Origin of the sequence: Rhizobium sp. CF080 (genome assembly GCF_000282095.2) — a bacterium.
Taxonomy (GTDB): domain Bacteria; phylum Pseudomonadota; class Alphaproteobacteria; order Rhizobiales; family Rhizobiaceae; genus Neorhizobium.
In genome coordinates, this window is record NZ_AKKC02000004.1 from 688,378 (window position 1) to 743,503 (window position 55,126).

57 protein-coding genes and 1 pseudogene (2 of these 58 running past the window's edge) are annotated in these 55,126 nt (G+C 62.0%); 39 read left to right on the forward strand and 19 right to left on the reverse strand.

Annotated elements, in window-relative coordinates:
* The 3 genes from PMI07_RS10265 to PMI07_RS33985 form a co-directional block, all read left to right on the forward strand.
* On the forward strand, positions 1-718 hold the 3' portion of the coding sequence (locus tag PMI07_RS10265; RefSeq protein ID WP_007771442.1) for an acyl-CoA dehydrogenase. 440 nt of this gene lie to the left of the window's left edge; the window shows 718 of its 1,158 coding nt (coding positions 441-1,158); its start codon lies beyond the left edge, outside the window; it ends in the stop codon at positions 716-718.
* 11 nt (positions 719-729) lie between these two features.
* Positions 730-1,932 carry an acyl-CoA dehydrogenase family protein gene (locus PMI07_RS10270; RefSeq protein ID WP_007771445.1) on the forward strand — a complete coding sequence of 401 codons (1,203 nt, stop codon included), beginning with the start codon at positions 730-732 and terminating at the stop codon, positions 1,930-1,932.
* A 68-nt stretch (positions 1,933-2,000) separates the two neighbouring features.
* On the forward strand, positions 2,001-2,159 hold the full coding sequence (locus PMI07_RS33985; RefSeq protein WP_007771448.1) for a YqaE/Pmp3 family membrane protein: 159 nt from the start codon (positions 2,001-2,003) through the stop codon (positions 2,157-2,159).
* 42 nt (positions 2,160-2,201) lie between these two features.
* Here PMI07_RS33985 and PMI07_RS10280 read toward each other — a convergent pair whose 3' ends face one another.
* Complete coding sequence (locus PMI07_RS10280; RefSeq protein WP_007771449.1) at positions 2,202-2,438, reverse strand: hypothetical protein; 237 nt, start codon at positions 2,436-2,438, stop codon at positions 2,202-2,204.
* Positions 2,439-2,636: 198 nt separating this feature from the next.
* On the opposite strand from PMI07_RS10280, the gene PMI07_RS10285 reads away from it, so the two are divergent.
* Entirely contained in the window at positions 2,637-3,038 is a 402-nt protein-coding gene (locus PMI07_RS10285) for a GNAT family N-acetyltransferase (RefSeq protein ID WP_007771451.1), read from the forward strand.
* A 3-nt stretch (positions 3,039-3,041) separates the two neighbouring features.
* Here PMI07_RS10285 and PMI07_RS10290 read toward each other — a convergent pair whose 3' ends face one another.
* A complete protein-coding gene (locus tag PMI07_RS10290) occupies positions 3,042-3,440 on the reverse strand; it encodes a GFA family protein (protein WP_007771459.1) in 399 nt (132 codons plus the stop codon).
* Between the two features lie 191 nt (positions 3,441-3,631).
* On the opposite strand from PMI07_RS10290, the gene PMI07_RS10295 reads away from it, so the two are divergent.
* The 3 genes from PMI07_RS10295 (at position 3,632) to PMI07_RS10305 (ending at position 5,822) form a co-directional block, all read left to right on the forward strand.
* On the forward strand, positions 3,632-4,417 hold the full coding sequence (locus tag PMI07_RS10295; protein ID WP_007771461.1) for a DUF1194 domain-containing protein: 786 nt from the start codon (positions 3,632-3,634) through the stop codon (positions 4,415-4,417).
* Between the two features lie 87 nt (positions 4,418-4,504).
* Positions 4,505-5,401 carry a TIGR02587 family membrane protein gene (locus PMI07_RS10300; protein WP_007771463.1) on the forward strand — a complete coding sequence of 299 codons (897 nt, stop codon included), beginning with the start codon at positions 4,505-4,507 and terminating at the stop codon, positions 5,399-5,401.
* A 10-nt stretch (positions 5,402-5,411) separates the two neighbouring features.
* The gene (locus PMI07_RS10305) at positions 5,412-5,822 is read left to right on the forward strand and encodes a TIGR02588 family protein (protein WP_007771465.1); all 411 of its coding nucleotides are present in this window, start codon (positions 5,412-5,414) and stop codon (positions 5,820-5,822) included.
* 6 nt (positions 5,823-5,828) lie between these two features.
* Here PMI07_RS10305 and PMI07_RS10310 read toward each other — a convergent pair whose 3' ends face one another.
* The 3 genes from PMI07_RS10310 to pobA all read right to left on the reverse strand — a co-directional run bounded on the left by PMI07_RS10310 (position 5,829) and on the right by pobA (position 8,638).
* A complete protein-coding gene (locus PMI07_RS10310) occupies positions 5,829-6,536 on the reverse strand; it encodes a phosphatase PAP2 family protein (protein ID WP_007771467.1) in 708 nt (235 codons plus the stop codon).
* Between the two features lie 19 nt (positions 6,537-6,555).
* Complete coding sequence (locus tag PMI07_RS10315; protein WP_007771469.1) at positions 6,556-7,380, reverse strand: DUF1206 domain-containing protein; 825 nt, start codon at positions 7,378-7,380, stop codon at positions 6,556-6,558.
* 88 nt (positions 7,381-7,468) lie between these two features.
* Positions 7,469-8,638, reverse strand: a complete 1,170-nt coding sequence (gene pobA, locus PMI07_RS10320; protein ID WP_007771472.1) for a 4-hydroxybenzoate 3-monooxygenase — start codon at positions 8,636-8,638, stop codon at positions 7,469-7,471.
* 109 nt (positions 8,639-8,747) lie between these two features.
* On the opposite strand from pobA, the gene PMI07_RS10325 reads away from it, so the two are divergent.
* On the forward strand, positions 8,748-9,641 hold the full coding sequence (locus PMI07_RS10325; RefSeq protein ID WP_024163713.1) for a helix-turn-helix domain-containing protein: 894 nt from the start codon (positions 8,748-8,750) through the stop codon (positions 9,639-9,641).
* A gap of 146 nt (positions 9,642-9,787) precedes the next feature.
* A complete protein-coding gene (locus tag PMI07_RS10330) occupies positions 9,788-10,321 on the forward strand; it encodes a DUF992 domain-containing protein (RefSeq protein ID WP_007773652.1) in 534 nt (177 codons plus the stop codon).
* Positions 10,322-10,370: 49 nt separating this feature from the next.
* Here the strand turns inward: PMI07_RS10330 and PMI07_RS10335 are convergent, their stop codons facing one another.
* Entirely contained in the window at positions 10,371-11,306 is a 936-nt protein-coding gene (locus tag PMI07_RS10335) for a hypothetical protein (protein WP_024163714.1), read from the reverse strand.
* Between the two features lie 262 nt (positions 11,307-11,568).
* On the opposite strand from PMI07_RS10335, the gene PMI07_RS10340 reads away from it, so the two are divergent.
* Positions 11,569-12,474, forward strand: coding sequence for a S1C family serine protease (locus tag PMI07_RS10340; protein ID WP_007771576.1), 906 nt, complete (start codon positions 11,569-11,571; stop codon positions 12,472-12,474).
* 55 nt (positions 12,475-12,529) lie between these two features.
* On the opposite strand, the gene PMI07_RS10345 is transcribed toward PMI07_RS10340, so the two are convergent.
* A complete protein-coding gene (locus PMI07_RS10345) occupies positions 12,530-13,786 on the reverse strand; it encodes a glycerate kinase (protein ID WP_007771579.1) in 1,257 nt (418 codons plus the stop codon).
* Positions 13,787-13,938: 152 nt separating this feature from the next.
* Here PMI07_RS10345 and PMI07_RS33525 point away from each other — a divergent pair, with 152 nt between their 5' ends.
* Positions 13,939-14,271, forward strand: coding sequence for a hypothetical protein (locus PMI07_RS33525; RefSeq protein WP_007771580.1), 333 nt, complete (start codon positions 13,939-13,941; stop codon positions 14,269-14,271).
* Positions 14,272-14,367: 96 nt separating this feature from the next.
* On the forward strand, positions 14,368-14,781 hold the full coding sequence (locus PMI07_RS10355) for a hypothetical protein (protein WP_245277120.1): 414 nt from the start codon (positions 14,368-14,370) through the stop codon (positions 14,779-14,781).
* Positions 14,782-14,803: 22 nt separating this feature from the next.
* Here PMI07_RS10355 and pcaQ read toward each other — a convergent pair whose 3' ends face one another.
* A complete protein-coding gene (pcaQ, locus tag PMI07_RS10360; RefSeq protein WP_037086549.1) occupies positions 14,804-15,730 on the reverse strand; it encodes a pca operon transcription factor PcaQ in 927 nt (308 codons plus the stop codon).
* A gap of 94 nt (positions 15,731-15,824) precedes the next feature.
* Between pcaQ and pcaD the strand changes: the two genes are divergently transcribed.
* From pcaD to PMI07_RS10395, 7 genes are read left to right on the forward strand one after another with little or no spacing between them, the layout of a single operon-like run.
* Complete coding sequence (pcaD, locus tag PMI07_RS10365) at positions 15,825-16,619, forward strand: 3-oxoadipate enol-lactonase (RefSeq protein WP_007771584.1); 795 nt, start codon at positions 15,825-15,827, stop codon at positions 16,617-16,619.
* Positions 16,620-16,621: 2 nt separating this feature from the next.
* Positions 16,622-17,038 (forward strand): 4-carboxymuconolactone decarboxylase, encoded by a 417-nt coding sequence (gene pcaC, locus PMI07_RS10370; RefSeq protein ID WP_007771585.1) that lies wholly within the window; start codon positions 16,622-16,624, stop codon positions 17,036-17,038.
* Entirely contained in the window at positions 17,035-17,775 is a 741-nt protein-coding gene (pcaH, locus tag PMI07_RS10375) for a protocatechuate 3,4-dioxygenase subunit beta (RefSeq protein ID WP_024163715.1), read from the forward strand. The genes pcaC and pcaH overlap by 4 nt, the downstream gene beginning before the upstream one ends.
* Position 17,776: 1 nt before the next feature.
* Positions 17,777-18,394 (forward strand): protocatechuate 3,4-dioxygenase subunit alpha, encoded by a 618-nt coding sequence (gene pcaG, locus PMI07_RS10380; protein WP_007751504.1) that lies wholly within the window; start codon positions 17,777-17,779, stop codon positions 18,392-18,394.
* 34 nt (positions 18,395-18,428) lie between these two features.
* The gene (locus PMI07_RS10385; RefSeq protein WP_007751503.1) at positions 18,429-19,499 is read left to right on the forward strand and encodes a 3-carboxy-cis,cis-muconate cycloisomerase; all 1,071 of its coding nucleotides are present in this window, start codon (positions 18,429-18,431) and stop codon (positions 19,497-19,499) included.
* Positions 19,499-19,828: a type II toxin-antitoxin system Phd/YefM family antitoxin gene (locus tag PMI07_RS10390; protein WP_245277121.1), complete on the forward strand. Its 330-nt coding sequence runs from the start codon at positions 19,499-19,501 to the stop codon at positions 19,826-19,828. The genes PMI07_RS10385 and PMI07_RS10390 overlap by 1 nt, the downstream gene beginning before the upstream one ends.
* Positions 19,829-20,251 (forward strand): type II toxin-antitoxin system VapC family toxin, encoded by a 423-nt coding sequence (locus tag PMI07_RS10395; RefSeq protein WP_007751498.1) that lies wholly within the window; start codon positions 19,829-19,831, stop codon positions 20,249-20,251.
* A 21-nt stretch (positions 20,252-20,272) separates the two neighbouring features.
* On the opposite strand, the gene PMI07_RS10400 is transcribed toward PMI07_RS10395, so the two are convergent.
* Positions 20,273-20,653 (reverse strand): VOC family protein, encoded by a 381-nt coding sequence (locus PMI07_RS10400; protein WP_024163716.1) that lies wholly within the window; start codon positions 20,651-20,653, stop codon positions 20,273-20,275.
* A 200-nt stretch (positions 20,654-20,853) separates the two neighbouring features.
* Here PMI07_RS10400 and PMI07_RS10405 point away from each other — a divergent pair, with 200 nt between their 5' ends.
* A complete protein-coding gene (locus tag PMI07_RS10405; protein WP_024163717.1) occupies positions 20,854-22,665 on the forward strand; it encodes a methyl-accepting chemotaxis protein in 1,812 nt (603 codons plus the stop codon).
* A 16-nt stretch (positions 22,666-22,681) separates the two neighbouring features.
* Here the strand turns inward: PMI07_RS10405 and PMI07_RS10410 are convergent, their stop codons facing one another.
* Positions 22,682-23,497: an alpha/beta fold hydrolase gene (locus PMI07_RS10410; RefSeq protein WP_007761433.1), complete on the reverse strand. Its 816-nt coding sequence runs from the start codon at positions 23,495-23,497 to the stop codon at positions 22,682-22,684.
* A 108-nt stretch (positions 23,498-23,605) separates the two neighbouring features.
* Positions 23,606-24,556 (reverse strand): LysR family transcriptional regulator, encoded by a 951-nt coding sequence (locus tag PMI07_RS10415; protein ID WP_037086175.1) that lies wholly within the window; start codon positions 24,554-24,556, stop codon positions 23,606-23,608.
* Positions 24,557-24,811: 255 nt separating this feature from the next.
* Between PMI07_RS10415 and PMI07_RS10420 the strand changes: the two genes are divergently transcribed.
* Positions 24,812-26,884 carry a tripartite tricarboxylate transporter permease gene (locus PMI07_RS10420; protein WP_007758712.1) on the forward strand — a complete coding sequence of 691 codons (2,073 nt, stop codon included), beginning with the start codon at positions 24,812-24,814 and terminating at the stop codon, positions 26,882-26,884.
* A 115-nt stretch (positions 26,885-26,999) separates the two neighbouring features.
* Here the strand turns inward: PMI07_RS10420 and PMI07_RS10425 are convergent, their stop codons facing one another.
* From PMI07_RS10425 to PMI07_RS10435, 3 genes are all read right to left on the reverse strand, one after another.
* Positions 27,000-28,163, reverse strand: coding sequence for a M20 aminoacylase family protein (locus PMI07_RS10425; RefSeq protein ID WP_037086178.1), 1,164 nt, complete (start codon positions 28,161-28,163; stop codon positions 27,000-27,002).
* A 153-nt stretch (positions 28,164-28,316) separates the two neighbouring features.
* Positions 28,317-30,086 (reverse strand): thiamine pyrophosphate-binding protein, encoded by a 1,770-nt coding sequence (locus PMI07_RS10430; protein ID WP_007758710.1) that lies wholly within the window; start codon positions 30,084-30,086, stop codon positions 28,317-28,319.
* A gap of 89 nt (positions 30,087-30,175) precedes the next feature.
* Positions 30,176-31,219 carry a tripartite tricarboxylate transporter substrate-binding protein gene (locus PMI07_RS10435; protein ID WP_007758708.1) on the reverse strand — a complete coding sequence of 348 codons (1,044 nt, stop codon included), beginning with the start codon at positions 31,217-31,219 and terminating at the stop codon, positions 30,176-30,178.
* 238 nt (positions 31,220-31,457) lie between these two features.
* Here PMI07_RS10435 and PMI07_RS10440 point away from each other — a divergent pair, with 238 nt between their 5' ends.
* The gene (locus PMI07_RS10440; protein ID WP_007758706.1) at positions 31,458-31,964 is read left to right on the forward strand and encodes a TIGR02444 family protein; all 507 of its coding nucleotides are present in this window, start codon (positions 31,458-31,460) and stop codon (positions 31,962-31,964) included.
* A 27-nt stretch (positions 31,965-31,991) separates the two neighbouring features.
* Here the strand turns inward: PMI07_RS10440 and PMI07_RS10445 are convergent, their stop codons facing one another.
* From PMI07_RS10445 to PMI07_RS10460, 4 genes are all read right to left on the reverse strand, one after another.
* On the reverse strand, positions 31,992-32,576 hold the full coding sequence (locus PMI07_RS10445; RefSeq protein WP_007758702.1) for a UbiX family flavin prenyltransferase: 585 nt from the start codon (positions 32,574-32,576) through the stop codon (positions 31,992-31,994).
* 17 nt (positions 32,577-32,593) lie between these two features.
* On the reverse strand, positions 32,594-33,292 hold the full coding sequence (locus PMI07_RS10450; RefSeq protein WP_007758701.1) for a GntR family transcriptional regulator: 699 nt from the start codon (positions 33,290-33,292) through the stop codon (positions 32,594-32,596).
* Positions 33,293-33,419: 127 nt separating this feature from the next.
* On the reverse strand, positions 33,420-35,726 hold the full coding sequence (locus PMI07_RS10455) for a xanthine dehydrogenase family protein molybdopterin-binding subunit (protein WP_024163719.1): 2,307 nt from the start codon (positions 35,724-35,726) through the stop codon (positions 33,420-33,422).
* Positions 35,727-35,840: 114 nt separating this feature from the next.
* A complete protein-coding gene (locus PMI07_RS10460; protein WP_007752607.1) occupies positions 35,841-37,490 on the reverse strand; it encodes a UbiD family decarboxylase in 1,650 nt (549 codons plus the stop codon).
* A 256-nt stretch (positions 37,491-37,746) separates the two neighbouring features.
* Here PMI07_RS10460 and PMI07_RS10465 point away from each other — a divergent pair, with 256 nt between their 5' ends.
* The 4 genes from PMI07_RS10465 (at position 37,747) to PMI07_RS10480 (ending at position 42,577) form a co-directional block, all read left to right on the forward strand.
* Positions 37,747-40,179: a xanthine dehydrogenase family protein molybdopterin-binding subunit gene (locus tag PMI07_RS10465; RefSeq protein ID WP_007752610.1), complete on the forward strand. Its 2,433-nt coding sequence runs from the start codon at positions 37,747-37,749 to the stop codon at positions 40,177-40,179.
* Positions 40,180-40,192: 13 nt separating this feature from the next.
* A complete protein-coding gene (locus PMI07_RS10470; RefSeq protein ID WP_007752612.1) occupies positions 40,193-41,128 on the forward strand; it encodes an ABC transporter substrate-binding protein in 936 nt (311 codons plus the stop codon).
* Between the two features lie 124 nt (positions 41,129-41,252).
* On the forward strand, positions 41,253-41,744 hold the full coding sequence (locus tag PMI07_RS10475) for a (2Fe-2S)-binding protein (protein WP_024163720.1): 492 nt from the start codon (positions 41,253-41,255) through the stop codon (positions 41,742-41,744).
* A gap of 17 nt (positions 41,745-41,761) precedes the next feature.
* On the forward strand, positions 41,762-42,577 hold the full coding sequence (locus PMI07_RS10480) for a xanthine dehydrogenase family protein subunit M (RefSeq protein ID WP_024163721.1): 816 nt from the start codon (positions 41,762-41,764) through the stop codon (positions 42,575-42,577).
* Positions 42,578-42,688: 111 nt separating this feature from the next.
* Here the strand turns inward: PMI07_RS10480 and PMI07_RS10485 are convergent, their stop codons facing one another.
* A complete protein-coding gene (locus PMI07_RS10485) occupies positions 42,689-43,186 on the reverse strand; it encodes a MarR family transcriptional regulator (RefSeq protein ID WP_007754338.1) in 498 nt (165 codons plus the stop codon).
* Between the two features lie 691 nt (positions 43,187-43,877).
* On the opposite strand from PMI07_RS10485, the gene ggt reads away from it, so the two are divergent.
* The 13 genes and pseudogenes from ggt to PMI07_RS34840 form a co-directional block, all read left to right on the forward strand.
* Positions 43,878-45,470 carry a gamma-glutamyltransferase gene (gene ggt / locus PMI07_RS10490; RefSeq protein ID WP_024163722.1) on the forward strand — a complete coding sequence of 531 codons (1,593 nt, stop codon included), beginning with the start codon at positions 43,878-43,880 and terminating at the stop codon, positions 45,468-45,470.
* 110 nt (positions 45,471-45,580) lie between these two features.
* Positions 45,581-46,375 (forward strand): molybdate ABC transporter substrate-binding protein, encoded by a 795-nt coding sequence (modA, locus tag PMI07_RS10495; protein WP_007759910.1) that lies wholly within the window; start codon positions 45,581-45,583, stop codon positions 46,373-46,375.
* A 292-nt stretch (positions 46,376-46,667) separates the two neighbouring features.
* Positions 46,668-46,898, forward strand: coding sequence for a hypothetical protein (locus tag PMI07_RS10500; protein ID WP_007759911.1), 231 nt, complete (start codon positions 46,668-46,670; stop codon positions 46,896-46,898).
* A gap of 88 nt (positions 46,899-46,986) precedes the next feature.
* A complete protein-coding gene (locus tag PMI07_RS10505) occupies positions 46,987-47,214 on the forward strand; it encodes a hypothetical protein (protein ID WP_007759915.1) in 228 nt (75 codons plus the stop codon).
* A gap of 212 nt (positions 47,215-47,426) precedes the next feature.
* Positions 47,427-48,128: a molybdate ABC transporter permease subunit gene (gene modB, locus PMI07_RS10510; protein WP_007759916.1), complete on the forward strand. Its 702-nt coding sequence runs from the start codon at positions 47,427-47,429 to the stop codon at positions 48,126-48,128.
* The gene (gene modC, locus PMI07_RS10515; RefSeq protein WP_007759917.1) at positions 48,125-49,186 is read left to right on the forward strand and encodes a molybdenum ABC transporter ATP-binding protein; all 1,062 of its coding nucleotides are present in this window, start codon (positions 48,125-48,127) and stop codon (positions 49,184-49,186) included. Before modB ends, modC begins: the two co-directional genes overlap by 4 nt.
* A 72-nt stretch (positions 49,187-49,258) precedes the next feature.
* Positions 49,259-49,507: a BrnT family toxin gene (locus tag PMI07_RS10520; protein ID WP_007759918.1), complete on the forward strand. Its 249-nt coding sequence runs from the start codon at positions 49,259-49,261 to the stop codon at positions 49,505-49,507.
* Positions 49,504-49,821, forward strand: coding sequence for a BrnA antitoxin family protein (locus PMI07_RS10525; protein ID WP_007759926.1), 318 nt, complete (start codon positions 49,504-49,506; stop codon positions 49,819-49,821). The genes PMI07_RS10520 and PMI07_RS10525 overlap by 4 nt, the downstream gene beginning before the upstream one ends.
* Positions 49,822-50,077: 256 nt before the next feature.
* Entirely contained in the window at positions 50,078-51,424 is a 1,347-nt protein-coding gene (locus PMI07_RS10530; RefSeq protein WP_007759927.1) for an extracellular solute-binding protein, read from the forward strand.
* A 130-nt stretch (positions 51,425-51,554) separates the two neighbouring features.
* Positions 51,555-52,856, forward strand: coding sequence for a sugar ABC transporter permease (locus PMI07_RS10535; protein ID WP_037086181.1), 1,302 nt, complete (start codon positions 51,555-51,557; stop codon positions 52,854-52,856).
* A 2-nt stretch (positions 52,857-52,858) separates the two neighbouring features.
* Positions 52,859-53,701, forward strand: coding sequence for a carbohydrate ABC transporter permease (locus PMI07_RS10540; RefSeq protein ID WP_007759929.1), 843 nt, complete (start codon positions 52,859-52,861; stop codon positions 53,699-53,701).
* Complete coding sequence (locus PMI07_RS10545) at positions 53,701-54,756, forward strand: ABC transporter ATP-binding protein (RefSeq protein WP_007759931.1); 1,056 nt, start codon at positions 53,701-53,703, stop codon at positions 54,754-54,756. The genes PMI07_RS10540 and PMI07_RS10545 overlap by 1 nt, the downstream gene beginning before the upstream one ends.
* 11 nt (positions 54,757-54,767) lie before the next feature.
* Positions 54,768-55,126 (forward strand): annotated as a pseudogene (locus PMI07_RS34840) (glycerophosphodiester phosphodiesterase) (its annotated part continues 376 nt past the right edge of the window); the annotation flags it as partial.

Here is a 55,126-nt window from a genome sequence, read left to right on the forward strand (position 1 = left end):
CTATCTCATCTCGGCTGAGAAGCCGCTGGTGCTCGGCGGACAGTTTGCGGATGTCTTCCTCGTCTCAGCCAGGCTGGACGGCGCGGTCAAACTGTTCGCCGTGCCAGCGGATGCTTCCGGCCTCACCTCGACCGAAGTGAAACTGGTCGACGGCAGCCGCGCCAGCGATCTCGTCCTCGACAACGTCCGCGTAGCCGCTTCCGCGCTGTTCGGCGCTGGAGCCGATACGCTCGCCGAGATCGAAGCGGCCCATGACCGCGCCAACGCGGCGCTCGCCTCGGAAGCGGTCGGCATCATGGATGCGCTGATGGATGCGACGGTTGCTTATACCAAGGAGCGCGTCCAGTTCGGCAAGCCGCTCGCCGCCTTCCAGGCGCTGCAGCACCGTATGGGCGAGATGGCGGTGAAATGCCAGGAGGCCCGAGGCTCAGCGCTGCTCGCTACCCTTTCCGTCGACGCACCGCGTTCGATGCGCATTCGGGGCGTTTCCGGCGCCCGCGCCAAGATCGGCAAGGTCTCCCGCTCCGTCGCACAGGAAGCGATCCAACTCCATGGGGCCATGGGCTTTTCCGAGGAAATGCCGGTCGGCGCCTGGTTCCGCCGGCTGTATGCGATGGAAAATACTTTCGGCACCACTGCAGACCACCTGAAACGCTACGGCGAGATCATCCGCGATCCCGCCGTGCTCTCCGGCAGCCTGCTGCGCGAACCCGTCTGAGGAGCAAGATCATGGATCTGTTGATGACCAAAGATGAGGTTCTCTTTCGCGACGAAGTGCGGGCCTTTCTCGATGCCCACCTTTCCGAAGATCTGAAGCGCGCCGAACGGCTGAACCCGAGCTTTCTTGCCGACCCGAGTGTCGGCTTGAAATGGCAGGCGAAGCTCAACGACAAGGGTTGGGTGGCGCCCTCCTGGCCGAAACAATATGGCGGCACCGGCTGGACGCTTGCCGAGCGTTACATCTTCGACCAGGAATGCGAACAGGCCGGCGAGCCGCATCTCCGCGGCGCCTCGATCAAGATGATCGCCCCGGTCATCATGCGCTACGGCAACGATGCACAGAAGGGTTTTTACCTGCCGCGCATCCTCAATGGCGAAGATATCTGGGCGCAGGGCTATTCCGAGCCCGGTTCCGGCTCCGATCTCGCCTCGCTTAAGACCAGGGCTGACCTCGACGGCGACCATTACATTGTCAACGGCTCGAAGATCTGGTCGACGCTGGCGCATCACGCCACCCGCATGTTCGCGCTGGTTCGCACCGCCGATACTGGCAAGAAGCAGGAAGGCATTACCTTCATCCTGATCGACCTGAAATCGCCGGGCGTCATCATCCGGCCGATCCGTTCGATCTGCGGTACGCATGAATTCAACCAGGTCTTCTTCGACGACGTGAAAGTGCCGGTCTCCGACCGCATCGGCCAAGAGGGCGAGGGCTGGGATATCGCCAAATACCTGCTCGAATTCGAGCGGGGCGGGGCCTTTGCCGGCGGCGTGCTGCGCGCCATGCTCACGCGCATCCACCGCCTTGCCTCCGAACCGCTTCCGGATGGACGAAAAATGATCGACGATCCGCTGTTCATGGCGCGCTTCGCTGAGATCGCTACGGATGTCGACGCTAACGACATGCTGGAGCTTGCGGCCATGTCCAAGGTCCAGGCAGGCGGCAATCCGGGCGCGGTGCCGTCCTCGACGATGAAGATCGAGCGCAGCCGCATCCGCCAGTCGATCGCAGAGCTTGCAGCATCGATCCTCGGACCCGATGCGCTGCGCTGGGAAGAGCACCGGCCGCTACATGAACTGCCGGAGGAGAGTGAATTGAACGAAGAGCGTAAGGTCGCCTCCGCCGTCTATTTCAATTCCCGCTCTCAGAGCATTTTCGGCGGCAGCAACGAGATCCAGCTGGAGATCATCGCGAAGACGCTGCTGCGGTGAACGTCTTCTGAAACCATATCCCCTGCAGCGCGTTACCAGCCGGACCTTATCAGCCCGGAGAACGCCCGTTGGATATCATCCGCATTCTGCTCGCCTTCATCCTACCGCCGCTCGGCGTGTTCCTCCAGGTGGGGCTCGGCCTGCATTTCTGGCTGAACATCCTGCTCACCCTCTGCGGCTGGCTTCCGGGCATCGTGCATGCGCTCTGGGTGATCCTGCGCAAATAACCGGGATCGAGTTCGACATGGCCGGATGACGGCTGAAAGCCTTCAAGCGGCGATATCCGCGATCTCGCCCGACTGCCAGAGGATGCGTGGATCGGACATGTCGCCGCTTTCCATATCGACCTGGACCGAATAGGCCGCAACGCCGACAAAGCGGTCGGCCATGGCACGGGCGATTTTCTCGGCGGAGGCAGCATTCGAGGCCACGCGCATCTCGCCAGGCGTCACGTTGCCCCGGACCTTCTTGAACGGCAGCACGATGAATTTTTCAGACCGGGACATGGCGTTTCCTTCTTTTGTGCCACCCTGTGGATATGGACGCCACGAAGTCAACCGCGGTCGGCTGAAATAGCGCTGCCTCAAGTTGACAGGCCTTTGTGCCGCCGCAATAGTGGCCCGGTTTTCACCTGGGCTTATTTTGTGGATATCCGTTTTTTCCAACCTGCGGATGGCGAGGAACTGGCCTCACTCTTTCAGGAGATGCAGGCCTATTACGGCGTCTTCTGCCCACCGCGGGAGGCGATCCTGACCGGCCTCGCCAACCGTCCGCCGGAGACCGAAATCCTGGTCGCCGCGACCGACCGGATCATCGCCTTTGCAGCCTTCGCCGCCATCTATCCCGGACCGGGCCTGCAGCCAGGATTTTTCCTCAAGGAGCTTTATGTGGCCGGCTCCGAGCGCGGCAAGGATATCGGCACCGCACTGATGAAGCGGCTGGCGGGGCTGGCAGTCGACCGGGGTTTCGGCCGTATCGACTGGACGGCGGCGCGCGCCAACGAGCGGCTTTTGAAATTCTATGACGGGCTCGGCGGCGACCGGAAGCAAGACCGGGTCTTCTACCGGCTCGAAGGCGCGAAGCTGAAGGCGCTGGCCGGCCGGTAATAGCTACTGCTTATGGCCCCGGTATTGCGGCAGGTCGTCGGTGATCTCGTACCAGGGCGCTTTCGAACCGACGAAGATATGGTGTGTCGGCCGGATTATTGGGGCATCGACCAGCGTGCCCATCGCCACATGCACCCAGGCGGTCTCGCGCACCCGCGAATAAAGGAGCGAGCCGCAAACCTTGCAGTGGGCGTCGTGGTTCTCGGCGTCGCCGAAGATCAGCAAGTCGTCCTCGCCCTTAACCACGGCAAACTTCTGCCGCTCGATGCCCGCGAAAGGCTTGAAGGCCGAACCGGTGGTGCGGCGGCAATTCGAACAATGGCAATTGGCGGCATATACGAACGCGTCCTCCACCTCGTAAGCGACCGCGCCGCAATAACATTGGCCGTTCAACTTCGTCATGCCACCTATCTCCATGCAGATACCAGTTGACTGGCTCCGGCCATCGTTGTGTTTCCTGCAGACTATGTGGGGCGGTCCCGGAATAAAGTCCCATCACCGAAAGTTGAAGGGAGGTGCGCGGAGGGGAGTCGCCCTTGGTCCGCTCTGTGTTACAGTTTTAAGAAATCGATAACGCAGTGATTGGATTGCCAATGCTTACAACACTCGCGATGCTCATGAGCCTTTCCGTTGCCGCGACCACACCGGTTGCCGCGAAACTCTCGGGAGGTGAAGTCGATGTGGAACTGGTCCTCGCGGTCGATACGTCCCGTTCCATGGATTACGAGGAAGTCCGCGTCCAGCGCGAGGGTTATGTCGAGGCACTCAAGCACAAGGAATTCATCGACGCGGTGAAGACCGGGCTGACCGGCCGCATCGCGATCAGCTATTTCGAATGGGCCGGCGACGTGGTGCCGGATTCGATCATCGACTGGACGATCATCGAAAACGAGCAGGACGCGATCAACTTCGCCGCCAAGCTCGAAGCCCGGCCGATCAATACCCAGCGCCGCACCTCGATTTCCGCCGCGATCGCCCAAGGGGCGACGATGATCGTCGCCAATTCCTACCGCGGCATGCGCCAGGTGATCGACGTTTCCGGCGACGGACCGAACAATTCCGGCAACCCGGTCACGCCGGCCCGCGACAAGGCCATCGAAGCCGGCATCATCATCAACGGGCTAGCGCTGATGCTGAGGCCATCCGGCGCTCCCGGAGGACTAGACAAATATTACGGCGACTGCGTCATTGGCGGACCTGGCTCCTTCGTACTGCCGGTCAATAAGATCGAGGACTTCGCCGTTGCAGTGCGTCGTAAGCTGGTGATGGAAATCAGCGGCCTCACACCGGCCGCAACCGTGCGGAAGATCGCCAGCAGCCAGCCCTCCAGCGACTGCCTGGTCGGCGAAAAGCAGTGGCAGGATTTGTTCGACCGCTGACGCCTTTTTCCGAGCCCCGGCCGGGCGGAACATTTCATCCGGTTTGCGAGTTCTTTCCGCTTCATCGAAGAGGGAAGGGCAAGCGCTTTGAACGGGGCCACGGTACAACGGGATGATGACGCCGGCGAAAGCCGGGATTTCCTGATCGGCCTCGGACGTGGCGCTGCCGGTGCCATGCTGTTCGGCATACCGATGCTGATGACCATGGAGCTATGGCAGCTCGGGTTCTACATCGAACGCTGGCGCCTGTTCCTGTTGCTGATCGTCAATATCCCGCTTCTGATATTGCTCGCCCACCGGATCGGTTTCGAACGCACTTCCACCGCGGCGGAGGCCTGTCGCGACGCCACAATCGCTTATGGCCTCGGCATCCTCATAAGCGCCGCGATCCTCATCATGCTCGGGGACATCAAGCCGCATATGCCGCTCTCCGAAATGCTCGGCAAGGTCGCCATTCAGTCCGTGCCGGCCAGCATCGGCGCGCTGCTCGGCCGCTCCCAGCTTGGCGGGCAGGCCGGCAAGGATGAAGACGATGGTGACGGCGAAAAGGACCAGGGAGAAGGCGGCGACGCCGTGCCCGACGAAATTTCCACCAGCTACAGCCGCGAGCTCTTCCTGATGGCGGTCGGTGCGCTCTTCCTCAACCTCAACGTTGCGCCCACGGAGGAGATCATCCTGATCGCCTACAAGATGACACCCTGGCATGCGCTCGTCATGATCGGCGTGTCGATCGCCATCATGCACGGGTTCGTCTATGCGGTCGCCTTCAAGGGTACCCATGAAATTCCCGAGGAGACACCGTGGTGGCATGCCTTCTTCCGCTTCACCCTGCCGGGCTACCTGGTCGCGCTGCTGATCAGCTTCTATGTGCTCTGGACCTTCGGCCGGCTCGACGACACGGCGCCAACGCAGATGCTGATGTCCGCCATCGTGCTCGCCTTTCCCGGCGCAATCGGGGCGGCTGCCGCCCGCCTCATCCTGTAACGAGTGATCGATGACAACCACGGCCAACAAACGTCACAGCGAAGCCAAGGAGCCGCATTGGATCGAATGGGCGACCGGGATGGTTTCGGCGCTCGTGGTTGTCGCGATGATCGCCTGGGTCGGCTACAAGGCCTGGACGGACGAGGATATGCAGCCGGAATTCTCCATCGCCGTCACCGAGAGGCGTCCGGTGGAAGGCGGCTACCGCGTCGCCTTCGAGATCTCCAACAAGGCGACGGCGACGGCCGCTGCCGTTACCGTGCGCGGCGAGATCGTCGATGGCGACAACGTGGTCGAGGATGCCGAGGTCACCTTCGACTACGTCCCGGCGCAATCCAAATCCTCCGGCGCCATCCTGTTCTCGCAGGATCCGGGCGCACGGGAGGTGAGGGTAAGAGCGGTGGGGTATACCGATCCGTAGCGCGGGTTAATCCGGCGCCACCGGGATGTAGCGCCGCGCCACCATCCAGCAAGCCAGTGCCCAGGTTGCGCCGGCACACCAGCCGCCGAGGACGTCGGTCGGGTAGTGGACGCCGAGATAAACCCGACTGAACCCGATGATGAAGGTCAGGACGAAGGCCGCGCCGATCAGGAAGATGCGGGTCGAACGGTAGGGCTGGGCGCGCGACAGCAGCGCTCCGAGCGTCAGATAGGTGACGGCCGACAGCATCGCGTGGCCGCTCGGGAAACTGAGGTCGTTCACCTCGACCAGGTGCGGCACGATATCCGGCCGCGGACGCGCCACGCCGAGCTTCAGCAGCGAACTCAAGAGCCAGCCGCCCGCAATCGACAGGAACATGAAGAGCGCAATCGCCTTTTGTCGCGACAGGAGCAGGAAGACGGTTCCCATCACGGTCATCAGGGTGAGTACGGTGACGCCGCCAAGCGCGGTGATGTCTCCCATCGCATGGTTGAGCCAGTAGGGGCCGAGCGGCGTTGCAAGGTCGGTCGCGTCACGAAGTGCGAGAAGGATCTTTTCATCGAAGGCATGCGTCTCGCCTTCCAGCACTTCGTCGGTCAGCCTGAAGAAGACGAAAAGCCCCCCCGCCAGAAAGGCGATCATCATCAGGCCGATCGGCTCGAATGTCATGACCCTTTCGACCACTTTTCGCGTTACGCGTTGATGGAATGCCATCCGGGCTCCTCGCTCGATCTCAGTTCATCACGGACCGCATCGCACGAAGCGATTGGTCCATCGAAGGCGGCTGAACGATCCTGTACCAGGCCTCGATCAATCCGTAGAGACCGAAAGCGAAAAGTCCGATCGCCGCCAAGCCATAGAGGATCGCCCCGAAGGGAAGCTGGCGCACCCACGCGAGCGCATCCGCCATGCCGCCGGCCTGGTTCGGATCGACAGCGAAGGCGGCATAGACGAAGAAGAAGCCGACAATGAGGAATATGACGCCGCGCGCAATGAGGCCATAGGTGCATATGCCGTTGAGGACGGCCCGGTGCTCGAATCCGCTTTCGAAATAGCGCAGATACCCGCGTTTGATGCCCTTGACCGCCTGGGCGCAGCCGGCGCCGATGATCGCCAGGCCGACGCCCGCGACAAGGTAGCGTCCGAACGGCTGCTGCATCAGCCAGGACGTCCAGCCTTCGCGTCCCGCGGACGGTCCGCCCAAGCCAAGATGCAGGGCCTGTCCGACCGCATAGAAGGCAAGACCGGTATAAGTCGCGGCGCTGACGAGAAGACCTGCCCGGACCAGATATCCCTTGGCATTGCTTTCGTGCCGGTCGGTGTTGACTACCGCCTGCGCCACCCGCCAGAGGATGAAGCCGATCAGGCCTATGCCGATCAGACCGAGCCAGATCTGCCCGAAGGGCTGTTCCAGCACGATCTGCAGGGCAGATTTCGAATCCGGCTCGCCTCCGCCGAAGGTCGACAGCGACGCCATGCCCGCGATCAGGACGTATACGATCCCCCGTGCCGCGTAACCGGACCTCGCCAGCCATTCCAGTTTCCTGTTCTTGTCCATCCCGATCTCCTCGAAAGATCGACAGGAACGTGCTTGCAGGGTCGCGGTTCCGGAACCGTCATGCCACGGCGGGCTTGGGGGAGGTGCGTCAGTAGGGTAACCCCACATAATTCTCCGCGAGCGCCGTCGAGGCGGCTTTCGAGCTGACCAGGTAGTCGAGTTCGGCTTCCTGGATCTTCTGGCCGAATTCGCCGGTATCGGGGAAACGGTGCATCAGTGTCGTCATCGACCAGGAGAAGCGCACGGCCCGCCACACGCGCTTCAGCGCCCGGGACGAATAGGCATCGATGCCGGCGGCGGATTTTTCCGAATAATATTCCTGCAGACCGTCGAAGAGGTAGTGGACGTCGCTTGCGGCGAGGTTCAGCCCCTTGGCGCCGGTCGGCGGCACGATATGCGCCGCATCACCGACCAGGAAGAGCTTGCCGAAGCGCATCGGCTCGGCGACGAAGGAGCGGAGCGGCGCGATCGATTTTTCGAAGGAGGGTCCGGTTACCATACGTTCCGCATGTTCGACCGGCAGGCGGCGGCGCAATTCGTCGAAGAAGCGCTCGTCCGACCAGTCCTCGATCTTCTCGTCCAGCGCGCACTGGATGTAGTAACGGCTGCGGGTCTCGGACCGCATCGAGCAGAGCGCGAAACCGCGCGGATGGTTGGCATAGATCAGCTCGTGGCTGACCGGCGGCACGTCGGCCAGGATGCCGAGCCAGCCGAACGGATAAACCCGCTCGAACGTCTGGAGCGCGCTTTCCGGCACCGATTTGCGGCTGACGCCATGAAAGCCGTCGCAGCCGGCGATGAAATCGCAGTCGATCCGGTGGGTGACGCCGTCCTTTTCGTAGGTCACGTAGGGGCTTGCGACGTCGAACTCATGCGGGGCGACATTGCCCGCATCGTAGATTGTCACGCCCCCGGTAGCTTCGCGCTTGTCCATCAGGTCATGGGTGAGTTCGGTCTGGCCGTAGACCATGACGCGCTTGCCCGTCAGGCCAAAGAGGTCGAGACGGTGATCGCGGCCGTCGAAGGCGAGTGAGAACCCGTCATGCGGGAGGCCCTCCTTATGCATCCGGGCACCGGCGCCGGCGCGATCGAGCATGCCGACCATGCCTTCCTCCAGCACGCCGGCGCGCACGCGGCCGAGGATATAATCCTTGTTCACTCGGTCGAGAATGACATTGTCGATACCCGCGTTGGTGAGAAGTTGGCCGAGCAGCAGGCCCGAGGGGCCGGAACCGATGATGGCGACTTTTGTGCGCATGATATCCTCCCAAGATCTGCCTATGCTAAGCGCCGAACGACGTCACCAAGCAATGGACATTTCGCGCAATTCATAGGACAAATCGGACATAGCGCATTTGGAGTGTCCGATGCTTTCGCCAGTCCCCACTTACGATCTCTACGGCGAACGCCGCGCTAAACGGTCGGATTTCTGGCTCCATTGCGAAACGATCGCCTCACGCAGCAGCACGCATCACTGGGAGATCGGCGTCCATCGCCACGAGGGCTTTCAGCAATTCCTGTACATTCGGAACGGGTCTGGCGATGCCATCCTGTCGGGAACCACGGTTGCGCTGACGCCCCCTTGTGTGGTGGCAGTGCCGCCGGGCGTTAGCCACGGCTTTCGCTTCTCGCGCGATATCGACGGGCTGGTGATCACGCTCGTCGCCGAGCGGCTGCGGCTGACGGCGGGGCTTGCCAAGCGGCCGGGCGACTGGTTGTCGCGCCCTTGCATGATCCCGATCCCCCCGAGCGACGATGTCGGTTATCTCGACGAAACCTTTTCACGGCTGTTTGCGGAATTCGAGGCGCAACGGGTGGGCCGCAACGATCTCATCGAGGCCTATCTGACGGCAGCGATCCTGATCCTCGCCCGCGCGGTGCAGCCGGATGCGGCGGGCGGCGCGAAGGATCCGAAGCTCGCTCGCGTCGAGGCGCTAAAGGACCTGATCGGGCGACATTTTCGCGAGCAGCTTCCCGCAGAAGCTTATGCGAAACTGCTCAACCTTTCGCCGACACATCTGAACCGCGTGGTGCGGGAGGTTACCGGAATGAGCCTCCACGACCTGATCATGGCGCGGGTCATCGACGAGGCGCGCCGCGCACTGGTTTTCACCACGGCGAGCGTCCAGGCGGTGGCCGACGGGCTCGGTTTCGCAGATGCCGCCTACTTCTCCCGTTCCTTCCGCAAACGCACCGGCCAGACGCCACGCCAATACCGGGAGGCGGAACGGGAAAGACTGGCTCAGGTGGAGGCCGAATGAGATCGGCTCACGCTTGGAACAATTTGGTGACAATTCGTGTGCAACGGCCGTTGGATCATTCTTCCGCCACATGCGTTTCCCAACGCTGCCAAACCCGCTCGCATGAGTCTCAACAAGGGCGGCTGAAGAATTAAAGGAGTACAGGGATGAAGAAGATTGTTGCCGTGGCGCTCGCCGCTCTGCCGGTCGTAACCAGCGCCGGAGCCGCCTTTTCCGCCGATGTCATCACCCGCCGGGACCGCGTTCCGGTTTATGAAGAACAGGACCAGCGCGGCGGCGTGCGCATCGGCTACCTCGATTGCTCGATAGGTGGCGGCGTCGGTTACGTACTCGGCTCCGCCAAGGAAGCCGATTGCGTCTTCACCACCGCGATCGGCAGTGAGCCGCTCGACCGCTATACCGGCGTCGTGCGCAAGATGGGCGTCGACCTCGGCTTCACCACCCGCTCGCGGCTGATCTGGGCGGTCTTCGCCCCGACTGCCGGTTATCACCACGGCTCGCTCGGCGGCCTCTACCAGGGCGCAACAGCTGAGGCGACCGTCGGTGCCGGCATTGGCGCCAACATCCTCGTCGGCGGCACCGCCGGCTCGATCCACCTGCAGACGGTGAGCGTCACCGGCCAGCTCGGCCTCAACGTCGCCGCCACCGGCACCTCGGTCACGCTGACGCCCGCGGGCTGAGATCTCCGACGAGACTTCGCTCCTCCCGATCCAAAGGGAGGGGCGAGCACTACTCGGCGCCGCACATCCATTCGATGTCCCGCTGGGCGGCCGGGCATTCGGCGACCATCTGGTTGATCGCTTTGGCGGATCCCGTGAGCGGGAACCGCTTGGACTTGAGCTTGTCCAGTTCCCCAATATTCTTGCTGCTGAACTGAAACGTAGTGCCGTCCTGGCTGACGGTCATCACCGTTTCGCCGCTTGAATTGTCGAACCCTTCCACCCGCCCTTCCAGCACATGCAGGACAGATGCCTTCTTCAGGCTATCGAGATGGATGGTGCAGGTATCGCTCTTGTACTCGACGAAACCCTGGCTATGAGTCACCGGTACGCCGCCGCCCGAGCCGTCGTCGAACATGATGTCGAGCGTACCCTGCCTGGCAAGGTTAGGTGTGGCGCGGAACGAGAGGATGTGTGCCATCGCAGCGCTATTGCCGAAATAGGCACAGGCGAGCCCCACCGCTCCGTCGGAAGTTTCTACATAGGCCGACTTTCCGAGCTGCGGATGAACCCCATAGGTCCAGACTGGATCGTCCGCCGAACCGCTCGCGCTGTCTTTTCCGTCCGCCGATGCGCTTTTGGCGACCTTGCCGCGCGTGACTGAGCCATCGAAAGAACAACTGGCGCCATGGTAGTCCAGGCAGTCTTTTTCCGTGATGGCAAAGCCATTTCCCTTGCGACGAATTCCGATCACGCATTGCAGCGACGAATAGGACTCATCCGGCACCACGCGCCACCGGTCCTTGCCGGCCGGGCGCAGGGTACCTTCCGTATCGCCCTGGCAGCCGGGCCGCGTCACCTCGATCTTGAACTTCTGCTTCTCCACCGAAACCCCGAGCTCGCCGCCATAGGCGGCCGGACCCTGGTAGTTGCCGCTCTCCATCGCGAGCGCGGGCAAGGCCGATGCAAGCAGGACAAGTAGGGAACTTGGGCTCAGACGTCGCATTCGTTCCTCCTGGGCTCAATCAAAGGGATGGACAGGCGAGAAACCTAGCGGTTGAGCAGGACGCCGCAATTCGTGTTTTGGAGGTAGGCGGCACGCCTTCTGACGGAGGGCAGGTCGTTTCGATCGCCGATCGAGACGGTACTTTCCCCTGCAGCTCTTGCTTCATGCCGTTCACATTCATACCTTAAAGGGGCGGTATGGTCCTGTCCTGCAGACCCTTGCGGGGTTCCGGGCCGCGTATTGCCTCATCAGGATTTGCATCATGGATATCGAGAAAACTTTGCGGTCGGTCGTGGCCGTGCGTGCTTCAATTCCGGACAACGCCTTTACGGCCAATACCCTCGGCACCCGCCGGGAGGGAAGCGGCGTGGTGATCCGCGAAAACGGGCTCGTCCTGACGATTGGTTACCTGATCACCGAAGCCGAAGACGTCTGGCTGACATGCCAGGATGGCCGCGTCGTGCCGGCCCATGCGCTTGCCTACGATCAGGAAAGCGGCTTCGGTCTCGTGCAGGCCATCGCGCCCCTCGACCTGCCGGCCCTTCAGATCGGTGATTCCGCAACCGCGACGCTCGGCGATCCCATCATCTTCGCGGATGGCGAGGGCGAATATGTGCGCGGCAATATCGTGGCAAAACAGGAATTCGCCGGATATTGGGAATATCTGCTGGACGAGGCGATCTTCATTGCGCCGGCCCATCCTTCATGGGGCGGAGCGGCGCTGATCGACACGGAAGGCAAGCTGCTCGGCGTCGGGTCCCTGCGTCTTCAGATGAGCAAGGGCGGCGAGATCGCCGATATCAATATGGTCGTGCCGGTCAATCTCCTGAAGCCGATCCTCGATGATCTCCTCAATCGCGGCGAGTTCAACCGTCCCCCGCGCCCGTGGCTCGGCGCCATGTCGGCCGAAAGCAATGGCGAAGTGGTGGTCATGAGCGTCACCGAAAACGGTCCAGCTGCACAGGCGGGCCTCAAGCGCGGCGACGTCATCTCCGAGATCCGCGACGGCGAGGTCGATGGGCTTGCGGACTTCTATCGCAAGATCTGGGACAGCGGCCCTCCAGGCGCGGAAATCCCGATGCGCATCCTGCGCGACGGGCGGGAAGCCTGGCTTCGGGTGAAGTCGGCGGACCGGAACGACTTTTTGAGGAAGCCGCAGCTGCAGTAAACGGTTGAGCACGCGGCAAATGTGGCGGAAGCCAGCAACAGCCGGCTTCCGTTAACTACCGCACCAAAATGGCCCGGAAGTCATTCACGTTGGTTCCCGTCGGCCCCGTATCGAACACGTCACCAATGGCGGAAAAGCCCGAAAAGCTGTCGTTGCGGTCGAGCAGTCTGCGCCCGTCCAAACCGATGGCTCGCAGGCGCCTCGTCGTCGTGCCGTCCGCGAAAGCACCGGCATTGGTTTCGGAGCCGTCAATGCCGTCCGTATCGGCGGCAAGTGCGATGATCTCATGCCCGTCGATCGCCAGCGCCAGCGCCAGCGCAAATTCGCCGTTGCGGCCGCCCTTGCCACCCTTCGCTCGCAACGTCACGGTCGTCTCGCCGCCGGACAGCAGGACCGCCGGTTTTGCGAAGGGCCGGTCGCGGAGCGCCACTTCCCTCGCAAGCGCAGCATGCACCAGCGCCACGTCGCGGGCCTCGCCTTCGATGGAGTCGGAGAGGATATGGGGTGTCACGCCGTGGGCGCGGGCAACTTCGGCGGCTGCCTCCAGGGACACGCCGGCGGAGGCGATGACGAAATGTTCGTGGCGAGTGAAGACGGGATCGTCCGGCTTCGGCGCATCCGCGGCCGGGGAGTTCAGATGTGCGATCATCGCACTCGGCAGTTTCAGCTTGTACTGCTCGACGATGGCAAGTGCCTCCTGGCGCGTTGTGGCGTCCGGAATGGTCGGGCCTGAGGCGACGAAGGCCGGATTGTCGCCGGGAATGTCGGAAACGATCAGGCTGACGACGCGAGCTCTGGTCGACGCCGCAAGTCGGCCGCCCTTGATGGTGGACAGATGTTTGCGAACCACGTTCATGGCGGAGATCGGCGCGCCCGAGGCAAGCAGCATCTCGTTTAAGGCGATCTCGTCTTCCAGCGTCAGGCCCTCAGGCGGGGCCGGCAGCAGGGCGGAGCCGCCGCCGCAGACGAGTGCGATGACGAGGTCGTTTTCGGAAAGGCGGGAAATTGTCTCGACCAGCCGCTTTGCGCCCGCAAGGCCTGCAGCATCCGGCACCGGATGCGACGCTTCGAGGATCTCGATCGACTTTGTGTCGCAGCCATAACCGTAACGAGTCACGACCACGCCTGTCAGTGGCCCGCTCCAAACGCTTTCGAGCGCGGCGGCCATCTGGGCGGCACCCTTGCCGGCGCCGACGACCACGGTCTTGCCGTTCGCCGGGGGAGAGGGCAGGTGCTTGACGATGCCAGTCAGCGGATCGGCGGCTTTCACGGCGGCCTTGAACAGCGCTTGCAGCAGTTCCCGGTCGGTCATCGCTTTTCCTCCTCTTCATCGTCACCCGAGCTCTTTCGATCACGGTCGTCAACAACCGTCAACCAGGCTTGATCGCGGCGCCGCCTTTCGTACGGAACAAAGCGAGCGAGTCTCGGTTGTCCCATGGGCTCACTGAAACGAAGGAGCGAAAGATGACTGAACATCTGAAAGAAGCCGGTTATCCAGGCCAGATCGACATCGGCGGGGATAGGTCGCCCGTCACTTACAAATTGAAGGCCAGCAAGGAGGATGACGGCGCGTTCCATGTGGCCGTGAGCCTCAGCGCCCCGCGCGATTGGCTGCTGAAGCATGGCTTTCGCAACGAAGCCATCCTGGTGCGCCAGGGCGGTGTTGAAATGCCGATCCATTTCGAAGAAACGCTCAATGTCGCCGACAACATCTCGGTGACGCTGCGCGCAGACGACGCAGTGATGGCCTCGATGGACGAGTTGCGGCGCGCCTTTCCGGAGCTTCGGCCGACTTAGGGTCGCGCCTGCTGTTTGCATGCAAGGACCGCAGCGTATATCGCTGACGAGGCAGGCCGTTCGGCCGGGCTTTTGATGCGGTGGGGCAGCGAGATCTTGGAGACGGTTGAACAGCGGAATGCGGTGCGATCATGCGGTACCTGCACACTGTGCTGCCGGCTTCCCGAAATCGCAACGCTGGACAAGCCGGCCGATGAATGGTGCCGGCACTGTTCTGAGGGGCGGGGGTGCGCGATCTATGCAGATCGGCCTCAACTCTGTCGTGATTTCCTCTGCCGGTGGATGACAGATACCACGGTCTCCGAAGACTGGCAGCCTTTGCTATCGAAGATGCTGGTCTATGAACAGGGGCCGCAGCTGACCATATTGGTCGATCCGGACCATCCGGATATGTGGCAAAAGGAGCCGTATTTTTCCGACTTGCAAGCCTGGGCCAACGTAGGCGACAGGATCGGAAAATACGTCATCCTGTTTTGCGGGGACGAGGTGAGGAAAATCGAACCGGTCTGATCGGGCATCTGCCCCGCGTATCTCACTGCGCCGGCATGATCTCCGCAGCGGCCTGTCGGATCGTCTGCATCAGGATCGACAACGAAGCGGAGGGATTGGCGTCGGCCCGGATGGTGAGGCCGACCGGGCCGCGGGTCTCGCTGGTATCGATCGGCAATGTCGCCAGAATCCCATCCTTGATATCGGCCGCGACCACACCCGCCGAGATGATCCAGATGGCATCGCTCGACCGCACGAAGGCGCGGCCGAAGGCATCCGACACGGTTTCCACTTGGGTGGGAATGCTTGCGACGCCGTTGGCGATCAGGAACTGTTCGACCGATGGCTGAATGATTGAACCGCGCGTCGGCATCAGTACCGGGTAGTCGGCTAAACCCTCGAAGATCGATCGCTTGCCGTCGAGCAGCGGGTGGCCGGCGCGGACGGCGAACACGACCTGTTCCGAATAGAGATGTTCGAAGGACAGGCCTGTCATCTTTTCCGGCAACGCGAGGCGGCCGACCACCAGATCGAGATCGCCGATCCGGAGCTGTTCCATCAAAACGGCATTATCGCCGGTCACGATCTTTACCCGGCTGCCGGTTTTTTCGGCGAGGAACATCGTCATGGCGCGAGGCATTACGCGGGTGGAAACGGTCGGAAGCGCGCCGAGCCGGACCGGCGGCGCAGAATCGAACAGTTCCTGCGAGACGGAATCCATGCCCTGGCGAAGCGCCGTCAGCGCCGCGCCCGCATGGCGCAGGAAGACCTCGCCGTAACGGGTGATGCGGATGCCGCGGCCGTCGCGCTCGAACATGGCGACACCGAGCGCCTCCTCGAGTTCGCGGATGGTCTTGGTGACGGCCGGCTGGCTGACATGCAGAAGTTCGGCTGCCTTGACCACGCTTTTTTGACGCGCGACCTCAACGAATGTATGCAAGTGCCGAAACTTGACTCGGGAATTGATCAAGATCAAATAACCCTACGGTTAGGGGATTGTGCTCAAAATATCATTTTACCTAACCGGAAACTAGTGCAATCTATCAAAGCGAGAGGAGGCGCGGATGCAGTTTGTACACATCAACGACATTGTGATCCATTACGACATCCAGCGCGCGGATGACGGAAAGCCCGTCATCGTGTTCATCAATTCGCTCGGAACCGACAGCCGCATCTGGCATCACGAACTGCCTAAGCTAGCCGAGGATTATACGATCCTCACTTACGACAAGCGGGGCCACGGCCTTTCCGGCCTCGGCAGCCCACCCTATTCGATCGCCGATCACGCGGCGGATCTTGCCGGCCTGCTCGACCACCTGCAGCTCAGCCAGGTTATCGTCTGTGGCCTCTCGGTCGGCGGGCTGATCGCCCAGGGCCTGTATGCAAGCCGGCCCGACCTCGTGAAGGCGCTGATCTTTTCCAACACGGCCCACAAGATCGGCACGGCCGAGTCCTGGGCGGCGCGCATTGCCGCCGTGGAGACGAATGGCATCGACAGCATTCTCGATGCGATCATGGAGCGCTGGTTCACCGCGCCGTTCCGAAAGCCGGACAACGCCGCCTACCAGGCCTATTGCAACATGCTCGTCCGCCAGCCGACCTTCGGCTACAGCGGCACGTGCGCTGCGATCCGCGACGCGGATTTCACCGAGGCCGCGAAGAGGATCGCCGTGCCGGTGCTCTGCATCGTCGGCCGAGAAGATGGCTCGACGCCGCCCGAAGTCGTCAAGTCGCTCGCCGACCTGATCCCCGGCGCGCGTTACGAGATTATCGAGGGTGCCGCGCATATCCCCTGCGTCGAGGCGCCCGCCGCCCATGCCGCGCTGGTCCGCGGTTTCATCGAACAACTCGAGGAATAGATATGGCCGATCCTTCCGCGCCATCGGAACGTTATGCTCAAGGCATGAAGACCCGCCGCTCGGTGCTGGGCGATGCCCATGTGGACCGCGCCCAGGCAAACCAGACGCCGTTCGACGGGCCGTTCCAGGAAATGATCACCGAAGGGGCCTGGGGCACGGTCTGGTCGCGCCCGAACTGGACGAAGCGCGAGCGCTCGATGGTGACGATCGCGCTTCTGGCAGCGCTCGGCCATCACGACGAGGTCGCCATGCATATCCGCGCAACCGCCAATACGGGTGCGACAAAAGACGATATCTGCGAAGCTTTGATGCATGTTGCAATCTATGCCGGCGTTCCGGCGGCCAACCATGCCTTCAAGATCGCCAAAGCCACTTATGCGGAATTGGACGCGGACAAGGCCGCGGGAGAGCAAAAATGAAGAACACACCCCCAGAAACAACACCCTTTTTCGCCCGTGACAGGGAATGGCATCCGCCGGCATTCACGCCGGGCTACAAGACTTCGGTGCTGCGCTCGCCGCAGCGCGCCCTGATTTCGCTGGAAGGCACCAAGAGCGAAATCACCGGCCCGGTCTTCGGCCACAACATTCTCGGGGAGTTCGATAACGACCTGATCGTCAACTACGCCAAGCCCGGCGAAATGGCGCTCGGCGAACGCATTCTCGTCTACGGTCGTGTCATCGACGAGCGCGGCCGCGGCGTCCCGGGCGCACTGGTGGAATTCTGGCAGGCCAATGCCGGCGGCCGCTACCGCCACAAGAAGGAAACCTATCTCGCCCCGCTCGACCCGAATTTCGGCGGTTTTGGCCGCACGATCACCGACGAGGACGGCGGTTACGCGTTCAAGACCATCAAGCCCGGCCCCTATCCGTGGCCGAACGGCGTCAACGACTGGCGCCCGGCGCATATCCACTTTTCGGTCTTCGGCCATGGTTTTGCCCAGCGCCTGATCACCCAGATGTATTTCGAGGGCGATCCGATGATCTGGATTTGTCCCATTGTGAAGACCATTCCGGACGAGAATGCGATCAAGGGCCTGATTGCCGCGCTCGACATGCAGAACACCATCCCGCACGACATGCGGGCCTACAAATTCGATATCGTCCTGCGCGGCCGTCGCTCGACATTCTTCGAGAACCGTAAAGAGGGCAACTGAGATGGTCCAGCCGCTCACCTACTTCAAGGAATCCGCCTCGCAGACCGCGGGTCCATATGTCCATATCGGTTGCACGCCGAATTTTTCCGGCATCACCGGCGTCTACGACACCGACCTCGGTTCCGGCTCGATGGTCAACGACCAGACGCGTGGCGAGCGCATCACCATCCGCGGCTTCATCTATGATGGCGCGATGACTCCGCTCAAGGATGCGATGATCGAGATCTGGCAGGCGGATGCCGACGGCTATTACAACAGCCCGTCGGAAACCCGCGGCAAGGCCGATCCGAACTTCTTCGGCTGGGCCCGCCAGCCGGGTGACATGAATACCGGCGAGTTCGCTTTCGAGACGATCAAGCCCGGCAAGGTCCCCTTCCGCGACGGTCGTCCGATGGCCCCGCACGTGACCTTCTGGGTCGTCGCGCGCGGCATCAACCTCGGCCTCAACACCCGCATGTACTTCTCCGACGAAGAAGAGGCCAATGCGGCGGATCCGATCCTGTCGCGCATCGAGCATCGGGTTCGCGTTCCCACCCTGATCGGCAAGCGCGAGGGTAATACCGTCACCTTCAACATCTATCTTCAGGGCGAAAACGAAACCATATTCTTCGACATCTAACACGCGAAGAATCAGGGTCCGCCCGGGAGTAGATATGAGCGTCTCGGTTTTCGAACATCCATTTTTGTCCGGTCTCGTCGGCGACGACGAGACCGGACAGCTGTTTTCGGTGAAAGCCGAGATCGACGCCATGCTGGCCTTCGAAACGGGACTTGCCAAGGCAGAAGCCTCCTGCGGCATCATCCCGGCCGAGGCGGCGGAACGGATTTCTGCCGCGCTGCGGATGTTCGAACCGGACATGGCGGGGCTCAGAGAGGGCACCGGACGCGATGGCGTCGTGGTCGCCGAACTCGTCAAGCAGCTTCGCGAGGCCGTCAATCAGCAGGCGGGCGGAGCCGATGCGGCAAAACACGTGCATTTCGGAGCCACCAGCCAGGACGTCATCGACACGGCGCTGGTGATCCGCCTGAAACAGGCAAGCACGCTCTTCATCGAGCGGCTCACAGCTCTCGAAAAGGCTTTCGACGACATCGATAAGGTATTCGGTGCCCGCACGTTGATGGGCCATACCCGCATGCAGGCGGCGATCCCGATTGCCGTTTCCGACCGTATCCGTGCCTGGAAGGAACCGTTGATCCGGCATCGCCAGCGGCTGGACACTTTTTCCGAGACGGGCTTTGCCGTGCAGTTCGGCGGGGCTGCTGGCAGCCTCGAAAAATTCGGCGGCAAGGCTGCCGAAGTACGCAAGGCGCTGGCCTGGGAACTGTTCCTCACCGACGCGCCACAGTGGCAGAGCCAGCGCGACCGGCTGGTCGAATTCACAAACATACTTGCGCTGATTTCCGGCTCTCTCGGCAAGCTCGGCCAGGATGTGGCGCTGCTTGCCCTGAAGGGCGGAGAACTGGAACTCGCAGGTGGCGGCGGCTCCTCGGCCATGGCCCACAAACAGAACCCGGTTGCCGCCGAAGTGCTCGTCTCGCTCGCCCGCTTCAACGCGGTGCAGCTTTCCGGCATGCAGCAATCGATGGTGCACGAACAAGAGCGCTCCGGCGCCGCCTGGACGCTCGAATGGCTGATCCTGCCTTCCATGGTGATGGCAACCGGAGCTGCCCTGCGGCTCGCGGCGGAGCTCGCCGGCAATGTGAGGTCGCTGGGCAAGGGCTGATGGCGATCATCGAAGACCGCGCAATTCTAGTATATTTTGAAAGAAAGATACTAGATGTGCTCCCGGAGGTCTCGATGACCCTTTCCTACATGACCAGCGCCTCCTTCAACCAGAATCCGAGCAAGGCCCGGCAGGCAGCAAACGAAAATCCGTTGGTCATCACCGATCACGGCAAGCCGACGCATGTGCTGCTGACTTATGCGGAATTCGAGGCGAAGTGGGTGAAGCCCAGGAGCGCGCTCGATGCGCTACGAGATCCGAACCCTGCAACCGATGACGACTTCGATCCTCCAAGGGTGAACTTTGAGTGGCGAGAGGTCGAATTGTGAATGGTCGTCCTGCTCGATACCAATGTCGTTTCGGCCTTGCGGCGTCCAGAACGGCAGGACATTGCCTTTCGTACGTGTCTGGCGGGAATTGATAGCGAGACAAGTTTTCTTTCCGCCATCACGATCATGGAATTGCGCTTCGGCGTCCAGCAAGAGCAAAAGAGAAATCCGATCTTTTCTGCCGATCTGGAAAAATGGCTCAACGAAGTGGTGCTGATCAATTATTCCGGTCGGATTCTTCCCTTTGACACGGCGGTCGCTCTGCGGACAGGAACTCTGGCGACGCCCAACAAACGCCCTTCATCGGATGCAATGATCGCCGCTACGGCACTGGAGCATCGGTTGACGGTCGTCACCCGCAACATCTCGAATTTCGAGTCGCTCGGCGTGCCCTGCCTCAATCCCTGGGCCTTTCAGGGCTGATCCGGCCAAGCTTGAACCAGGTCACTCCGTGATTTCAACCGGATTGCCGTCGGGGTCAGAGATCACCGCCTCGTAGAACCCGTCGCCGGTCATGCGGGCCGGGGAAACGAGGATGCCTATGGCTGCCGCCTTGGCGGCCATGTCGTCGACGGCCTGCCGGTTGCCGAGCGAGATCGCCATATGCGCGTAACCGGCACGTTCGCGCGGCGCGTCCGGTGCAATCCAGGGGCCGCTCATGATCTCGATCGTTGCGCCTTCGGAAAGGGTGAGGAATTTCGAGGAGAAGCCGGCGCGTCGACGGCTCTCGTAGAGCGGGCTGGCGGCGGCGCCGAACATGTCTTCGAAGAACGCGACGAGCCTATCGAGCTCGGTTGTCCAGAGTGCGACATGCGCGAGTTTCATATTCCATCTCCCTGATGCCATCCAGCCGACACGATGACCACTGTTTTTGACGTTGGCCCAGCCTCCGTCCCATGCGGAAAGACGCCGTTCTTGCTACCCCTGTTACTCGTTAAACATATCCTCAGCATTTTCTGCAACCGTTAACCATGACGGCCAACCTGCTTGGCCAACGGCTATCGGTTCGAAAACGGGAAGTTCGGATGACCATCAAATTCAAGCTTGTCGCCAGCGTTGTGTGCCTTGCGCTTGCGCTGGTTGCAACCACAACCGTCGCGGTTATCGGAATGGACACGCTTTCGGCCCGCACGCGTACCATCGTGGAGGATCGGGTCGAGCCCATGGCGCAGATCAAGACGGTCTCCGACGCCTACGCGGTCACCATCGTCGATACCGCTCACAAGACGCGCAGCGGCGCATTCAGCTGGGAATTGGGCGAGCAGACCGTCCGCGCAGCGCTTGCCACCGCCAACCGCGAATGGGCGGCCTACCAGGCGACCTACCTGACCGATCAGGAAAAAAGCCTTGTCCAGCGTTACCTCGGCGCGCGTACCGAAACCACCAAAGCGGTTGACGAGCTTCTGGCGATCATGGGCAAACGCGATCAGGCAGCTCTCGATACCTATGTGACGAAACGGCTCTACCCGGCGATCGAACCGCTTGCCGAACCGCTGAATGCGTTGACCAAGCTGCAGTCCGATGTTGCCCACAAGAGTTTCGAGGATGCATTAAAGGACAAGGCAAACCTCTCCGTTTGGATGACCGTGATCGGCGTCATCTCGCTGATCGTGGTCTGCTTCTCGATCCGGGTCGTACTGTCGGGCGTCGTCGGTCCGCTGCAGCGCCTGCAGGATTGCATGCGACGCCTCGCCGGCGGCGAACTGACGTTGACCATCTTCGGCATAGGCCGCAAGGACGAGATCGGCGGAATGGCGGCAGCCGTGGAGGTCTTCCGTCGGGCGGCAATCGACAACAAACGCCTGGAAGACGAGGCGAACGAAGCCCGCACCCGGTCGGAAGCGGAGCGCATCGCAACACAGGAACAAGCTGAAGCCGACGCATCCCAGCGCCTCCGTGTTGCGACATCCGGCCTTGGTGGCGGTCTGCGCCGGCTCGCCGCGGGCGATCTCTCCTTCCAGCTCACAGAAGCCTTCTCGGCGGATTTCGAGGCCTTGCGCCACGACTTCAATACCTCGGTCAGCCAGCTTGCCAACACGCTGACGCAGATCGCCGGCAGTGCCGAGGCGATCGACGGCGGAACTCAGGAAATCAGCCAGTCAGCCAGCGACCTGTCGCGCCGTTCCGAGCAGCAGGCCTCGTCGCTCGAAGAGACGGCAGCAGCGCTCGATCAGATCACCGCGAATGTCAGTTCCGCTTCCAAAAAGGCGGACGAGACACGCAAGATTGCCGCCGAAGCCAATTCGTCCGCCGCGCGTTCCGGTGAGGTGGTCGCAAATGCGGTTGAGGCGATGCGCCGCATCGAGGAAAGCTCCAACCAGATCTCCAACATCATCGGCGTGATCGACGAGATTGCCTTCCAGACCAATCTTCTGGCGCTGAATGCCGGCGTCGAGGCAGCGCGTGCCGGCGAGGCGGGCAAGGGATTTGCGGTCGTGGCGCAGGAAGTGCGCGAACTCGCCCAGCGTTCGGCGAACGCAGCCAAGGAAATCAAGGCGCTGATCCAGAACTCGACCGTCGAAGTCGGCCACGGCGTGAAATATGTCCGCGACGCTGGCGAATCGCTGAAGTCGATCGAGGGCTATATCGTAACCATCAACGGCCATGTGGACGATATCGCCCGCTCGGCCCGAGAACAGTCGACCGGGCTTTCGGAGATCAACTCGGCCGTCAACCAGATGGACCAGGTAACCCAGCAGAACGCCGCCATGGTCGAGGAGACGACGGCGGCGAGCTCCGGTCTTGCCGACGAGGCCTCGAAGCTTCGCCAGATGGTCGGCCAGTTCCAGCTTGGAGCGGGCCCGTCCCAGGGACAGCGTCGCCGCCGGGCCGCCTGAAGCCAGGTGATACGGGTCAGGCCCTAATGGCCCGGACCAGTTCATTCAGATGCCCGGCAATGGTTCCGGGCACTTCGAGCGGCGTGAAGTGCCGCACGCCTTCCATGATGAACAGCGATGCGCCGGGAATGTTGTCGGCCATGGCGCGAGCCATCTCCAGCGGCGTCGCGTAGTCCTCGGTGCCGACCGCGACACGGCAGGGGAAATCGAACTTCGGCAGGGCGGCGCGGATATCGGCATTACCGAGCATGGCGCAGGTCGCCGCATAGGCGGGCAGCTCGTTCTTCAAGAAGACTGCGATCGCCTTCTCCACCACATCCGGATCGGCCTCGCGGAAAGCGTCACTGAACCAGCGCGTCTTCTGGAAACCGACCAGTGCGCCCATGCCTTCGGCAAGCGCCTTGTTGGCGCGTTCCGCCCAGGTTTTCGGAGCATCCTCGCCGTACCAGGCCGTGGTGTCGAACAGACCGAGCGCCTGAACGCGTTCGGCATGGTTGGCCGCAAAGGCCAGCGCCACGCAGCCGCCCATCGAGGCGCCGGCGACGACGGCCGAGGGCCAGCCGACATGATCCATCAGATCGGCTATGTCATCGGCGAAAAGCTCGACGCTATAGGGGCCGGCGGATTTGTCCGACGCGCCGTGGCCGCGGCAATCGAAGATCAGCACGTCGGCGGAGCCGCCGAGCGCTTCGACGGTCGGCTCCCAGAAGGTCTTGTCCATGGCGAGCGAATGGACGAGCACGATGCGGTTGTTCCCCTTTCCCTTGACTACGCGGTAGGAGATGTTTGTGCCGTCGCGGATAGTGGCAATCTCGTTTGATGGTTCGCTCACGTTCGAAATCCTCCTGAGGGCAAATGCGGAGTAACGTCATATTGTATGACAAACATATAGGCAAATCCTGATCTGGAGACAACAGGCGATGTTGTGATTGTTGAGCGATCAGCTCGCAGCGGACAGTGCCAGGCCGCTCGCGTCGCTCTCTTCGGCGAGCTGGCGGGCGGTCAGCGCGAGCTGACGGCGCAGCCATTTGTGCGCGGGAAGATCCGTATGCACATCGCTCCACACGGCAGTGGCGGAAACCTGCATGTTGGGCACCGGCACGGGACAGAAATAGAAGCGCGACGGATCGAAGATCGGCGCCATCTTCTCGAAGACGAGCACGATCAGGTCGGATCGCGAAACGATCGCAGGTGCTGCGAGGAACTGGTGCACGGTGGTCGCGACACGCCGCTTGAGGCCGGCCTGGGCCAGGAACCGGTCGGCGCGGCTGACATCGCTCACGCCGGGCTTCACCGAGAGCTGGTCAACGGCCAGGAACTCTTCGAGCGTGATCGGACGACCGGCGAGCGGATGGCCCTGCCGCATCATGCAAAGATAGGTGTCCTCGAACAGCGGCATGTGCTTGAAGCGTCGCGGTAGATTGGGGATGATGCCGACTGCAAGATCGATCTCGCTGTTGTCGAGCAGGGCAGGCAGCTCCTCGTTCGGCCGCGACTGGATATTGAGGCCGACGCGCGGCGCGGCGCGGGCGATATGCTCGATCAGCAGCGGCAAGAGCACGACGGACGCATGATCCGAAACCGCCAGGCTGAACGTCCAGTCAGGGTCGCCGGGCTCGAAGGTGGTCGGCTCCAGCGCCTCCTCGATCTGCCGCATGGCCGACTGGATCGGCCCGGAGATTTCCAGCGCTCGAGGGGTGGGGCGCATACCGTCGGCCGTTCGCAGAAAAAGCCGGTCGTTGAGCAAGAGGCGCAGACGGTTGAGCGCGTTGGATAGCGCCGGCTGCGACATGCCAAGCCGCTCGGCGGCGCGGCTGACGCTGGCCTCCACCATCATGGCGTCGAAAACGACCAGGAGTTTGAGATCGATATTAGCTAAATTCATGGGCATGATAATACGCTTCGCTTTTTGAATTTGCCAACGGCCCGCGAGCCGGTTCAACATTGTCATACAGAAATACAGTACTACACAATCGCCCATGGTGAAACATTCCGGGCGCAGGTGCATGCTTATTTGAGCGGTCCTCGACCCCGGCGCTTTGCTGGCGGATGCCGCTCCCGGGGGACTCCGGATGCGAGGGAGGAGGCGCTGTCCAAGCGCCTGGACGATATTGAGCCTCGCGGGCCGCGGGGCGGTGGAGGATACATGATTCTGGAACAGGCCATGGCGGCGTTGACGGTCATTTTCGACCCGATGCGTTTCCTGATCATCTTGCTGGGTTGCGTGCTCGGCCTTTTCATCGGGGTCATCCCCGGCATCGGCGGTCTGGCGGGCATGGCTCTGCTTCTGCCGTTCACCTACACGATGGACCCCTATACCGCACTCGCCTTCCTGATCGGCATGTGGGCGGTGACGCCGACTGCCGATACCATCCCCTCGATCCTGATCGGGGTGCCGGGTGCCGCAGGTTCGGCCGCGACCGTGATGGACGGTTATCCGATGGCACGCCGCGGCGAAGCGGGACGGGCGCTCGGTGCCTCCTATACCGCCTCGCTGATCGGCGGCATTTTTGGCGCGCTGCTGCTTGCCGTATCTATCCCGATCCTGCGCCCCTTCATGATGGCCTTCGGCACGCCGGAGCTTCTGGCGCTCTGCATTCTCGGCCTCAGCCTCGTGGCGGCCGTCAGCCAGGGCAACATGATGAAGGGCCTCGTGGCAGCCTGTTTCGGCGTCGTCATCGCCTCCGTGGGGGACGAGGCGCAGACCGGCGAACTGCGCTGGACTTTCGATTCGCTCTATCTTTGGGACGGCGTTCCGCTGGAAGCGCTGGTTCTCGGCCTCTTCGCCGTGCCGGAACTGATCGAGCTCGGCGCAGCCCGTCAGGCCGTGGCGCTCCACAAGAGCGAAAGCATCGTGCGCGACCAGTTCCGCGGCGTGAAGGATGCGCTCCAGAACATCCGCCTCGTGTTGCAGAGTTCCTGGCTCGGCGCGATCCTCGGCTCCGTGCCCGGCCTCGGCGGCCCGGCGATCGACTGGATCGCTTACGGTTCGGCGGCGAAATCCGTCAAGGGCGGCACCGAGACCTTCGGCACCGGCGACGTACGCGGTGTCATCGCCTGCGAGGCGGCCAACAACTCCCGCGAGGGCGGCGCGCTCATCCCGACGCTTGCCTTCGGCATTCCGGCCAGCGCCACCATGGCGATCCTGCTCGGCGCCTTCATGATGCATGGCATCCAGCCGGGGCCGAAACTGCTCACCGAACAGCTTGACATCACCTATACGATCGTCTGGAGCCTGATGATCGCCAATATCATCGGCGTTCTGATCTGCTTCGCCTTCGTGTCGCAACTTGCCAAGCTGGCACTGGTGCCGGCCGGCATCCTGGTGCCGACGGTGCTTGCGATCGTCTTCATCGGAGCCTATTCGGCGACCCGCGATATCGGCGACATCGTCGTTCTCTTGATCTTCTCGGTGATCGGCTGGGGGATGAAGCGGTTCGGCTGGGCGCGAGCGCCGGTGTTGCTCGGCCTCGTGCTCGGGGGGCTGGTGGAACAATATCTGTTCATTTCCACCAGCCGCTATGGCTCCGCCTGGCTGCAACGTCCCGGTGTCATCATCATCCTGATGATTCCGGTCCTCTATTTCGCCTATACCGCTGTAAAATTCTTCCTGAAGCGGCGCGAACCGGTTCCGGTCGCAGTCGGTGCCGCCGTCAGCGAACCGGCCGCTCCGAAAGCGCCGGTCGGTCCGGTTTCCATCGTCGACCGGATCATGCTGCCGGGCGTCTGGATCCTCGCCGCGATCCTGTTCATCACGGCGCTTGCCACCTCGACCGAATGGGCGCTCGCCGCAAGGCTCATGCCGCAGACGGTTTCGGCGGTCGGCCTGTTCGTGGTGATCTGCTCCGGCATCGGTGTCTACATGAAAAAGCGGGCCGGCGAGACGATCGTCAAGCCGCGCAAGGCGAGCGAGACGGACCCGCTGGAGGCGATGCCGGACCGCGAACTCTATAAGCGCATGGGCATCATGCTTGCCTGGGTGCTGTCGGTCTTCGCGGGCACGCTGCTGATCGGTCTGTTGCCGACGCTGCTCTTCTACATGATCGCCTATATGCGTTTCGAAGGTAAACAGCCCTGGATCCGCACTCTGGTGATCGCGATCCTCATCTGGATCTCCATGTTCATTCTGTTCGACAACCTCTTGAACATGCCCTGGCCGCAATCCTACCTTGGCGACGCCTTCCCGGCACTGCGCGCAGCGGTTTCGGATATCATCTGAGGTGTCGGCATTCGAAAACAAAAGGCCGGAGTGGCGACGCTCCGGCCTTCGCCTTGATATCTTCGCTGACATTTGGGCATCAGCGCAATGGCTGTTTGAGACCGAGGCGGTCCCTTCACAGCGACAATCCTCGTTCCACGATGTTCTTGAAGTAGGCGATGCCGAACGGAATGGCATCATCATTGAAATCGTAACGTGCGTCATGAACGGACGCGGTATCTCCGTTCCCGATGAGCATGATGTTGCCTGGGCGTGCTTCCAGCATGAATGCGAAGTCCTCCGATCCCATGAGGGGCTCGAGCGCATCGTCGACATTGTCATTGCCCACCAGCGCCCTTGCGACCTGGACCGCAAAGGCGGTCTCTTTTGTATGATTGACGGTGGGAGGGAACATCCGACGATAAGATACGGTAGCGTTGGCACCGTACGCCTCGGCCACCTTCTCCGCGATAGCGCAGACGCGTGTCTCAACCAGGTCTCGGACGGCGGGATCGAAAGTTCTCGTCGTTCCGCCCATCTCGGCAAATTGGGGGATGACGTTGCCTGCCTTGCCGCCGTTCAGGAAACCGACGGTTACGACCGCGCACTGTCTGGGATGGATATTCCGTGAGACAATCGTTTGAAGCGCCAGAACGATGTTTGCGCCGACGACCAGGGGATCGACGCTGACGTGAGGTGAAGCGCCATGCGCTCCCTTCCCTTCAATTCTGATCCGGAAGCCGTCGGCAGACGCACCGAACGGTCCGCTCGCTGTTGCGAACCGGCCGATCGGCAGGCCCGGCTCGGTGTGCATCGCGTAGATTTCGTTGATCCCGAACCTGGTCATCAGGCCATCATCAACCATGGCCTTTCCACCGCCGCCACCTTCTTCAGCCGGTTGAAAAACGACGACGGCCGTGCCGTCAAACGCGCGTGTTCGCGCCAGCTCACGCGCTGAACCGAGCAGCATGGCGGTGTGGCCGTCGTGACCGCAGGCATGCATCACGCCTTTTGCCTTCGATGCCCAGGGCGCGTTGGTCGCCTCCTCTATCGGCAAAGCATCCATGTCGGCCCGCAGGCCAATAATCTTGCTGCTTGTCTGCTTTTTCCCATGAATGACACCGACGACACCGGTTCTGCCGATCCCGGTTGCCACCTCATCGCAGCCAAACTCTCTGAGCTTGGTGGCGACAAACGAGGATGTACGATGGACGTCGAATTGAAGTTCGGGATGGGCATGAAGGTCACGTCGCCATTCAATCACCTCATCATATTCCCCCTTCATGACGCTCATCGGCATTTCCTCGTCCTGACCTCGTTCATGCAAGTGATATCCAGAACAGGAGAATACGTGGTTTGCAAAGCGCCGCAATGACCGCGTGTAGCTCGCAGCGCGCAAAAAAAGCCCGCTCGGAAAAGCGGGGCTGAGGTCGGGAGGATCTTTTCGTGAGGTTCAGGCGAGCTCGACCATCGGGTCGCGGCAATATTCCGGCGGTACGCGCACGTCGATCACCCACGGCTTGCCGGCCTTCACCTTGTCGATGCCGCGCTGGAGCGCGCCTGCGAGGTCGGCGATATCCGTGACTGGGCCTTCACCGTCGATGCCTTGTGCCTTGGCGAGCATCAAAAGGTCCGGAACCGGGTCCTGCAAGCGCTGGCCGACCCAGGCGTTTTCCGGCGGACGGCCGCGCTGGACAGCGACGGCTGCCTGATGGTGCTCGTCGTTGAAGTAGGAATTGTTGTTGGAGATCACGTAGAGCAGCGGAATGCCCTGCGAGGCCGCCGTCCACAGCGCGGTATTGCCCATGGTAAAGTCGCCGTCGCCGACGATCGCGATCGGCACGCGCGGGGACTTCATGTCGCGCAGCGCAAGTGCCGCGCCGACACCGATGCTCGGGCCGGAACCGACGCCGCCGCCGCCGTTATGGCCGAGATAGTCGTGCGGATGCTTCAGCTCGTTGGCATTGGTTGGCCAGCCGAGCGGGCGCGAGGTGAGGCAGACATCGAGATCGCGCGTCACCCGGTTGAATACCCTTGCTAGGTCCATCAGGCTGATTTCGCCGGACGTCTTCGAAGGCTCGGCGTCGATACGCCGGCTCTCGAATGTTTTTGGCACCGGGAGCCTGGGCTCCAGGGCTTCGAGAAGCCGCGACACGGCAGTTTCCGGCACGGTCGGCAGGTTGACGTCCACGGCCGGAAGACCCTGGTAGTCCATGTTCCAGCCGCGATGAATATTGAAGTCGTTGGAGACGCTGATGACCGGGGCGCTCGGGGTGCCGGCCGGGAAAACCTGGTTGATCGTGCCGGCGGGATCGAGCCAGTCGAGCGACAGGATCGCGTCGGCTTCGGTCAGGTGCTTCAGGAGGTTCTTGGAAAGCTTCCAGCCGGTCTCGCCGATGAACAGCGGATGGGTGGTCGGGAAGCTGGAAGCGAGCTTCACATGGGTCAGCACCTTGGCGCTGAGCAGTTCGGCAAGCTTGACGCGCTCGGCCCAGCCTTCTTCGCTGCGGGTGGTACGGCCGCAGAGGATCACCGGTCGCTTCGCCTTGGCGAGGATTTCGACGGCCTCTTCCAGGTCACGGCGCGGCGGCTCTGGATCGGCCGGCGCCCTGAAGCGGGAAATGTCGTGCAGCGCCGGGACCTTTTCGAGCTCCATTTCCTGAATGGTGACGTCGAGGTTCACATAGGTCGGGCCGGAGGGGCGGGCGGTCGCCAGCATCGTGGCGCGGCGGATGGATTCGACCGCGGCTTCCGGCGAACCGGGCTCGTCGTCCCATTTGGTGAAGTCGCGCACCAGGCCGCCCTGGTCGATCGTGCAGTGGATCCATTCGATCCACGGACGGCGCTTGGTGGCGTCGAGCGGGCCGGTGGCGCCGATGACGACGACCGGAACGCGGTCGCACCAGGCGTCGAAAATGCCCATCGTGGCGTGCATCAGGCCGACATTGCTGTGGACCGCAGCTGCGAGCGGCTTGTCGGTGATCTTCGCCCAGCCCTGCGCGATGCCGATTGCGTGCTCTTCGTGCATGCACAGGACGATCTTCGGGTTCTCGTTGCCGAGATAGTTGACCAGACTGTCATGCAGGTGGCGATAGCTCGCCCCGGGATTGAGGCAGATATAGGGGAAACCCTGTTCCCGTATCGCCGCGGCGATGAGATCGCTGCCGTATTTCGGCGCACCGGTTTCAACCGGGACGAAACGCTTCGCACCCTGGTGGTCCATGGTCGGAATCCTCGAATTTTTTGGAAATTGACAAACGCCCGGAGGCAAAGAGAACCGCGCGGCGTCAAGACACCGCGCGGTCGATCAGCTTACTTGTTGAAGCCGTCGTCGATCGCTTTCTGCAGCGTGGCGACCACTTCCGGCGGCGTGGTGATGATCTTCTTGACGATCTCGTCCACTTCCTTGCCACTCATCGGGGCGATCGGGATCGCGCGGGTCTTGGCGTCAGCGAGGAACTTCGGGTCCTTCATCAGATTGTCGAAGGCCGTGGAAAGCGCTGTGACACGATCTTCCGGGGTGCCCGGAGGGGTCATCAGGGCGCGGCCGATATCACCGCCGGCACCGAAGAACTCGATCGCCTGCTTCTTGGCCGGGTCGTTGGTCAGTTCGACGGCAGTTGGAGTGTTCGGAAGGTCGGCGAGACGCTTTTCGGAGAACTGCACGACCGGAACCACGTCGCCGGCAGCCAACTGCTGGGCGTAGTTGACCGACCAGTTGGCCCAGACGGTGGTGGTGAGGTCGGCTTCGCCGCGGAACACGGCAAGCGCGCTGGCGGTCGCGCTGTCATAGCCGCAAACCATGTTGAACTTGGAGCCGATCAGCGACTTCAGGACAGCGCCGGTCTGGGCACTCGAGGTCGTGCGGCCGGAGCAGCTGACATTGCTTTCGGACTTCAGCGAGTCTTCGATCGACTTTACCGGAGAGTCCTTGCGGGCCATCATCACCGAGGTCACGTCGGCAGCACGACCGATGAAGCGCATCTTGGAAACGTCCCAGCGGCTCTTCTTCGGGTCGAGGACCTGGTCCTGCGCGAGCGATTCCGGCAGGAGCGCAACGATGGTGCCGTCCTTGACCGCCTTGGTGTAGAAATGTGCCGCTGCGAGCGAACCACCGCCGCCCGGCATGCCTTGCACGATCACGGTCGGGGCACCCGGGATAAGCGGGCCGAAATGCTGCGCGATCAGCTGCGCATAAAGGTCGTAGGAACCGCCCGGCGGATGGCCGATCAGGATCGTGACGGTCTTGCCCTTGTAAAAGTCGGAAACGGCGTCGGCCTGTGCTGAGACCGCGCCAAGGATGGTGGCACAGGCCGTTGCGGCCACGACGGTCAACAGGCGAATTGATTTCAGCATTGAACTCCCTCCCTTGGGCCTGCCCTCCCGGCATAGGTCCCGCATTGGTCAGATATTACGATGGTAGTACTGTATGACAAAGAGAAATGGCGCGCAACAGAGAAAGCGGCAGGCCTGCGTATTTTTGACAAAGCGCAATCCCTACGGACGCGCCCTTGGAAAACGCTTGTTGGCATGGAAACTTGCCTGTTTCACGGGCAAGCTGATAAGCCCTGCGTGACGGTAAGGGAGAGGCTGAATGGCTGCGGATGGCCGGCAGGGACTTTGGGATTTCGCACTGCGGCTTTATGGCGCGCCCGGCGTCGGCGATGCCTGCCTCGTGCTTCAGGATGAAAACGGCGTCGACGTGCCAGTGCTGTTGTTTTCCGCCTGGCTCACGAAGAACTCCGTGGCGCTTTCTCAGGCCGATATCGCCCGAATAGACGGCCTCGTTTCGGATTGGCGGCGTGAGGTGGTGAAACCGCTACGCGCCGTGCGTCGACGGTTGAAGAGCGGGCCGTATCCGGCGCCAACAAAGGAGAGCGAGACGCTGCGCAATAGCGTGAAGGGTGTCGAACTCAGTTCGGAAAAGATCGAACTGGCGATATTGGAGGCCGAAGGGCAGGCGTTGATGGGTGTCCGCGGCTCAACCGGCGATGCCACTGGCAATCTCAGAGGTGTCGTAGAGTTTTTCGGGGGAGCCGAACCGGATAAGAAGACCGCCATGGCGCTTACCGTGATCGAAGGCGCGCTGGCCGCCCTTTAGATGCAGCATCCGTTTCAAGCATGAAAGTCAGCGTTGGCCCGGTGAACCCGGGCCGTCCTTCCAGCGCTTGACCATCGGCAGGTGGATGTCGAAGAGATCAAGGGCGCGGCCGACCGTCTGGGTCACCATCTCGTCCAGTGATTTCGGCTTGGAATAGAAGGCCGGCACCGGCGGCATGACGATCGCGCCGTTGCGGGTCGCCTGGTCCATCAGCGCGATATGGCCGGCATGCAGCGGCGTTTCGCGGAACAAGAGCACCACGCGCCGACGTTCCTTCAGGCAGACGTCGGCGGCGCGCACGATCAGCTCGTCATTGTAGCAATTGGCGATGCCGCTCAGCGTCTTCACCGAGCAGGGAGCCACCAGCATACCGGCGGTTCTAAACGACCCGGAGGAGATCGCCGCGCCGATATCCTTGTAGTTATAGAGTACGTCGGCAAGCCCCTTGATCTCTTCGGCACTCATGTCGATCTCGTCGACCGCCGTGCGGAAAGCCGACGGCGAGATGACCGCATGGGTTTCGACATCCTCGACTTGCCTCAAGAGCTGCAGGGCGCGAACGCCATAGATGACACCGGAAGCTCCGGTGATGGCGATGATGATGCGGCGCATGGGACTTTCCTGGACGATTATCGCGACGCCTTGGCATCGCCTTCGGATGGGCGCAATGCGGAGATCGCCGAATTGCTCACATGCTTTTCGGCAGCTGCCTTGGCTGCGGCCTTGTCGCGCTTGAGGATAGCGCTGACGATCGCCTCGATCTCGATGATGCTCTGGCTCTGGCGGTCCTTACGCACGACCGAACGGCGGCGCAACGGAGAGGTGAGCAGTGTCAGCTTCTTCAGAAGGTCGAAGGCGATCGGATTGCGGGCGCCGGTGCAGATCCGGTCGTAGAAATCGCGCTTGGAAGCGACGATTTCCTCGGCATTGCCGCCGAGATAGGCCTTCTTCAGCACTTCGCTATGCGCCTTTAATGCCTGGACCTCATCATCCGGCGCGTTTTCGACGAATTGTTCGACGATCAGCGGCTCCAGCACGCTGCGGATGCGGTAGATGTTCTCGGCATCGGAACGGGTGACAGTGGTAACCGTCAGGCCACGGTTGTTGAGATCGGTGAGGATGCCTTCGGCCTGGAGCTGACGCAACGCTTCGCGCAGCGAGGTGCGGCTGACATTCAGTTTCTCGCACAGATCCTTTTCCACCAGGCGGGTGCCGGGCTCCAGCGCACCGGTTTCGATCGCCCGCCGCAGGGAGTTCATGATCTTGTTCCGCAAGGGCGCCGGCTCGTGGACGAGTGGATTGAGAGGCTCTGCAAGCGGATTGGCCATGTGTCTCCTCGAAATGCTGGTGATAGCGTTCAAATCAGTATGATCACACGCTTGTCATACAAACAAACTCGCGATCCGTCACCTCTCCGTCAAGCAATATCTTCAATTGGATATATCGAGGCGACGGTCAGCGTTCTTCCTTACGTTGCATCTGCAGACAGCGCCAGACGCGCGCGGGCGTCGCCGGCATATCAATGTGCCTGATACCGAAGGGGCGCAGTGCATCGGACACCGCGCTGATGACCGCCGAAAGCGCGCCGACGGTACCGGCCTCGCCGGCGCCCTTGACGCCGAGCGGGTTCTGGTTGGTCGGTACCGCGAAACCGGCGATCTCGACGCCCGGCATGTCATGGGCGCGCGGCATGGCGTAGTCCATGAAGGTTGCCGAGAGCAGCTGGCCGGAATCCGAATCATAGACGGCATTTTCCATCAGTGCCTGGCCGAGGCCCTGGGCGACGCCGCCGGTGATCTGGCCCTTGACGAGCAGCGGATTGACCATGCGGCCGACATCGTCGACCACGCAATAGGAAACAAGTTCGACCAGTCCGGTTTCCGGGTCGATCTCGACCTCGCAGATATGGCAGCCATTCGGGAAGGTGGCGCCTTCAACGCTCGAAAAAGTTTCGGCCGAAAGGGAAGCGGATTCGCCGGAAATGACCTCCGCGAACGAGACGCTGCGGTCGGTACCGGCGATGCGGTATTCGCCGGTGTCGAAGAGGATGTCCGCCTTGTCCGCCTCCAGCCGTTCGGCCGCCTGGTCCTTCAGCTTTTCAATGATCGTATCGGCGGCGGTCCAGAGAGCGCCGCCGGCGGCGGCCAGCGTGCGCGATCCGAACGTACCGGTGCCCTGCGGCACTTCGTGAGTATCGCCGGTGACGATCTCCATGCCTTCGGTCGAAAGGCCGAGACGATCGGCGATGATCTGGCGAAAGACGGTGCCATGGCCCTGGCCGCTGTCCATCGAACCCACATGGATGCGCACCTTGCCCTCGGGCGAGATGTCCATCCGCGCGAATTCGGGATTGGGCTTGGCCGCCGGGCCGCCGGCAATCTCGATCGGGTTGGCGATGCCGATGCCGCGCAGCTTGCCCCTGGCGCTGGACCCGGCACGACGGGCCTCGAAACCGGCCCAGTCCGCCATCTCGAGCGCCTTGTCGAGCACGCCGGGGAAGTCGCCGGAATCGTAGGTGAAGATGAAGCCGCTCGAATAGGGCATCTCCTTCTTCGGAACGAGGTTGCGGCGGCGCAACTCGGCACGGTCGATGCCGATCTCGTAGGCCGCGAGATCGATCATCCGTTCGATGATATAAGTCGCTTCCGGCCGGCCGGCGCCGCGATAGGGCGCGGTCTGCTGGGTATTGGTGAAGACGCCATCGACCTTGGCGTAAATCTTCGGCGTCCGGTAGACGCCGGCAATGCCGCCGATATTGGCGACCGGCGGATGCACCGTCGCCGGACCGAGATAGGCGCCGAGATTGGCGCGGACATGCACGTCGAGGCCTAGAAGTTTTCCATCCGCATCGAGCGCCAGCGCCGCATCCACCCACATGTCGCGGGCATGGGCGTCGGACTGGAAGGATTCCAGCCGGTCGGACGTCCAGCGCAGCATGCGGCCGGTCTGTCTGGAGGCCCACAGCAGGGCCGGATATTCCGGATAACCGGCATTCTTCATCCCGAACGAGCCACCGCAATCGGACGCCAGCACATGCACCTTGTCCGCCGAGACGCCGAGGATCGGCGCGACATCGCCGGAAATGCGGTGCGGCGCCTGGGTGCCGAGTTCAAGCCGGTAGAGGCCGGCGGTATCGTCATAGGAGGCGATCGCGCCGCGCGTCTCGATCGGAGCGGCGACGACGCGGGAAATTCTTAAGCGCTGGCGGACAACGGTGTGGGCAGAAGCGACCGCGGCATCGACGCCGGCCTTGTCGCCCTTTTCATAGGTGAAGCAGCGGTTGTCGGGGAACTCGTCCCAGACGAGTGGCGCATCCGGGGCGACCGCCTCCAGCGGATCGATCACCACCGACCGTTCGGCGATCTCGACCATGACCGCTTCGGCCGCGGCAAGGGCTGCCTGCCGGGTTTCGGCCACAACAACGGCGATCGGATCGCCGACATAACGCACCGCGTCGATCGCCAGAGGATAGAAGACCGGCACCCGCATTTCGCCGCCATCGGGGCCGGGATGTTTGCCGCGCGGCTGGATCGGCAGAAGGCCAGCGGCTTTGAGGTCGGCGCCGGTGAAGATGCCGAGCACTTCGGGCATCCCGGCGGCGGCTTTGGTATCGATCGAGAGAATGCGGCCCGAGGCGGATTGAGAGCGCACGAAAACGGCGGCGGCCTCACCCTTGCCGGCGCGGTCGTTCATGTAACGACCGCGGCCGGTGATCAACGCATCGTCTTCGAAACGCAGTTGCGATTGGCCGATCTTCAGCATCGTTCCTCTCCCGGGGGCATAAAAGGCATGAAAGGCTTTGAATAGGTATGAAAGCAATTTGAAAATCAAAGCGGCGCGGACGGCCTCCAAACCATCCGCGCTGCCAAAATTCCGTCAGCCCCTCTTGTCCCCATTCGGGTTCTCGATATCGCGGGCCGGGGTCTCGGGCTTCATGCCGCCCTTGCGGCGGGCAAGCGTGTTTTCGCCGGTCTGGCGCCAATCACCGGCAACCGCGGCATCGGCGAACTGGGTCCACAGATCGCTCCAGTCACCGAGCGAATAGCCATGCCACGGCGGCTGCGGGGAGAGGCGGGGAAGCTGCAGATCTTCCCAGATCTGCCGCGCCTTGACCATGTAGGGTTCGGCCGGCAGCGCCAGCGGTGGCATCGGCGCCTTCAGCGTCGCATCGATCAGCATCGTGCCCTCGGCGCTCTTCGAGCTGGATTTCGGCCCATGGCCGCCGGAGCGATAGGGCGTGATGTGCACGTCGTCGATCATGTTGGCGCGATAGGCGAGCGACCAGAAGACGGCATCCGCATTGCGGCTGTCGATATCGTCGGAAACGGCGATGACGATCTTGCCGCACTGCGCCTGCAGGGTCGCAGCACCCTGGAGGCCTCGCCAGATTTCCGACTGCGGCGCCGAGCGGTCGAATTCCAGGAAGATCACCTTGCGAATGTTGGTGAGCGGCTCGTGCATCACGACGCGCTTGATGCCCTTGATATTCAGCACCTTTTTCAGGTGGTTCAGGAACAGCGGCTCATAGGCGACACGCTTCAGCACGCTCGATTCGCTCGGCGTCACCTGGGAAACGATCGAGACGAGAACCGGCTTCTTCTTGCGGGTGATGGCGGTGACCGTCATCGACATGTTGAAGTCTTCGAGCGCCACGTGGCCGTGGCTTTCGCCGAACGGACCTTCCGGCTCTAGCAGGACCGGATCGATCAGGCCTTCGATGACGATTTCAGCGTCTGCCGGTACTTCGAGGTCAATCGTCTTGCACTTGACGATCCGGATCGCCTCGCCGATCAGGCCGCCGGCAACGCCCAGTTCATCCTGGTCGATCGGCAGTTTCTGCGGGCCGGTGAAGAGCACGGCCGGGGCGCAGCCGATGACGATGGCGCAGGGCATAGGCTTGCCCATTTTCTGGTATTTCAGCCAGTGCTGGTAACCGCCGGCGCCCGACAGGCGGCTTGCCATGCGCACGCCCAGCCGGTCTTCGGCCTTCAGCGCGGCGCGATAGGTGCCCATGTTGCGGATGCCGTTTTCCGGGTCGCGGGTGACACAGAGCGTCGCGGTGAAATAGGGGGCGCTGTCGAAACCGGGCGTCGAGATCGGCACCGGCAGCGAACCGAGGCCCTTGCCTTCCTGTTTCAGCTCATCGCCAGTGATAACGACTTCCTGGCACGGCGCTTCTGTGACCATGATCGGGTCGATCGGATGCTCCATGGCATTGACCCAGACATCACCGATCTCGTCTTCGGAAACGCCGAGGCCTGCGGCATAGATGGCCGGGGAAGCGGCGAGAACGCCGACGGCGACAGGAATGTCGTAGCTCTCTCCCTTGGCGCCCTTGACATCGGTGAACAGGAAGCCGCGGCGCTGGTCGTCCGGCAGGCCACCCTGGAACTGCCAGCGGGCGAGCGGATGCAGCTCACTGTCCTTATCGATCGGAACCTGGATTTTGGTGAGGAGGCCGAGGGCCTCCAACCGCTGCAGGTGTTCCTGCAGATCGAGCGGCGCCTTGCGCGCGAAAGTCGTCATGTAAGTTTCACTCCCAAAACCGTACCGGGGTCCGCCTGGGGAGGGCGGAGAAGCCGGCGCCATTCTTAACCGAAGCCATCGAGCCCGGCGAGGCAATCACCCTGTCGATGCATGGCGATCTTTTTCGATTGCATTATCCTGCCATATTGTCATACATTAATACGAAGAGCAACAGCATCTCTCGGTACGCGAACAGAGTTCCGAGGCAAGCCGGCGGATGGGAGAAACCGCCGTATTTTCAAGTAGAAGAGGTTCTATGAACAGCCCGCTCAAGACCGCCGCGCCGGACGCGATCGTCCATCCGCTGAAGCAGCAAAAACCGGAATCGGCCGAGCTTTCGCCGGAAATGAAGCTGGTCCAGGAGGCTCTGTTCAAGCATGTCGGCAAGCCGATCCCCCGCAAGGAAGACGGCCGCCTGATCACCGGCAAGGGCCGCTTCTCGGACGACTTTTCGCTGCCCGGCCAGACCTATGCAGCGATCGTGCGCTCGCCCTATCCGCATGCCCGCATCAACGGCATCGACAAAACGGAAGCGCTCGCAAGCCCTGGCGTCCTGCTGGTTTTGACGGGCGAGGACATCCTCGCCGACGGCATCCGCGACATTCCCCACAATCCCGTTCCGTCTACCAATTTCGATATGAAATTGCGGGCCAAGGACGGCAGCCACGCATTCACCGGCCCACATTTCCTGCTGCCGTCTGACAAGGCTCGCCACGTGGGCGAAGCCGTCGCGATCGTCGTTGCCGAAACCGCGGCGCAGGCGGCTGACGGCGCGGAAAAGGTCATGGTCGACTGGGAGGAGCTTCCCTTCGTCACCGACACGGCCAAGGCCGCCGAACCGGGCGCCCCGACCATCTGGGACGAGGTTCCGGACAATGTCTTCATCGATACGACCTTCGGAGATGTCGAAGGCACCAACGCCGCGTTCGCTGCGGCAGACCATGTGGTGAAGGCGGAATTCCATGTCCATCGCGTCACCGGCGTCACCATGGAACCGCGCGCTTCGCTCGGCTCCTACGATCCGGAAACCAAGCGATACACGCTCTATGCCGGCAGCGGCGGTGCCGTGCGCCAGAAGAACGAACTTTCCAAGGTGCTCGGCATCGAGCCGAAGGACCTGCGTGTGCTCTCCTTCGACGTCGGCGGCAATTTCGGCACCCGCAACCGCGTCTATGTGGAATTTGGCCTGGTTCTGTGGGCGTCCGCCAAGATAGGCCGGCCGGTGAAATTTACCGCGACGCGATCGGAATCCTTCCTGACCGACTATCAGGGCCGTGACCTGGTGAGCAAGGTCGAGCTGGCAATCCGCAAGGACGGCAAGTTCCTCGCCATGCGTTCCGACAATCTCTCGAATGTCGGCGGCCGCGCCGTGTCGCTCTCGCCCCTCAGCAAGGGTTCGGGCCTGATCACCGGCTCTTACGACATTCCCTATGCGACGCTGCGCGCCCGCGCGGTGTTCTCCAACACGATGTGTACCCAGGCCTACCGGAGCTCCGGTCGTCCGGAAGTCACGTTCGCGATCGAGCGCATGTGCGAACTCGCGGCCGACCAGCTCGGTTTCGACAAGCTCGAACTGCGCCGCATGAACCTGATCCCGCCGTCCGCCATGCCCTATACCAACGCGGTCGGCTCGGTCTACGACAGCGGCGAATATGAAAAGAACATGGACCGCGCACTCGAAATCTCCGAGTGGGCGACGTTCGATGCCCGGAAAGTCGAAGCCGCCAGGCGCGGCAAGCTGCTCGGCCGCGGTTTTGCCAACTACGTTGAATCCTCGATCGGCACGCCGAAGGAGCGCGCCGAGATCGAGATCAAGGAAGACGGCAATATCGAGGTGATCATCGGCACCCAGCCGAGCGGCCAGGGCCATGAGACGAGCTTCGCCCAGGTCGTCGCCGACATGCTACAGGTGCCGGTCGAAAAGGTCTGGATCGTGCTTGGCGATACCGATATCGTCAGCGTCGGCGGCGGTTCGCATTCCGGCCGCTCCATGCGCCATGCGGGTACGGTCATGGCGATGGCCTCCGCCGATCTTCTCGCCGAAGGCCGCAAGCGCTCGGCCGAACTGCTCGGCTCGACGCCCGACCAGATCGATTTCGAGGGCGGCGTCTTCAAGCTGCGGAATTCCAACCAGACGATCGACATTTTCGAGCTTGGCCGCCGGACCCGCGCCAGCCATGGGCCGCTCCGCGTCATCCGCGACAACGAGATGCATACGCCGGTCTTTCCGAACGGCGCCGCGATCTGCGAAGTCGAGATCGACCGCGACACCGGCCACGTGCAGATCGTCCGTTATACGACGATCGACGATGTCGGCCGCTGCATCAACCCGCTGATCGTCCATGGCCAGACCCATGGCGGCATCGCGCAGGGCGTCGGCCAGGCCATGTGGGAACTCTGTGCCATCGACCCGGTGAGCGGGCAGCCGCTTGCGGGCTCTTTGATGGACTATGGCATGCCGCGCTCCGACAATATGCCGAGCTTCAACTGCGAGATCGCCGAGGTATTTTCGCCGACCAATCCGCTCGGCATCAAGGCGGGCGGCGAGGGCGGCACGACGCCGGCACTGGCGACTGTGGTCAATGCCGTGGTCGATGCGCTCAGCGAGTTCGGCGTCAAGGACATCCAGATGCCGGTCACGCCGGCCAATGTCTGGCGGGCCATGAATAACGGGCGCAAGGCGTCCTGAGGAGGATTATCCAATGACTGAACTGAAAACCGTCCGTGTCATCGCCTTCCCGGGCGCCCCGAACCTGCCGACCTTTGCGGCGATCGAACAGAGCTTTTTCGCTGAACAAGGCCTGAAGGTCGAGATCTCGCTGACCCCGAGCTCGGTCGCGCAGGCCGAGAAGACCGCAGCCGGCGAATTCGACATCGTCTTCACCGCGTTCGACAATGTGGTGGCTTACGGCGAGGGCCAGGGCGCCACGGCTGCCGGTGTCAACCCGGACTACGTCGTGCTGATGGGCGCAACCCAGCTCGAGCTTGCGATCGTCACCGCGCCTGAGGTCAAGACCTACGAGGACCTGAAGGGGCGCTCGATCGCGCTCGACGCGCTGACCACCGGTTTCGCCTTCGTGCTCTTCGACATGATGGCGAAAAGCGGTCTGAGCCGTGAAGACGTCACTTTCGCGGCCGTCGGTGCGACGCCGCAGCGCTGGCAGTCGGTTAAATCAGGCGAACATGCCGCTACGCTGACGATCGAGCCGTTCACCAGCATCGCCAAGCGCTCCGGCTTCAACGTGCTCGACGTCTCGTCCAACCATTTCGACAGCTACCAGGGTGGCGCGATCGCCGCCCGCCGCTCATACGCCGCCGAAAACCCGGAGACGGTGAAGGCCTTCATCCGGGCCTATCTCAAGGGCCTCGAATGGACGCTTGACCCCGCCAATCGCGAGGCCGCCGCGGAACTGCTGCAGTCGAAAATGCCGGACATCCAGCCGGCCGCCGTTCCCTCGATCATGAACAGCCTGCTGTCGCCGCGCTCGGGCCTGACGCCCGGCTCGAAGATTCTCCCGGAGGGAATGAAAGCGGTTCTCGACCTGCGTTCCCGCTACGGAACAGGCTCCACGCCGTTGACCGACATTTCCAAATATCTCGACCTGTCGTTCTTTGAGTCGGTCGCTGGCGGGAAATGATGGCATGCCCTCCGGAACGGATGACACGCGACGAGATGCATATATCATAAGCTGACGCACATCGCGGCCGATGGAATCGTACTTGGATCGGCCTTGGATTTGTAGTTTTGAAGAGGAGGGGCTCATGTCCCGCATCACCATCACCGTCAATGGCACGCCGCAGACGCGGGACGTCGAAGACCGGACGCTGCTCGTGCAGTTCATCCGCGAACATCTCGGCCTCACCGGCACCCATGTCGGCTGCGACACTACCCAGTGCGGTGCCTGTACGATCCATCTCGACGGCAAGGCCGTGAAGAGCTGTACGGTCTTGGCCGTCGCCGCCGACGGTTCGCAGGTGACGACGATCGAGGGACTGGCCGAAGGTGGCAAGCTGCATGACGTGCAGCAGGCTTTCCACGAACACCACGGCCTGCAGTGCGGCTATTGCACGCCGGGCATGATCATGGCTTCGGTCGACATGATCCGCCGCCATGACGGCATGCTCGACGAGCACACCGTGCGGCACGAACTCGAAGGTAATATCTGCCGCTGCACCGGCTACCACAACATCGTCAAGGCGGTGCTGGACGCTGCCGAGAAGCACCGCGCGGCGCATGCCGTCGCGGCCGAATAAGCGGGGAGGATCACGCCATGTACGCAACGACCTACCACAAGCCGAAGACGTTGGCCGAAGCCGTCGAACTCTTCGAGAATTCCGACGAGCCGTCCTATCTCTCCGGCGGCCACACGTTGATCCCGACGCTGAAGAGCCGGCTTGCTGCGCCCGCGCATCTGATCGACGTGCGCAACATTCCGGAGCTTTCCGGCATCGAAGTCACCGCCGACAGGGTGATCATCGGCTCGGCCACCAAACATGCCGTCGTCGCCGCTTCGAAAGAAATCAAGGCCGCCATTCCCGCGCTTTCGGGCCTCGCAGGCTCGATCGGCGACGTCCAGGTGCGCCACATGGGCACGATCGGCGGCTCGACCGCCAATAACGACCCCGCCGCCGACTATCCCTCCGCCGTGCTGTCGCTCGATGCGATCGTCCATACCGACCGCCGCGAAGTCCCCGCCGCCGAGTATTTCCAGGGCCTTTATACGACGGCACTGGAGCCCGGCGAAATCCTCGTTCGCGTCGAATTCAAGATCCCGGAAATCGCCGGCTACGCGAAATTCCGCAACCCGGCCTCGCGCTATTCGATGGCTGCCGCCTTCGTGAGCAAGCATACCGATGGTCACATCCGCGTGGCGATCACCGGTGCGGGCAACGAGGGCGTGTTCCGCTGGACCGAAGCGGAAGAACTGCTGACCGCGAATTTTTCGGCCGAAGCGCTGGAAGGCCTCACCATCGACCCATCGCGGATGATGGGCGACATGCACGCTCCGGCCGATTACCGGGCCCATCTGGTGGCGGTGATGACCCGCCGTGCGGTGCAGAACCTCGGCGGCACGCATATCCTCTGAGGAAAGGTTTTCTTCCAGATTGAAAGGCCGGCGAGGATGACTCGCCGGTTTTTGCTTTTGCCCCGGCGATCGGATGGCAAGCGACCGGGGCTGCCTCCCAAATGCGTATCTTCAAAAATCCTGGGTCCCGAATGTCGCGGCGATCCGGCCAAGCACGTCGATCAGCACCGCCTTGTCTTCGCCGGCGATCTCGTCGAGGCGCGCGTTTTGCACGACAGCGATCTCGTGCAGCCGTTCCTGCATCTTTCGGCCATCTTCGGTAAGCTTGACGCTGTAGCTGCGCTGGTCGTCCGGATTCCGGCGCCGCGCGATCAGCCCGCGATGGGACAATGCCTTGAGGCTGGAGGTCAACGTCGAGCGGTCGCGACCACAGATGCGGCTGAGTTCGGAGGGTGTCATACTTTCCCGCTCCGCAAGCGCGGTCAGCAACGCATACCAGCCGGGCTTCAGATCCGCCTTGCCGGCCGCCCTGGCAAACGCCTGGAACGACGTTTCCTGCGCCACTCTCAGATGATAGCCGATAAGATTCTGGAACATGGCTGGAACAAGCGCTTCGCCCTCCTCAGACGCCGCCTGCGTGTCCCGCCGTATCGATGATTCCGCCGCCATCTCCTGTTCCTCCCATGGTGAAAAACTAGTAGAAATGGGGGGAGGCAGCAAGATAGTTTGGTGTCAAATTATCTTGCTTTCCTTGTTATCTGGCAAAGCCGAGCGGACGGCAAGCGACGCGGTGGACACAAGCCTGTTACACGGCTCGAGCACGATGTCGAATATCTTCTACCGGGATTGTGCCTGAAGAGAGTGCGGCGACGATCTATGGCTGGATCGAGGCAATTCGCTAGGAACTCCGAGTCTGGTGATGGTGGGCGGTGCGACGAAGGCGACCGCCGTGGAATAAGGCTCGCAGCCGAAATGCCAGGTATTTCAGGCCCGCCTCCGCCATTCAAAATGGCACTTTGGAGGCGGGCGTCAGGTTTGATGCGTGATCACCCTATCAGGGCGGTCACGAAGGCGACCGCATAAAAGCCTATGATAATAAGGCAGGCGGCGGCCAGCAGGAGGGCTGGAATACTGTTCATGACATTCTTTCCATGCCAGCCCCCGTCAACGCGCGACAAGCCCGGAATATCCTTTTGAACTGGTTTACGGCCTGCAAAGGTTAACGATTTCCTGCTGTATATTAGCCCTTTCAGAATAAACGATTGACGGCTTGATGCCGGGCGCGCGGCATGGTCTGTTGAGGATGAAATCCTGAGCTGCCACAGGGGCTTGAACCCATTTTTCCCGTGATGAGGGTGACATGAGAGACTTCGAATTACCCGGTCGTTCGCTCGCCGTCGGCCGCACTGCGATGGCTGCCACCTCACAGCCGCTGGCGACGCTTGCCGCCATCGACATCCTGCGAAACGGCGGTAATGCCGTGGATGCAGCAGTCGCTGCATGCGCCGTGCAGTGTGTCGTCGAAGCCGGCTCGACCGGCATCGGCGGCGATTGCTTCGCGCTCCTCTCGCTCGGCGGGACGGACAAGGTTCTGGCCTATAATGGGTCAGGCCGGGCGCCGGCGGCCGCAACCGTCGAACATCTCCGTTCGCTCGGCGTCACCAGCCTCACCCGAAGCTCGCCGCACACGATCACCGTACCGGGTGCGGTGGATGCCTGGACGCGGCTGGTTGCCGATCATGGCCGTATGAAGATGGCCGATATTCTGGCTCCGGCGATCAAGCTTGCGCGTGACGGCTACGTCTTGCCGCCGCGCACTGCGCACGATCTTGCCGCCCAGGCGGGGGTCCTGAAGGACGATCCGGCCGCGAGCCGTATCTTCCTCATCGACGGCGAAGCGCCGCCGGCCGGCACGATCCAGTACCAGAGGCAGCTCGCCGATACGCTTGAGGCCATCGGCCGGGAGGGCAGGGACGCTTTCTATCGCGGCCCGATCGCGGAAGGCATGGTGAACCACCTGAATAGCATCGGCGCGCTGCATACGCTCGACGATTTCGCCAATGCCGGGGGCGAATACGTGACGCCGATCAAGACGACATTCCGTGGCCACGAAATCCACGAATGCCCGCCGAACGGCCAGGGCATCATCGCGCTGATGATCCTCAACATCCTGTCGCATTTCCCGGGCAAGGGTAATCCGCTTGCACCCGAGCGGCTGCATATCGAGGTCGAGGCGACGCGGCTGGCCTACGCGGCGCGCAACCGCTTCCTCGCCGATCCGGCCAAGGTCGATGTGCCGGTCGACTATCTGCTGTCCGATGCGCTTGCCAGGGAACTCGCCGGCATGATCGATCCCGACAGGGCGATCGCGGACCTGCCGCCCTTCGACGAAGTGCCGCACAAGGACACCATCTATCTCTCGGTCGTCGACAGCGACCGCAATGCGATCAGCTTCATCAATTCGATCTTCTTCGTCTATGGCAGCGGCCACATGGATCCGAAGAGCGGTGTGATGTTCCACAATCGGGGCTTCAGCTTCTCGCTCGATCCGGCCCACCCGAACGCGATCGCACCGGGCAAGCGACCGATGCACACGATCATTCCAGGCATGGTGACGAAGGACGGCCGCGCGGTCATGCCCTTCGGTGTCATGGGCGGCCAGTATCAGGCCATGGGCCACGCCCATTTCCTCTCGAAGGTCTTCGACTATGGCATGGACCTCCAGAGCGCCATCGACCTGCCGCGCCTCTTCCCGTTGCCCGGCACCAATCAGGTGGAGATGGAAGCCCGGTTGCGCAACACGATCGGTGCGGAATTCACCAAGCGCGGTTTCGAGGTGAAGACGCCGGAATCGGCGATGGGCGGCGCCCAGGCGATCTGGATCGACTGGGAGACCGGCGTGCTGAAGGGCGGCTCGGATCCGCGCAAGGATGGCATGGCTCTCGGCATCTGAGCCCGCCGACCAACCTGATCAAGATATTTCGTGGAATATAGCGCTAGTCAAAACTTCTCCTCCGAGATATTCAAGAGAATATCTCGCTTTAAGGATTGGAGAGGAAAATCATGAACATTAATCGTCATTCCTGGGTCAAGCTCGCCGTGGCCTCGGCTGCTGCTGCCTTTGTAACGCTCGCCTCCTTCGCTGCTCCCGCCGCGGCGCAAGAAAAAGTCACCGTCTTTGCTGCAGCCAGCATGAAGAATGCTCTCGACAACGCCAACAAGGCGTGGGGTACCCAAGGGGGCAAGGACGTCACCGTGTCCTACGCCGCAAGCTCGGCGCTCGCCAAGCAGATCGAAAGCGGCGCTCCCGCCGATATCTTCATTTCGGCCGATCTCGACTGGATGAAATACATATCCGACAGGAAGCTCGTGAAGGAAGACACCAAGTTCAACTGGCTCGGCAACCGCATCGTGCTGGTCGCCGCCAAGGACGCTGCCAAGCCGGTGGACATCAAGCCGGGCTTCGATCTCGCGGGCCTGCTCAAGGGGGGCAGGCTCGCGATGGGTGAGCCGAATGCGGTTCCGGCCGGCAAATACGGCAAGGCAGCGCTCGAAAAGCTCGGCGTCTGGTCTTCTGTCGAAAAGAGCGTTGCAGGCGCCGAAAGCGTGCGCTCCGCACTCGCGCTTGTCTCTCGGGGTGAAGCGCCCTACGGCATCGTCTACCAGACGGACGCAGCAGCCGATCCGGGCGTTGCCATCGTCGGCACTTTTCCGGCCGACACCCACCCGCCGATCATCTATCCGATCGCCATCCTGTCAGAATCGAAGTCCAAGGATGCCGCCGCCTATCTCGACTATCTGAAGTCGGCCAAGGCCGCGCCTTTTTTCGAAAAGGAAGGCTTTACGGTTCTGAAGTAACCGTTGGCACCTCACAACACTCGTCGAAACGGTCCCGCAAGGGGCCGTTTTGCGTTCAGGGAGAGCCATTTCGAGAGCGAACCGACACTCCCAGCCCGGTCCGAATCTCGATTTCAACAGCCCTCCCGCAGTTGTTTGTTCTCGAATCTCGAACATTCCGTTTGGAAATCGTGCCCTAGCGACCTCGGAAGCGCTTCCCCATTTCCATGAACGGAAGCAAGCAACGCGCTTCCCGATACCGCTCACCGGAAGCCGGCTCCCAACGGCTCCGTTTCACTCAAGGAATACGATAATGAAAACCATTCTTTCCACGCTTGCTGCAGCGATGATCGCTTCGGCTTCCTTCACTGGCGTCGCGCTTGCGGAAGGTGATTACTATCAGGGTGCCTCCAAGGGACAGGCAGCTGTTCAGACCAGCCGCCAGGTCGACAACGTCAAGACCGGCAGTATCGACCAGGCCCGCGACAACGACAGCCGTAATGGCCAGCCGATCTTCCCGCATCAAAGCCGCGACAACCGTTAACGGGCGCCGCTCATTCAAGACACCGAACATCGTCCGCCAGGCAGGTCGCAAACTTTAGCCACGGGCGAACTCTGAAAGGACTAAGACAATGAAGACTTCCATCTCCGCTATCGCCGCCATGATCGCCGCTGCTTCGTTCGCAGGTTCGGCTCTCGCCGAAGGCGATTATTATGAAGGCTCTTCGAAGAGCCACGTTTCGGCGCAGGTTGACAAGGCCAATGTGGACAATGTCCGCACCGGCAGCATCCAGACTCGTGCCAGCGATCGCCAGGAAAACCAGTCGATCTTTGGCAACACGACCCGCGACAACCGCTAACCGGTCGCGCATGAACTGAGGCTCTGCGGTCTTCGTTCAGGCAAACCATCTTGTGAATGCGATGGTGTAGGGAGAGCAGCGGTAAACCCGGCGCTCTCCCACCGCCTTTTTCCAGAACCCTCCAATAACTTTCCAGGCAAGACCTAGCCATCCGATCCATCTCGATATATCCAGGGTGATATATTGCTTATGGTTGCGGGTGGGATCGGCGTTTGGACTGGCTGGTATTGAGTGACGAGGAATGGACCGCGATCAGGCTCAGCCTGAAGGTCTCCGCCGTCGCCATGGTCGTCAGCCTGCCGTTCGGTATTGCCGTCGCCTATTTGCTTGCCCGCGGAAGATTCTGGGGCAAGTCCATCCTGAACGGCATTGTCCACCTGCCGCTCATCTTGCCGCCGGTCGTCATCGGTTTCCTGTTGCTGATCCTGTTCGGGCGGCGCGGTGTGATCGGCGCCTTTCTCAACGAATATCTCGGCATCGTTCTCTCCTTTCGCTGGACGGGGGCCGCACTCGCCTGCGGCGTCATGGGTTTCCCGCTGATGGTGCGCTCCATCCGGCTGTCGATCGAGGCGGTCGACCGCAAGCTGGAAGAGGCGGCCGGCACGCTCGGCGCAGGCCCTGCCTGGGTATTCCTCACCGTGACACTGCCGCTCATCCTGCCGGGCGTGATCGCCGGCATGATCCTCGCCTTCGCCAAGGCAATGGGCGAGTTCGGCGCGACGATCACCTTCGTTTCCAACATTCCCGGCGAAACCCAGACGCTTTCGGCGGCGATCTACACATTCACCCAGGTGCCGGGCGGCGATGTGGGCGCGATGAGGCTGACGCTGGTCGCGATCGCCATCTCGTTTGCCGCACTCCTCGCCTCGGAATTCATGGCCTATCTGGTCGGCAAGAGGGTTCATATCGAATGACCCTGATCGTCCAGGCACGGCAGGCGCTGGGGGAGTTCGTCCTCGATGCGGGTTTTACGTCTGATGGCGGCGTGACCGCGCTGTTCGGGCCTTCGGGCTCCGGCAAGACGTCGCTCGTTCGACTGATTGCCGGACTCTCGAAGCCGGATCACGGGCGGTTGATGATCGATGACGAGGTGCTGCTCGACACTGAAAACCGGATCTTCGTGCCAAAGCACCGGCGCCGTTTCGGCTACGTCTTCCAGGAAGGGCGGCTTTTCCCGCACCTTTCCGTCCGCCAGAACCTGAATTATGGCCGCTGGTTCGCGCCGAAGACAATGCAGCCCGAGAATTTCGACCGCATCGTCGAACTTCTCGGCATCGGCGCGCTGCTCGACCGGCGGCCCGGAAAACTCTCAGGCGGTGAAAAACAGCGTGTCGCGATCGGTCGGGCCTTGCTGTCGGCCCCGCGTCTCCTTCTGATGGACGAGCCGCTTGCCGCGCTCGACGACCAGCGCAAGGCGGAGATCCTGCCCTATCTCGAACGACTGCGCGACGAGACCTCGACGCCGATCGTCTATGTCAGCCACTCGGTATCCGAGGTTGCACGGCTTGCCGACAGGGTGGTGATGATGAAGGACGGCCGGGTCGAGGCGGTCGGCACGCCCTCCGAGGTCCTGTCGCTGCCCTCGGCCGATCGACGCGATGCCGGCGCGGTGCTGACCGGCACGGTCGAGACGATCGATATCCCGCATTGGCTGGCGACGATCCGGCTTTCGCAGGCGCAGATCGTCGTGCCGAATGCGCGGGTCGAAGAGGGGGGAAGCGTGCGCGTGCATATCCCCGAACGCGACGTGATGGTCGCCACCCAGCGACCGGAGGGCCTGAGCGCCCTCAACATCCTGGAAGGCGAGATCGCCGCGATCGAGCCGGACGGCGACGGCATGGTCCGCATCCGAATCCGCTGCGGCGACGACATGGTGCTCGCCCGTATCACGGCGCTTTCCGTCGAGCGCCTGGAACTCAAGCTCGGAAAATCGGTATTTGCGGTGATCAAGACGGTCGCGCTGGAGCGATAAACTCGTTCTTGTCAAATATTGTACGTACGAATAATTCTTGCTTAGTCGCCCGCATTATCGTACATACATTTAATGAGGATCACCTGGGACGAGTCCAAGCGCCAGAACAATTTGGCCAAGCACGGATTGGACTTTGCCGATCTCTCACTTGAGTTCTTTCAGTCCTCTAAGATCGGACCGGCCAAGCAAGACCGCTTCAAGGCGATCGGAGAACTGAACGGCCTGATCATCATTGCGGTCGTCTTTCGACCGCTCGGTTCGCAAGCGCTGTCGGTGATCTCCATGCGTCCGGCAAGCCGCAAGGAAAGGAAGCTCCAATGAGCAAGTTCTCTTCGAAAAAAACACTCACAGACGAGGAAGAGGCCGAGATCCAGCGAATGATTGCCTCCGATCCGGAAAATCCCGAATGGACGGAAGACGATTTAAAGAACGCTAGACCGTTTCGCGAAGTTTTTCCCGATCTCGCCGCCAGCATCGACCGGGAGATCGCGAGGCGCGGCCGGCCGCCGCTGGAGAAGACGAAGCAACCAGTAACCATCCGTCTCGATCCCGACCTCGTCGCGCATTACAAGGCGACGGGCAAGGGCTGGCAATCCCGCATGAACGACGATCTGCGGAAGGCTGCGGGAATATAATCGAACCCGAATTCCGAGTGGTGCCGAGCAACCGCTTGGTGGCGTGTTCGTCTTGCGGTGCTCTGGCTCGTGTCAGCGCCGAACCTGTAAACTACCCCTCCGGAGAAATTTTGCACACGCGTACATTTTGTCATCCGGGTGTTATGGAGCACCTCTAAACCGCTTCCTGTTGATGATCTTCAGCGCTTCCGGAGCCCTGGGCCGATAGGTCTCTCAGGGTTCGGAAGAAGCCATTTCGCTCTTCGGGGAGTAAACCATGACTGTTCTTCCGATACTCAAATCCGCTACGCTCGCGGCCGTTCTCTTCGCCTCGACCGCGGTCTTCGCCGCCGCCAAGGATGTCACCATCTCCGTCTGGTCCGGCGGTTCCGGACCGAACGACAACTACCGCACCGATGCGTTCGACATCGCTGCCGATATTCTCGAGCGTGAAGCCGCCATCCGCGGCGAACAGCTCAACATCATCGTCCAGAAGACGCCCTATTCCGGTTGGGAAGACTTCAAGCAGGCGCTGACGCTGGCTGCCGAAGCCAAGAAGGCTCCGAACATCGTCGCCACCGGCCATGAAGACATCGGTCCATGGGCACAGGCTGGCCTCATCGTTCCGGTCGAGAACTTCATCGACCTCGATAGCTGGCCGATCAGCGACATCTATCCGAACCTGATGGAGATCACCTCCTTCAACGGCACCGTCTACGGCATCCCGCAGGACGCCGAATCCCGGCCGTTCTTCTTCTGGAAGCCCTATATGAAGGCGATCGGTTATAGCGATGCCGATATCGAGGCTCTTCCGGCCAAGGTTGCAAAGGGCGAATATACGCTCAAGAACGTGCTTGAAGACGCCAAGAAGATGCAGGACAAGGGCCTCGTCCACGCCGGTTACGGCTTCTATCCGCGTAACAGCAACGGTCCGGACTACTGGCAGTTCTACACGTCCTTCGGCGGCGTGATGGAAGAGGAAGGCAAGCTCGTCTTCGACAAGGCCGCGATGAAGCGCACCTACCAGTATTTCGCCGATCTCGTGAAGGCCGGTGTCACCAAGAAGAACCATATCGGCATGCCCGGCGACCAGTGGTGGAAGGAAGTCGCCACTGGCAAGGCGGGCATCTGGCACGGCGGCACCTGGCATTATGCACGCCTCGTAAACCAGGAAGGCCTCAAGGACTTCTTCAACAATGTTCAGTTCACGCTGACGCCGGCCGGCGAAGGCGGCAAGTCCAACACGCTGACCCATCCGCTCGCCTACCTGCTGATGGCCGGCCATACCGACGAAGAGACCCGGATCGCTGCCGACCTGATCAAGATCGCTTCCGAGCCGCGCATCAACGCGCTGCATGCGATCAAGTCGGCCCATCTCGGCATCTCGCCGTCGGAAACCAAGGTCGACCTCTACGCCGCCGACCGCTGGGCTTCCGAGGCCACCGAGCGCCTGCTGCCGCATGCCAACGCCATGCCGAACAATGCCGATTTCGGCAAATATTGGACGATCATGTGGAAGAACCTCGAAGCATCCTGGACGGGTGCCAAGACGGTCGATGCCGCGGTCAACGATGCCGAAACCGAGCTGAAATCGACGCTCGGCGCAGCGATCATCATCCGCTGATGCAAGGCGACTTATCTCGCTCATCCAGGGCGGGATAAGTCGTTCGCCTTTCGGGCGAAACTCCTCGCCCCGAACCGCGGGCGGCGTCGCTCCGCCGCCCGCATCCCATTCGTATCCCAAGGCTTCACCCATGCGAACGTCACGAACGCTCGGACTGGTGATGATCGCCCCCGCGGCGGTCATGATCTTCCTGTTCTTCCTGATGCCGGTCGTGCTGACCGCCATCTTCGCCATGACCAATATGAGCACCGCCACCGGCATTTCCGGCGGGGTGTGGCAGGTCACGCAAGGTGCCGTCAACCGGCTGAAGGCCGACATGCCGGAGCTTGCGAGTGGCATCGCCGAGCCGCGCTTCGTGATCGACGAGGAAGGTCTTGCAGCTCTCGAAGCCCTGAAGCTCAAGGCCGGCTTCACCGCCGAACTGCGCACCAGCCACATGGGCGAGGTCTTCCCGTCGCGCCGCGAGGCGGAGCGGGTGATCAAGGCGCTGAAGGACCGGCCCTCGACCCGCGAGGTCAAGCAGATCTCCGACCTCTTCAACCGCTCTGTGCTCAACACCCGTTTTGAAACGCGCGACGAACTGATGGCGAGCCTCAAGAGGCTGGGTTTCACGCTGACGCCGGCCGAACAGGAGACGGTCGCCAAAGCCACCTATACCGGCTGGGTGTGGACGACGGAAAACTTCCGGATCATCGCAAATTCGCCGGACATGGCGCAGATCTTCCTCAACACCGCCTTCTACGTCTCGGTGACGCTGCTCGTCTTCAACGTCAGCTACGCACTCTTCCTCGCCATCACCACCCACTACATGCCGGCTTCGACCGCATCCATCTTCCGTGCCATCTGGCTGCTGCCGCGCATCACGCCGGTCGTCATCTACGTGTTGATGTGGAAATGGCTGACCTGGGACAGCGGCTTCATCTCGATGTTCATGGGCCAGTTCGGCTATCCGCCGAAGAACTACCTGCTCGACAGCGCCTATAACGCCTGGTTCTTCGTGATCCTGATCAACGGCTTCATCGGCGCCTCGATGGGCATGCTGGTCTTCTCGTCCGCCATCAAGGCGATCCCCCAGGCGCACTTCCATGCAAGCGAGGTAGATGGCGCCAGCCGCTGGCAGCAGGTCCGCCACATCATCCTGCCGCAGCTGCGCTGGCCGATCCTGTTCGTCACGTGTTACCAGACGCTGTCGCTTCTCGCCTCCTTCAACGAGATCCTGCTCTCGACCCGCGGCGGCCCGGGCAAGGCGACCGAGGTGTGGTCGCTCGCCGCCTACCATACCGCCCTGCAGAACTATACCGGCAATCTGGAATATGGGCTGGGGGCGGCCATGGCGCTGGTGCTGGTGGTGGTCGGCATCGTGCTGTCGCTCATCTATCTGCGCATCTTCCGTTACGATACGCTGATCTCCAAGCCGCTGATCGAGGATTGAGCATGGCCGAAAAACCGCAAACCTCGGCGAATTTCTCAAGCGTCCCCGTGATCCTGCTGCTCGGCCTTTTCAGCCTGCCGCTACTGGTGATGTATGCCTATCTGTTCATCGACACGATCAGCGATACGGAAGTCGGGTCGCTGATCCCCAGCGAGTTCACGCTGCGCCACTGGAGTTTCCTCTGGGAAACCAAGACCGGCAAGCCGAACATCTGGCTCGTCACGCTCAACACCTTCATCTTCGCAAGCTGCATCACCGGCGTTATCCTGACGGTCTCGTCGATGGCAGGTTACGTACTGTCGCGCCTCAACGTGCCGGCGCGCGGCTTCTTCCTTGCCGGCGTCATGGTGTTGCACGCCTTTCCGTCGGTGACGTTGATCATCGCCATCTTCATCGTGCTGCAGTGGATCGGCCTCTACAATTCGCTGATCGGGGTGATCCTGGTCAAAGCCGCGATCGACCTGCCGCTCGGCATCTGGCTGATGAAGGGTTTTTACGACACCGTGCCTTGGGAGATCGAGATGGCGGGCACTGTCGACGGCGCCTCGCGCTTCACGGTCTGGCGCCGGCTCGTGCTGCCGCAGATCAAGCCGGCGATGATGGCGCTCGGGCTGTTCTCCTTCCTCACCGGCTGGAGCGAATTCATCCTGCCGCAGGTGCTGGCGCCTGGCGCGAAGGTCCAGGTCCTGTCGGTCTATCTGGCGAGCCTGATCATCGACGACAACAATTTCGATTTCGGCACCTTCAAGGCCGTCGGCGTCTTCTACGTCGTGCCGGTGCTGATCCTCTACGTCTTCTTCCAGAAACATCTCATGAACATCTATGGCGGAGGCACCAAGGGCTGATGCGTATACTGCTCGACAAGTTTTCCAAGAGTTTCGGCTCCACCAAGGTCATCGAGGACATGGACCTCGAGGTCGGTTCCGGCGAGATGCTGGCCCTGCTCGGGCCTTCCGGCTGCGGCAAGTCGACGACGCTGTTTGCCGTCTGCGGCATCCACCGGCCGACTGCAGGCCGCATCCTGTTCGGCGATCGGGACGTCACCAACCTGCCGAGCCAGGAACGCAATGTCGGCGTCGTCTTCCAATCCTATGCGCTCTATCCGCATATGACGGTGGAGGAGAATATCGGCTTTCCGCTGATGGTGAAGCGAGTCGCCGCCGCCGATATCAAAAAGCAGGTCGCGGACATCGCAGCCCTCGTCCATATCGAAGATCTCCTGGGTCGCCGGCCGGCGCAGCTTTCCGGCGGCCAGCAGCAGCGCGTGGCGCTCGCCCGTGCCTTGATCCGCCGCCCGGACGTGCTTCTCCTCGACGAACCGCTCGCCAATCTCGACGCCAAGCTCCGCCTCGAAATGCGTTCGGAAATCCGCCGGCTGCAGAAGGAGACGGGCATCACCGCCATCCTCGTCACCCATGACCAGGTGGAGGCGATGTCGATGTGCGACCGCATCGCCATCATGAAATCAGGCGAGATCGTCCAGATCGCCACGCCTTCGCAGATGTATAACGACCCGCGCACGTCCTTCGTCGCCAGCTTCCTCGGCAATCCGCCGATCTCCCTCCTCAAGGGCAAGGCAGAGCAGGGGGCTTTCGTGCTCGGCGAAAACGGCTTGCGCCTGCCGCTCGCCGCATTGTCGGGCATTCCCGATGGCACGGCGCTCAGCCTCGGCGTCCGTCCTGAGCATTTCGGGACGGCAGGCGGCGTACCCGTCGAGGGGCGGGTGGTGTTTGCCGAAACGCAAGGGCGCGAAAACCTCTACGACGTCGTGCTGCCGGACGGCTCCGTGCTGCGCTCGATCCAGCCGGTGCGTGACGACGTGAAGCCCGGCGACAGCGTGCGCTGGAACCTCGACAGTGCCTCGACCTTCGTTTTCGCAGAAGACGGCCAGAGATTGTGATGGAGGCTCCGATGCGCGACTTTTCCGCCTTCTTTGCCAAATACGGTTGGCCGGAAAACAAGGGCCGGCTGCCTTTCTGCATCGGCCATCGTGGCGCGAGCGGCCATGAGCGGGAAAACACGCTGACCGCCTTTCGCCGCGCCGCCGAACTCGGCGCCGAAATGTGGGAACTCGACACCCAGATGACCTCGGACGGCGTGGTCGTCATCTCCCATGACGACCATCTGCAACGGGTCTTCCAGAAGGACCTGCACATCTCGCAGATGACCTTTGCCGAGCTGCGCGCGGCGGTACCGGATGTGCCGAGCTTTGCGGAAGTCGCCGCACTCGGCCGGGAGACCGGCTGCGGGCTCTATGTCGAGCTGAAGCG

What these genes read in the sequence shown, in the direction of transcription:
- PMI07_RS10545 (WP_007759931.1), top strand. Translation starts at nt 53,701, where the DNA reads ATGCGTATACTGCTCGACAAGTTTTCCAAGAGTTTCGGCTCCACCAAG.
- PMI07_RS10290 (WP_007771459.1), bottom strand. Translation starts at nt 3,440, where the DNA reads ATGACGAAGTTGAACGGCCAATGTTATTGCGGCGCGGTCGCTTACGAG.
- PMI07_RS10405 (WP_024163717.1), top strand. Translation starts at nt 20,854, where the DNA reads ATGACCATCAAATTCAAGCTTGTCGCCAGCGTTGTGTGCCTTGCGCTT.
- PMI07_RS10335 (WP_024163714.1), bottom strand. Translation starts at nt 11,306, where the DNA reads ATGCGACGTCTGAGCCCAAGTTCCCTACTTGTCCTGCTTGCATCGGCC.
- PMI07_RS10470 (WP_007752612.1), top strand. Translation starts at nt 40,193, where the DNA reads ATGACTGAACTGAAAACCGTCCGTGTCATCGCCTTCCCGGGCGCCCCG.
- PMI07_RS10505 (WP_007759915.1), top strand. Translation starts at nt 46,987, where the DNA reads ATGAAGACTTCCATCTCCGCTATCGCCGCCATGATCGCCGCTGCTTCG.
- PMI07_RS10445 (WP_007758702.1), bottom strand. Translation starts at nt 32,576, where the DNA reads ATGCGCCGCATCATCATCGCCATCACCGGAGCTTCCGGTGTCATCTAT.
- PMI07_RS10450 (WP_007758701.1), bottom strand. Translation starts at nt 33,292, where the DNA reads ATGGCCAATCCGCTTGCAGAGCCTCTCAATCCACTCGTCCACGAGCCG.
- pcaG (WP_007751504.1), top strand. Translation starts at nt 17,777, where the DNA reads ATGGTCCAGCCGCTCACCTACTTCAAGGAATCCGCCTCGCAGACCGCG.
- PMI07_RS10285 (WP_007771451.1), top strand. Translation starts at nt 2,637, where the DNA reads ATGCAGGCCTATTACGGCGTCTTCTGCCCACCGCGGGAGGCGATCCTG.
- PMI07_RS10425 (WP_037086178.1), bottom strand. Translation starts at nt 28,163, where the DNA reads ATGCCGATGAGCGTCATGAAGGGGGAATATGATGAGGTGATTGAATGG.
- PMI07_RS10420 (WP_007758712.1), top strand. Translation starts at nt 24,812, where the DNA reads ATGATTCTGGAACAGGCCATGGCGGCGTTGACGGTCATTTTCGACCCG.
- PMI07_RS10430 (WP_007758710.1), bottom strand. Translation starts at nt 30,086, where the DNA reads ATGGACCACCAGGGTGCGAAGCGTTTCGTCCCGGTTGAAACCGGTGCG.
- PMI07_RS10385 (WP_007751503.1), top strand. Translation starts at nt 18,429, where the DNA reads ATGAGCGTCTCGGTTTTCGAACATCCATTTTTGTCCGGTCTCGTCGGC.
- pcaH (WP_024163715.1), top strand. Translation starts at nt 17,035, where the DNA reads ATGAAGAACACACCCCCAGAAACAACACCCTTTTTCGCCCGTGACAGG.
- PMI07_RS10535 (WP_037086181.1), top strand. Translation starts at nt 51,555, where the DNA reads ATGCGAACGTCACGAACGCTCGGACTGGTGATGATCGCCCCCGCGGCG.
- PMI07_RS10475 (WP_024163720.1), top strand. Translation starts at nt 41,253, where the DNA reads ATGTCCCGCATCACCATCACCGTCAATGGCACGCCGCAGACGCGGGAC.
- PMI07_RS10270 (WP_007771445.1), top strand. Translation starts at nt 730, where the DNA reads ATGGATCTGTTGATGACCAAAGATGAGGTTCTCTTTCGCGACGAAGTG.
- PMI07_RS10330 (WP_007773652.1), top strand. Translation starts at nt 9,788, where the DNA reads ATGAAGAAGATTGTTGCCGTGGCGCTCGCCGCTCTGCCGGTCGTAACC.
- PMI07_RS10485 (WP_007754338.1), bottom strand. Translation starts at nt 43,186, where the DNA reads ATGGCGGCGGAATCATCGATACGGCGGGACACGCAGGCGGCGTCTGAG.
- PMI07_RS10440 (WP_007758706.1), top strand. Translation starts at nt 31,458, where the DNA reads ATGGCTGCGGATGGCCGGCAGGGACTTTGGGATTTCGCACTGCGGCTT.
- PMI07_RS10480 (WP_024163721.1), top strand. Translation starts at nt 41,762, where the DNA reads ATGTACGCAACGACCTACCACAAGCCGAAGACGTTGGCCGAAGCCGTC.
- PMI07_RS10465 (WP_007752610.1), top strand. Translation starts at nt 37,747, where the DNA reads ATGAACAGCCCGCTCAAGACCGCCGCGCCGGACGCGATCGTCCATCCG.
- PMI07_RS10390 (WP_245277121.1), top strand. Translation starts at nt 19,499, where the DNA reads ATGGCGATCATCGAAGACCGCGCAATTCTAGTATATTTTGAAAGAAAG.
- PMI07_RS10340 (WP_007771576.1), top strand. Translation starts at nt 11,569, where the DNA reads ATGGATATCGAGAAAACTTTGCGGTCGGTCGTGGCCGTGCGTGCTTCA.
- modA (WP_007759910.1), top strand. Translation starts at nt 45,581, where the DNA reads ATGAACATTAATCGTCATTCCTGGGTCAAGCTCGCCGTGGCCTCGGCT.
- PMI07_RS10280 (WP_007771449.1), bottom strand. Translation starts at nt 2,438, where the DNA reads ATGTCCCGGTCTGAAAAATTCATCGTGCTGCCGTTCAAGAAGGTCCGG.
- PMI07_RS10435 (WP_007758708.1), bottom strand. Translation starts at nt 31,219, where the DNA reads ATGCTGAAATCAATTCGCCTGTTGACCGTCGTGGCCGCAACGGCCTGT.
- pcaC (WP_007771585.1), top strand. Translation starts at nt 16,622, where the DNA reads ATGGCCGATCCTTCCGCGCCATCGGAACGTTATGCTCAAGGCATGAAG.
- PMI07_RS10305 (WP_007771465.1), top strand. Translation starts at nt 5,412, where the DNA reads ATGACAACCACGGCCAACAAACGTCACAGCGAAGCCAAGGAGCCGCAT.
- PMI07_RS10345 (WP_007771579.1), bottom strand. Translation starts at nt 13,786, where the DNA reads ATGACCGACCGGGAACTGCTGCAAGCGCTGTTCAAGGCCGCCGTGAAA.
- PMI07_RS10395 (WP_007751498.1), top strand. Translation starts at nt 19,829, where the DNA reads ATGGTCGTCCTGCTCGATACCAATGTCGTTTCGGCCTTGCGGCGTCCA.
- PMI07_RS10400 (WP_024163716.1), bottom strand. Translation starts at nt 20,653, where the DNA reads ATGAAACTCGCGCATGTCGCACTCTGGACAACCGAGCTCGATAGGCTC.
- PMI07_RS10460 (WP_007752607.1), bottom strand. Translation starts at nt 37,490, where the DNA reads ATGACGACTTTCGCGCGCAAGGCGCCGCTCGATCTGCAGGAACACCTG.
- PMI07_RS10325 (WP_024163713.1), top strand. Translation starts at nt 8,748, where the DNA reads ATGCTTTCGCCAGTCCCCACTTACGATCTCTACGGCGAACGCCGCGCT.
- PMI07_RS10540 (WP_007759929.1), top strand. Translation starts at nt 52,859, where the DNA reads ATGGCCGAAAAACCGCAAACCTCGGCGAATTTCTCAAGCGTCCCCGTG.
- pcaD (WP_007771584.1), top strand. Translation starts at nt 15,825, where the DNA reads ATGCAGTTTGTACACATCAACGACATTGTGATCCATTACGACATCCAG.
- PMI07_RS10530 (WP_007759927.1), top strand. Translation starts at nt 50,078, where the DNA reads ATGACTGTTCTTCCGATACTCAAATCCGCTACGCTCGCGGCCGTTCTC.
- ggt (WP_024163722.1), top strand. Translation starts at nt 43,878, where the DNA reads ATGAGAGACTTCGAATTACCCGGTCGTTCGCTCGCCGTCGGCCGCACT.
- PMI07_RS10310 (WP_007771467.1), bottom strand. Translation starts at nt 6,536, where the DNA reads ATGGCATTCCATCAACGCGTAACGCGAAAAGTGGTCGAAAGGGTCATG.
- pobA (WP_007771472.1), bottom strand. Translation starts at nt 8,638, where the DNA reads ATGCGCACAAAAGTCGCCATCATCGGTTCCGGCCCCTCGGGCCTGCTG.
- PMI07_RS10520 (WP_007759918.1), top strand. Translation starts at nt 49,259, where the DNA reads ATGAGGATCACCTGGGACGAGTCCAAGCGCCAGAACAATTTGGCCAAG.
- PMI07_RS10500 (WP_007759911.1), top strand. Translation starts at nt 46,668, where the DNA reads ATGAAAACCATTCTTTCCACGCTTGCTGCAGCGATGATCGCTTCGGCT.
- PMI07_RS10415 (WP_037086175.1), bottom strand. Translation starts at nt 24,556, where the DNA reads ATGCCCATGAATTTAGCTAATATCGATCTCAAACTCCTGGTCGTTTTC.
- PMI07_RS10315 (WP_007771469.1), bottom strand. Translation starts at nt 7,380, where the DNA reads ATGGACAAGAACAGGAAACTGGAATGGCTGGCGAGGTCCGGTTACGCG.
- PMI07_RS33525 (WP_007771580.1), top strand. Translation starts at nt 13,939, where the DNA reads ATGACTGAACATCTGAAAGAAGCCGGTTATCCAGGCCAGATCGACATC.
- PMI07_RS10525 (WP_007759926.1), top strand. Translation starts at nt 49,504, where the DNA reads ATGAGCAAGTTCTCTTCGAAAAAAACACTCACAGACGAGGAAGAGGCC.
- modC (WP_007759917.1), top strand. Translation starts at nt 48,125, where the DNA reads ATGACCCTGATCGTCCAGGCACGGCAGGCGCTGGGGGAGTTCGTCCTC.
- PMI07_RS10295 (WP_007771461.1), top strand. Translation starts at nt 3,632, where the DNA reads ATGCTTACAACACTCGCGATGCTCATGAGCCTTTCCGTTGCCGCGACC.
- PMI07_RS10455 (WP_024163719.1), bottom strand. Translation starts at nt 35,726, where the DNA reads ATGCTGAAGATCGGCCAATCGCAACTGCGTTTCGAAGACGATGCGTTG.